The 47,260-nt window shown below is 62.3% G+C and carries 48 protein-coding genes and 4 pseudogenes; 25 read left to right on the forward strand and 27 right to left on the reverse strand.

The features are described 5' to 3' along the window. From CQ14_RS46490 to CQ14_RS46505, 5 genes and pseudogenes are all read right to left on the reverse strand, one after another. A partial coding sequence (locus tag CQ14_RS46490) for a cbb3-type cytochrome c oxidase subunit I (protein WP_245320422.1) occupies positions 1 to 277 on the reverse strand: 277 nt, incomplete at both ends. A gap of 1 nt (position 278) precedes the next feature. Then, positions 279 to 926, reverse strand: a pseudogene (locus CQ14_RS46495) (cbb3-type cytochrome c oxidase subunit I); the annotation flags it as partial. 494 nt (positions 927 to 1,420) lie between these two features. Further along, positions 1,421 to 1,561, reverse strand: a complete 141-nt coding sequence (locus CQ14_RS44695; RefSeq protein ID WP_199805571.1) for a hypothetical protein — start codon at positions 1,559 to 1,561, stop codon at positions 1,421 to 1,423. Between the two features lie 94 nt (positions 1,562 to 1,655). Further along, positions 1,656 to 2,086 (reverse strand): annotated as a pseudogene (locus CQ14_RS46500) (helix-turn-helix domain-containing protein); the annotation flags it as partial. Position 2,087: 1 nt separating this feature from the next. Next, positions 2,088 to 2,404 (reverse strand): annotated as a pseudogene (locus tag CQ14_RS46505) (Crp/Fnr family transcriptional regulator); the annotation flags it as partial. A gap of 143 nt (positions 2,405 to 2,547) precedes the next feature. Here CQ14_RS46505 and CQ14_RS19805 point away from each other — a divergent pair. Next, positions 2,548 to 2,865, forward strand: coding sequence for a c-type cytochrome (locus CQ14_RS19805; protein WP_057859530.1), 318 nt, complete (start codon positions 2,548 to 2,550; stop codon positions 2,863 to 2,865). A gap of 41 nt (positions 2,866 to 2,906) precedes the next feature. On the opposite strand, the gene CQ14_RS19810 is transcribed toward CQ14_RS19805, so the two are convergent. The 3 genes from CQ14_RS19810 to CQ14_RS19820 are packed head-to-tail and all read right to left on the reverse strand — an operon-like array spanning position 2,907 to position 5,925. Further along, entirely contained in the window at positions 2,907 to 4,010 is a 1,104-nt protein-coding gene (locus CQ14_RS19810) for an ABC-type transport auxiliary lipoprotein family protein (protein ID WP_057859531.1), read from the reverse strand. A 4-nt stretch (positions 4,011 to 4,014) separates the two neighbouring features. Next, the gene (locus tag CQ14_RS19815) at positions 4,015 to 4,788 is read right to left on the reverse strand and encodes an ABC transporter ATP-binding protein (RefSeq protein WP_057833864.1); all 774 of its coding nucleotides are present in this window, start codon (positions 4,786 to 4,788) and stop codon (positions 4,015 to 4,017) included. Continuing rightward, complete coding sequence (locus CQ14_RS19820) at positions 4,789 to 5,925, reverse strand: MlaE family ABC transporter permease (protein ID WP_057859532.1); 1,137 nt, start codon at positions 5,923 to 5,925, stop codon at positions 4,789 to 4,791. A 168-nt stretch (positions 5,926 to 6,093) separates the two neighbouring features. Between CQ14_RS19820 and CQ14_RS19825 the strand changes: the two genes are divergently transcribed. Genes CQ14_RS19825 through CQ14_RS19845 form a run of 5 tightly spaced genes read left to right on the forward strand, consistent with a single transcriptional unit; the run spans position 6,094 to position 10,801 of the window. Next, positions 6,094 to 6,369: a hypothetical protein gene (locus CQ14_RS19825; protein ID WP_057859533.1), complete on the forward strand. Its 276-nt coding sequence runs from the start codon at positions 6,094 to 6,096 to the stop codon at positions 6,367 to 6,369. A 1-nt stretch (position 6,370) separates the two neighbouring features. Then, entirely contained in the window at positions 6,371 to 6,862 is a 492-nt protein-coding gene (locus tag CQ14_RS19830; RefSeq protein ID WP_057859534.1) for a phage holin family protein, read from the forward strand. 50 nt (positions 6,863 to 6,912) lie between these two features. Beyond that, positions 6,913 to 7,338 carry a hypothetical protein gene (locus CQ14_RS19835; protein WP_057859535.1) on the forward strand — a complete coding sequence of 142 codons (426 nt, stop codon included), beginning with the start codon at positions 6,913 to 6,915 and terminating at the stop codon, positions 7,336 to 7,338. A 2-nt stretch (positions 7,339 to 7,340) separates the two neighbouring features. Further along, a complete protein-coding gene (locus CQ14_RS19840; RefSeq protein WP_057859536.1) occupies positions 7,341 to 9,935 on the forward strand; it encodes a cation-translocating P-type ATPase in 2,595 nt (864 codons plus the stop codon). 26 nt (positions 9,936 to 9,961) lie between these two features. After that, positions 9,962 to 10,801 (forward strand): universal stress protein, encoded by an 840-nt coding sequence (locus CQ14_RS19845; RefSeq protein ID WP_057859537.1) that lies wholly within the window; start codon positions 9,962 to 9,964, stop codon positions 10,799 to 10,801. 152 nt (positions 10,802 to 10,953) lie between these two features. Here the strand turns inward: CQ14_RS19845 and CQ14_RS19850 are convergent, their stop codons facing one another. The 12 genes from CQ14_RS19850 to CQ14_RS19905 all read right to left on the reverse strand — a co-directional run bounded on the left by CQ14_RS19850 (position 10,954) and on the right by CQ14_RS19905 (position 23,849). Further along, positions 10,954 to 11,835 (reverse strand): AraC family transcriptional regulator, encoded by an 882-nt coding sequence (locus CQ14_RS19850; RefSeq protein ID WP_057859538.1) that lies wholly within the window; start codon positions 11,833 to 11,835, stop codon positions 10,954 to 10,956. 79 nt (positions 11,836 to 11,914) lie between these two features. Then, entirely contained in the window at positions 11,915 to 14,623 is a 2,709-nt protein-coding gene (locus CQ14_RS19855; RefSeq protein ID WP_057859539.1) for a bifunctional acetate--CoA ligase family protein/GNAT family N-acetyltransferase, read from the reverse strand. A 103-nt stretch (positions 14,624 to 14,726) separates the two neighbouring features. Beyond that, on the reverse strand, positions 14,727 to 16,586 hold the full coding sequence (locus tag CQ14_RS19860; protein ID WP_057859540.1) for a PHA/PHB synthase family protein: 1,860 nt from the start codon (positions 16,584 to 16,586) through the stop codon (positions 14,727 to 14,729). Between the two features lie 13 nt (positions 16,587 to 16,599). Further along, positions 16,600 to 17,028 (reverse strand): hypothetical protein, encoded by a 429-nt coding sequence (locus CQ14_RS19865; RefSeq protein WP_156435183.1) that lies wholly within the window; start codon positions 17,026 to 17,028, stop codon positions 16,600 to 16,602. 103 nt (positions 17,029 to 17,131) lie between these two features. Next, positions 17,132 to 17,965: a universal stress protein gene (locus tag CQ14_RS19870; protein WP_057859572.1), complete on the reverse strand. Its 834-nt coding sequence runs from the start codon at positions 17,963 to 17,965 to the stop codon at positions 17,132 to 17,134. Between the two features lie 178 nt (positions 17,966 to 18,143). Continuing rightward, entirely contained in the window at positions 18,144 to 18,359 is a 216-nt protein-coding gene (locus CQ14_RS19875) for a hypothetical protein (protein ID WP_057859541.1), read from the reverse strand. A 202-nt stretch (positions 18,360 to 18,561) separates the two neighbouring features. Further along, positions 18,562 to 19,689, reverse strand: coding sequence for a Crp/Fnr family transcriptional regulator (locus CQ14_RS47860; protein WP_347337147.1), 1,128 nt, complete (start codon positions 19,687 to 19,689; stop codon positions 18,562 to 18,564). Between the two features lie 56 nt (positions 19,690 to 19,745). Beyond that, complete coding sequence (locus CQ14_RS19890) at positions 19,746 to 19,976, reverse strand: DUF6894 family protein (RefSeq protein ID WP_057859544.1); 231 nt, start codon at positions 19,974 to 19,976, stop codon at positions 19,746 to 19,748. A gap of 105 nt (positions 19,977 to 20,081) precedes the next feature. Further along, complete coding sequence (locus CQ14_RS44700) at positions 20,082 to 20,240, reverse strand: hypothetical protein (protein WP_199805572.1); 159 nt, start codon at positions 20,238 to 20,240, stop codon at positions 20,082 to 20,084. Between the two features lie 149 nt (positions 20,241 to 20,389). Continuing rightward, a complete protein-coding gene (locus CQ14_RS19895; protein WP_156435185.1) occupies positions 20,390 to 21,304 on the reverse strand; it encodes a CHAD domain-containing protein in 915 nt (304 codons plus the stop codon). A 2-nt stretch (positions 21,305 to 21,306) separates the two neighbouring features. Beyond that, positions 21,307 to 22,869 carry a bifunctional aminoglycoside phosphotransferase/ATP-binding protein gene (locus CQ14_RS19900; RefSeq protein WP_057859546.1) on the reverse strand — a complete coding sequence of 521 codons (1,563 nt, stop codon included), beginning with the start codon at positions 22,867 to 22,869 and terminating at the stop codon, positions 21,307 to 21,309. Beyond that, positions 22,866 to 23,849 carry a zinc-dependent alcohol dehydrogenase family protein gene (locus tag CQ14_RS19905; RefSeq protein ID WP_057859547.1) on the reverse strand — a complete coding sequence of 328 codons (984 nt, stop codon included), beginning with the start codon at positions 23,847 to 23,849 and terminating at the stop codon, positions 22,866 to 22,868. The genes CQ14_RS19900 and CQ14_RS19905 overlap by 4 nt, the downstream gene beginning before the upstream one ends. A gap of 173 nt (positions 23,850 to 24,022) precedes the next feature. On the opposite strand from CQ14_RS19905, the gene CQ14_RS19910 reads away from it, so the two are divergent. Further along, on the forward strand, positions 24,023 to 24,745 hold the full coding sequence (locus CQ14_RS19910) for a CBS domain-containing protein (protein ID WP_057859548.1): 723 nt from the start codon (positions 24,023 to 24,025) through the stop codon (positions 24,743 to 24,745). Between the two features lie 31 nt (positions 24,746 to 24,776). On the opposite strand, the gene CQ14_RS19915 is transcribed toward CQ14_RS19910, so the two are convergent. Both CQ14_RS19915 and CQ14_RS19920 read right to left on the reverse strand, forming a co-directional pair. Next, positions 24,777 to 25,202: a CBS domain-containing protein gene (locus CQ14_RS19915; RefSeq protein ID WP_057859549.1), complete on the reverse strand. Its 426-nt coding sequence runs from the start codon at positions 25,200 to 25,202 to the stop codon at positions 24,777 to 24,779. Between the two features lie 25 nt (positions 25,203 to 25,227). Then, positions 25,228 to 26,055 (reverse strand): universal stress protein, encoded by an 828-nt coding sequence (locus tag CQ14_RS19920; RefSeq protein WP_057859550.1) that lies wholly within the window; start codon positions 26,053 to 26,055, stop codon positions 25,228 to 25,230. 272 nt (positions 26,056 to 26,327) lie between these two features. On the opposite strand from CQ14_RS19920, the gene fixL reads away from it, so the two are divergent. From fixL to CQ14_RS19945, 5 genes are all read left to right on the forward strand, one after another. Then, positions 26,328 to 27,869: a sensor protein FixL gene (gene fixL, locus CQ14_RS19925; protein WP_057859551.1), complete on the forward strand. Its 1,542-nt coding sequence runs from the start codon at positions 26,328 to 26,330 to the stop codon at positions 27,867 to 27,869. Continuing rightward, complete coding sequence (gene fixJ, locus CQ14_RS19930; RefSeq protein WP_057859552.1) at positions 27,853 to 28,470, forward strand: response regulator FixJ; 618 nt, start codon at positions 27,853 to 27,855, stop codon at positions 28,468 to 28,470. Before fixL ends, fixJ begins: the two co-directional genes overlap by 17 nt. Positions 28,471 to 28,496: 26 nt before the next feature. After that, entirely contained in the window at positions 28,497 to 28,952 is a 456-nt protein-coding gene (locus CQ14_RS19935) for a response regulator (RefSeq protein WP_347337148.1), read from the forward strand. Positions 28,953 to 29,072: 120 nt separating this feature from the next. After that, on the forward strand, positions 29,073 to 29,768 hold the full coding sequence (locus tag CQ14_RS19940; RefSeq protein ID WP_057859554.1) for a helix-turn-helix domain-containing protein: 696 nt from the start codon (positions 29,073 to 29,075) through the stop codon (positions 29,766 to 29,768). A gap of 43 nt (positions 29,769 to 29,811) precedes the next feature. Continuing rightward, positions 29,812 to 30,069: a hypothetical protein gene (locus CQ14_RS19945; protein ID WP_057859555.1), complete on the forward strand. Its 258-nt coding sequence runs from the start codon at positions 29,812 to 29,814 to the stop codon at positions 30,067 to 30,069. Between the two features lie 266 nt (positions 30,070 to 30,335). Here CQ14_RS19945 and CQ14_RS19950 read toward each other — a convergent pair whose 3' ends face one another. Further along, entirely contained in the window at positions 30,336 to 31,598 is a 1,263-nt protein-coding gene (locus tag CQ14_RS19950; RefSeq protein ID WP_057859573.1) for an aminotransferase class III-fold pyridoxal phosphate-dependent enzyme, read from the reverse strand. Between the two features lie 240 nt (positions 31,599 to 31,838). Here CQ14_RS19950 and CQ14_RS19955 point away from each other — a divergent pair, with 240 nt between their 5' ends. After that, positions 31,839 to 32,474, forward strand: coding sequence for a DsbA family protein (locus tag CQ14_RS19955; RefSeq protein WP_057859556.1), 636 nt, complete (start codon positions 31,839 to 31,841; stop codon positions 32,472 to 32,474). 83 nt (positions 32,475 to 32,557) lie between these two features. Beyond that, on the forward strand, positions 32,558 to 33,526 hold the full coding sequence (locus CQ14_RS19960; protein ID WP_199805573.1) for a Bug family tripartite tricarboxylate transporter substrate binding protein: 969 nt from the start codon (positions 32,558 to 32,560) through the stop codon (positions 33,524 to 33,526). Between the two features lie 5 nt (positions 33,527 to 33,531). Here the strand turns inward: CQ14_RS19960 and CQ14_RS19965 are convergent, their stop codons facing one another. Next, the gene (locus CQ14_RS19965) at positions 33,532 to 33,822 is read right to left on the reverse strand and encodes a PilZ domain-containing protein (RefSeq protein ID WP_057859558.1); all 291 of its coding nucleotides are present in this window, start codon (positions 33,820 to 33,822) and stop codon (positions 33,532 to 33,534) included. Positions 33,823 to 34,091: 269 nt separating this feature from the next. On the opposite strand from CQ14_RS19965, the gene CQ14_RS19970 reads away from it, so the two are divergent. Beyond that, positions 34,092 to 35,294, forward strand: coding sequence for an acyl-CoA dehydrogenase family protein (locus tag CQ14_RS19970; protein WP_057859559.1), 1,203 nt, complete (start codon positions 34,092 to 34,094; stop codon positions 35,292 to 35,294). Between the two features lie 12 nt (positions 35,295 to 35,306). Further along, a complete protein-coding gene (locus CQ14_RS19975) occupies positions 35,307 to 35,708 on the forward strand; it encodes a VOC family protein (RefSeq protein ID WP_057859560.1) in 402 nt (133 codons plus the stop codon). Between the two features lie 322 nt (positions 35,709 to 36,030). Here the strand turns inward: CQ14_RS19975 and CQ14_RS19980 are convergent, their stop codons facing one another. Then, the gene (locus CQ14_RS19980) at positions 36,031 to 36,822 is read right to left on the reverse strand and encodes a Spy/CpxP family protein refolding chaperone (RefSeq protein WP_057859574.1); all 792 of its coding nucleotides are present in this window, start codon (positions 36,820 to 36,822) and stop codon (positions 36,031 to 36,033) included. 471 nt (positions 36,823 to 37,293) lie between these two features. Between CQ14_RS19980 and CQ14_RS19985 the strand changes: the two genes are divergently transcribed. The 5 genes from CQ14_RS19985 (at position 37,294) to CQ14_RS20005 (ending at position 42,703) form a co-directional block, all read left to right on the forward strand. Beyond that, complete coding sequence (locus CQ14_RS19985; protein WP_057859561.1) at positions 37,294 to 38,634, forward strand: ABC transporter substrate-binding protein; 1,341 nt, start codon at positions 37,294 to 37,296, stop codon at positions 38,632 to 38,634. Positions 38,635 to 38,734: 100 nt separating this feature from the next. After that, entirely contained in the window at positions 38,735 to 39,670 is a 936-nt protein-coding gene (locus CQ14_RS19990; protein WP_057859562.1) for a carbohydrate ABC transporter permease, read from the forward strand. Beyond that, entirely contained in the window at positions 39,670 to 40,581 is a 912-nt protein-coding gene (locus tag CQ14_RS19995; RefSeq protein WP_057859563.1) for a carbohydrate ABC transporter permease, read from the forward strand. The genes CQ14_RS19990 and CQ14_RS19995 overlap by 1 nt, the downstream gene beginning before the upstream one ends. Before the next feature lie 4 nt (positions 40,582 to 40,585). Continuing rightward, a complete protein-coding gene (locus CQ14_RS20000; RefSeq protein WP_057859564.1) occupies positions 40,586 to 41,686 on the forward strand; it encodes an ABC transporter ATP-binding protein in 1,101 nt (366 codons plus the stop codon). A 30-nt stretch (positions 41,687 to 41,716) separates the two neighbouring features. Beyond that, positions 41,717 to 42,703, forward strand: coding sequence for a hydroxyacid dehydrogenase (locus tag CQ14_RS20005; RefSeq protein ID WP_057859565.1), 987 nt, complete (start codon positions 41,717 to 41,719; stop codon positions 42,701 to 42,703). A 185-nt stretch (positions 42,704 to 42,888) separates the two neighbouring features. Here the strand turns inward: CQ14_RS20005 and CQ14_RS20010 are convergent, their stop codons facing one another. Beyond that, the gene (locus tag CQ14_RS20010; protein WP_057859566.1) at positions 42,889 to 43,170 is read right to left on the reverse strand and encodes a hypothetical protein; all 282 of its coding nucleotides are present in this window, start codon (positions 43,168 to 43,170) and stop codon (positions 42,889 to 42,891) included. 132 nt (positions 43,171 to 43,302) lie between these two features. On the opposite strand from CQ14_RS20010, the gene CQ14_RS20015 reads away from it, so the two are divergent. Together CQ14_RS20015 and CQ14_RS20020 are read left to right on the forward strand one after the other, a co-directional pair. Next, positions 43,303 to 44,727, forward strand: coding sequence for an amidase (locus CQ14_RS20015; protein WP_057859567.1), 1,425 nt, complete (start codon positions 43,303 to 43,305; stop codon positions 44,725 to 44,727). A gap of 118 nt (positions 44,728 to 44,845) precedes the next feature. After that, on the forward strand, positions 44,846 to 45,256 hold the full coding sequence (locus tag CQ14_RS20020) for a hypothetical protein (RefSeq protein ID WP_057859568.1): 411 nt from the start codon (positions 44,846 to 44,848) through the stop codon (positions 45,254 to 45,256). A 21-nt stretch (positions 45,257 to 45,277) separates the two neighbouring features. On the opposite strand, the gene CQ14_RS20025 is transcribed toward CQ14_RS20020, so the two are convergent. After that, on the reverse strand, positions 45,278 to 45,823 hold the full coding sequence (locus CQ14_RS20025) for a DUF1993 domain-containing protein (protein ID WP_057859569.1): 546 nt from the start codon (positions 45,821 to 45,823) through the stop codon (positions 45,278 to 45,280). 63 nt (positions 45,824 to 45,886) lie between these two features. On the opposite strand from CQ14_RS20025, the gene CQ14_RS20030 reads away from it, so the two are divergent. Then, the gene (locus CQ14_RS20030) at positions 45,887 to 46,663 is read left to right on the forward strand and encodes a transporter substrate-binding domain-containing protein (RefSeq protein WP_057859570.1); all 777 of its coding nucleotides are present in this window, start codon (positions 45,887 to 45,889) and stop codon (positions 46,661 to 46,663) included. Between the two features lie 188 nt (positions 46,664 to 46,851). Then, positions 46,852 to 47,260: pseudogene (locus CQ14_RS20035) on the forward strand (DUF2147 domain-containing protein); the annotation flags it as partial.

Raw genomic sequence — 47,260 nt, forward strand, 5'->3', positions numbered from 1 at the left:
ATAGGAATAGATCGGCCGATCCGCGCGCTTCGGAATGAAGTAGTACATGATGGCGAGGAAGCCGGCGGTCAGGAAGAAGCCGACGGCGTTATGCCCGTACCACCACTGGAACATAGCGTCCTGGACACCAGCCCAGGCCACGTAGGACTTCGAGCCGAATATCGAGACCGGAACGGCAGGATTGTTGCCGAGATGCAGCACGGCGATCGTGACGATGAAAGCCAGATAGAACCAGTTGGCGACGAAGATATGCGGTTCTTTTCGCTTGATGATGGTCNCAGGAAGACCAGCAGGTAGACCACCCAGACGATCGTCAGCCACAGGTCCGCGTACCATTCCGGCTCGGCATATTCCTTGGATTGGGTGACGCCGAGCAGATAGCCGGTGCCGGCGACGAGAATGAAATAGTTGTAGCCGATGACGACGAACCAGGGGGCCAGATCGCCCGCCAGGCGCACGCGGCAGGTCTTCTGCACGACATAGAGCGAGGATGCGATCAGCACGTTGCCGCCGAAGGCGAAGATGACAGCCGACGTATGCAGCGGCCGCAAGCGGCCGAAGCTGGTCCATGGCAGATCGAAATTAAGGGAGGGCCATGCGAGCTGGGATGCGATCAATAGTCCGACCGCAAATCCCGCGATGCCCCAGATCACCGACATCACGGCCGAGAACTTGATCGGGCCCATGTTGTAGTTGGGCCGGCCGTTGATTTCCTGCGGCAGCAGCGACGGGCGGGCAAAGTAGCGGTTGCCGATAGCAACGACCGCCCAAAGGCTGGCGGCGGACGACAGCGCGGCATGGAATGCAAACGCCGTATCCTGCGCCTTGGCAACGGCCAACAGGCACAAAAACGCGGTTAGCGAAAAGACCATCACCAGACCGGCCTCGCCGTGCGTCATCGATTTTGCGGTTGAAGATTGGGTCATGAGCTAGCTTCTCTTCTGCGGATGCCAGGTCTCACTGATCACACGATCGCGATTGGCAAATTGATCGAAGTCAATTTTCTCGCGGTTTTGCGCAGTTCGAGGAGATGCTGGTTGGGCTGAGAGTGAATTCAGCAACAGGACGGACCAATCGGCAGATAAGCCTGCGTTGCGTTCGCGCGTTCCGGAGATACATCGGCCTTGCTCGGGCGTCGCTTCGCGGCAGAAGCAACCCGTTCGGGCGAAACCCCGCAAAGCTCCGCGCGCGCAATGCCTTTCCGTCCCGACGGATATGCGAACCTGGCGGCCATTGACCGCCATTGGCGACCAATCGCGGCGGTCAATCCTCTCGTATGGGCGTTCATGATTGTCACAACGACCTCGATAATCACGCGCGACAAGAAGCAAGGCCGCGCCCTACCCTTGACGTCCATCAAGCGGGATCGGCAGCCTTGCTGGATCGCGCCCTGTCGGCGCCGGCGATGGAATCGTCGTTATCAGAACGCGCGGCGCTTGGCGGCAGAGGGGTCGGCCAATCGTTTCGTGCGGGTTTGCAGATCACCCCAGAACAGCACCCCGGCAAACAGCACGAACATCGTGACGACGAAGACGGTAACGAGCACTGAATCGGTTGGCATGCGGTCGATCTCCACGTGATGGAGGCAGCATGCACGCGGGCCTCAATCCCGGCTTTGACCAGGATCAAATCCACCGCGATTTACGCAGGATTTCTCATGCCGCTGCCATGGCCGCAGCCCGGCTCGCGTCCAATAAGCGGACGCCACCCGCGACGATGATGAGCATCTTCTCGCGCTCGAACCGGGTGAGCGTCCGGCTCACGGTTTCGATCGTCAGCCCCAGATAATCCGCAATATCCTGCCGACTCATCGGCAGCGCAATGGTCTGGCGCTCGTCGCCGATGTGGACCAGGCGCTTTCGCCAGCCGAGAAGGAAGGATGCAACCTTCTCCTCCGCGGTGCGACGGCCCAGGAGCAGCATCTGCTCCTGTGCCAGCATCAGTTCCCGCGCCGCGAACTCGTTGATCCGAATCAGGAAGTGCGGCCTCTGCTCGATGAAATGCGCGAACACTTCCCTGGAGAAGCGGCATACGGTGAGGGAGTCGACTGCATCCGCCGAGAAGCTGTAGCGATCGGCGGGGGGCGNCCCGGCAGCGCAAAGCCGACGACCTGACGCCGTCCATCCGGCAACAGCTTGTACAGACGCGCGACACCCGCCGTCACGTTGTGGACCGAATGCGCGAGCTGGCCTGCCGTGAACAGCGCCTCGTTGGGAGCGAGATGAACGTGGCGGGCGATCCGCTCGAACTCGGCAAGGTCGGTCTGATCAAGCGCGCCGCAGATGCTGAGCGAGCGAACGGTGCAGGCCGAACAGCGGCCGAAACTTGCCCGGTTGGGAGAAATGGTTCGTATCATTTGCCGCTGTCCGTTCAAGCGCTGGATTGACGCCCACCCCCCGATCATGGCCGACGCTCAGGACCTCGGAGATATAGTTCATTGTAGCTGATACAGCGTGGGCTGGTTGATCCAGGTCAAATTCGCCGACGATTAACCCTTCACAATGGGAGCTAGCTGGAGAATCCATTCGCTACGGAGTTGGAACTACGATGATCGGACGAATCCTGATGCCACTGGCGTTCACGTTGATCTCGTTGGTGCCGGCAGCGGCTGCTTCACCTCAGGAGCAGCGTGGCAAGACCTTCGCGTTGAACAATTGCGCGCGCTGCCATTCGATCGACAAGGTCTCGCCGAGCCCGCTCAAGATCGCGCCGCCCTTCCGGACACTGCACAAGCGCTATCCCGTCGAATCTCTCGGCGAAGCGCTGGCTGAAGGTATTCAGACGGGCCACCCAACCATGCCGGAGTTTCAGCTCGACCCGGACCAGATTGGCGACCTGCTGGCGTATCTGAAGACGCTCGAATAGACGGGCCTCGCCCTCAGGTGAGCTAGCAACGCCTCGCTCGCCTAGTTCACCTGCACCGTCCACGCGATCATGTCCTTCGCGATCCGGCCGAACGCTGCGCTGAACGCAGCAACGGCTTCGGGTGGGGTGACGGAAGCAAACGTCTCGCTTTGCTCGAACAGCCGCGAGGCGACGACCTTGCCATTCTTGTCGACGATCCTCGCCGACAATCCGATCTCGGCGGCCGGTCCCTGTTCGACAGCGATACGGAACCGCCTGACGTCGATCAGTAACTGGAATTCGGTCTGCGCGACGTCGGCCATCCGCAGCGGCGCATGGGCGATGTCGTAGTTCTCAAAGCTTTCGATCAGCCGCGCCTGAATCAGTTTCGGCAGCGCATCGGCCCACATCGCTTCCGCAAATCCCGGATACTCCTGCGCCGGTGAGAACAGGAAGCGTTGCGTCTCCAGCATCGCAACTGCCGTCGGCTCCGGAATCGCCCATTGCACATTGATGACCTTACTCGCCGGTCCCGTATTCTGCAGCGCGGCGAGGTCATAGGTGATCTTTGGGGGCGGACTGGTGACGCCGGTCATCCGTTCGAGGCCGGCGACAATGCCATCGAGCTTGCCGGTATTGCGCGCCAGCCCTTCGGAAAACACCTTGAAGTTCGAGATCGTGTCCTTCAACGCCTCCGAATTCTCCGACAGTACCGTATCCACCTTGCGCAACGCATCCCGCGCCGCCTGCGTCATGCCCTGCCCCGCGCCCGGCTCGGCGACCAATGTCGGCACCGGGCCGCTTTGCGCGACCTGCGCGCCGCCTTCGAGTGCGATCACGGGGACGCCAGTCAGGCCCTGAAATTCCAGGCCGACCTTGGTGTCGGCGCGGACCGGCGTCGATGAAACGACCGAGATGGCGGCATTGACGCCGCGCGGGTTGCCGGGGGCGAGCCCGAGTTCCGTCACCTCGCCGACCCGGATGCCATTGAACAGCACTGCCGCACCAACGAGCAGTCCCGGCACTGAGCCCTCGAACTGCACGCGATAGCTGGAACGTGGGCCAAGCCCGCCCGTATTCTGCAGCCAATAGACGAAGCCGAAGACGGCTATGATAGCCGCCATCACGAAGGCACCGACAATGACGAAAGGAGCGCGGGTTTCCATCTGATTAGCTCGCTCTTGGCTGCAGCATCTGCGAGCGCTTGCCATGGAAATAGGCCCGCACCCAGGGATGCTCGGATTGAAGGAGTTCGTGCATCGGTCCGATGGCGACGATCTTGCCGTCAGCCAGCGCCGCGACGCGGTCGCAGACGGTGTTGAGACTGGCGAGATCATGGGTGACCATGAACACCGTCAGTCCCAGCGTTTTCTGCAATGTCTTGATCAGCGCGTCGAAATCGCCGGCGGCGATCGGATCGAGCCCCGAAGTCGGCTCGTCGAGGAACACGATCGCCGGATCGAGCGCGAGCGCGCGCGCCAACGCCACGCGCTTGGTCATGCCACCGGACAGCTCAGATGGAAACTTGTCGCCGTCCTCCGGCTTTAGCCCGACCATTTCGAGTTTGGCGGTGGCGATCTCGTCCATCAGGCCTTCAGAGAGCACAAGGTTTTCCCGCAACGGAAACTGGATGTTCTGCCGTACCGTGAGCGATGAGAACAGCGCGCCCTGCTGGAACAGGATGCCCCAACGCCCGGCCGCGCTCCGCGTGGCGCGATCATGATTGATCGGCGACCCCATCACCTCGATCTCACCGCCCTGTCTAGGGATCAGCCCGATGATGGTCCGCATCAGCACCGACTTGCCGCCGCCGGACGCGCCGACCAGACCGAGGATTTCGCCCCGGCGTACATCCAGCGCAAGGTGATCGATGACGACATGGCGGCGGAAGCCGACCACGAGATCGCGCACACGAATGGCAAACTGACCTGACGTGCCCTGCATCTACATTCCAATCGAGGCAAAGAACACCGCGAACAGCCCGTCGAGCACGATCACCAGGAAGATCGATTTGACGACCGAGGTGGTGGTCTGTTTGCCGAGCGACTCTGCACTGCCCTTCACCCGCAGGCCCTCGCTGCAGGCGACGATGCCGATCACCAGCGCCATGAACGGCGCCTTGATGATGCCGACCTCGAAATGGGTAACGGAGACGGCGTCATGCAATCGCGCGAGGAAGATCGACGGCCCCATGCCGCCGTAGAACCAGGCCACGAGCCCGCCCCCGTAAAGTGCCGCAATCGCACCGATGAAACTCAGGATTGGCAAGGCGAAAACCAGCGCCAGAATCCGCGGCAGCATCAGGACCTCGATCGGGTCCAGGCCCATGGTCGAAAGCGCGTCGATCTCCTCGCGCATCTTCATCGAACCGAGTTCGGCGGTGTAGGCGCTGCCGGAGCGCCCGGCGACCATGATGGCCACGATAAGCACGCCGAGCTCTCGCAGCACGAGAATTCCGACCATGTCGACGACGTAGGAATCCGCTCCGAACTTGCGAAAATGAAAGATGCCCTGCTGGGCGATGATGGCGCCGATCAAAAAGGTGATCAGGACGACGATAGGAATCGCCTGCCAGCCGACGCGATAGAGCTGGTAGGTCAGGGATGTCAGCCGCAACGACCGTGGCCGGCGCAGGATGCCCACAAGAGCCATGCATAGCGAGCCCAGCATCTGCAGGAATGCCGCGATGTCTTCGCTCGCGCCAATGGTGGCGCGGCCGATGCCGTCAAGTTTCGCCACGACCGGATTGCGTGCCGGGATCGGGCGCGGCGTTCGACGATTGACCTGGCGAACCTCGTCGATCAAGCCGCTGTATCTATCGTCCATGCCGATGACGTCGGCGCGATGACCGGCAGACGTGACCCGCCGCGACATCTTTTCCAGCAACCAGGCGCCGAGCGTATCGAGTTCGCGCATGCCGGCCATATCAACCTTGAGCGCAGCAGCCCGGTCGAGTTGCGGCACGACGTCACTGGACAGTCGTTCGAGTGTCGCCGCATTTGCAGCCGTCCACGAGCCGGCCGGATGCAGTTCGAGCGCATCGCCCGATGACGTGGCTGTGAGCACAGGTGCGACCACCAATGATGTTCCTTAAGCTGTTTGCTTCCTTTTTGTAGGTCGCGAGCGCGCAGCCATATTGACCTGCCTCAAGGCACCGGATGCGACATGAGGATCGTGGTTGACCCAAATCAAATGCCGCTATCGCCGTCTCATCTAGGATTTGACAATCAAAGATAACGAGCAAGCGCGATGTTCAGATCAGGCAGTTTGGGTGACGAGCTATTGACGCTCAAGGACGAGATGTCGCGCTTCCTGAATATGCCTGCCGACGACATGTTCGGTGCCGCGAAAGGCCACGCCGAAGCGCTGGGCGAACAGGTCAAGGACGTGCTGAGCGAATTCGCCGAGACCCTGAGTGAGGAAGAAGAGCACATCGAGACGCTGATCGCGGAACGACCGATTGCGGCGCTGGCATCCGCCTTCGCGCTCGGCGTCGCGATCGGCTTCATGCTGAGGAGACATTGACGTGAACAGCGAGAACGTCGTCAAGCAGTTGCGTGCGCTCTGGCGTACCGATCGTATCATTGCGGAAATCCGGATGCGGCACATGCTGGTCGGGCTCGGCCTGCGGGCGTTCGCGGCGCTGATCGCGGCCTTCGGCCTGCTGATGCTGGAGTTGTCGGCTTACTTCGCGCTGGTGCAGATCTGGAGCGCGATTTCCGCAGCCGCGATTCTCGGTCTCATCAATTTCCTGATCGCGGCCGTCTTGTTCGTGGTTGGCGGAAGGCCGCCGGCCGGCCGCGAGCTCGAACTGGCTACCGAAATTCACGGCTCGGCAATCGAGGCGTTGCAGAACGAGGCCCGCGCAGTGCAATCGCAATTCACCGGCATGATGCACCATCCCCTGAACAGCGTGCTGCCGACGGTGCTGGTGCCGCTGATGGCGATCATCGCCAGGAGCCTGAAGAAATCCAGAGCGACCGCCCCTGCTGCGAAAGCCACGGCAGAGTCGAGCTGACCGCGGCGGTGTTCACCGCCTCATGCCAGAGAACCAAGGAGCCATCCGAGATGTCCAAGACGAGATCCAAGTCCCAGCCAAAGCCGATCCTGAACGCTTCCTTGCCACCGCAGTTCCGGCAATTCCGTCTGGCGCTGGCCCGCGAGCCCGGACACCCCGAAGGCGACGCAGATGTGGCTTATATCATCGTGGCACCGCTGGATTCGGCGGACCGTATCGATGCGGGACTGTGGCGCGAGCATCGGGATGCCTGCCGGGTCGTGCGCCAGCGCCCGGACCAGCGGGACAAGCATGGCCACCTGGTTCACCGCCCCGGCGGCGGCTGGGCCTTCCACTATGACGATGACGAGACCAGTCTGCCTGACGAAGTCGGCTATCACTTCGCGGACGAGCGCTTCGTCGTGGGCGAGTATGTCTCGCTCAACGAAGGTGGCAAGATGCACACCTATCGGGTGACAACGATATCGTATCTCTGACGATGAAACCGCTTTCCGGCCTTCGTGAAGCCGAGGCGGCGGCGCGACTGCAGGCCGAGGGGCACAACGAACTTCCCCAACCCGACCGACGCACGCCGTTTCGAATAGTGGTCGAGGTGCTGCGCGAGCCGATGCTCGCGTTGCTGCTGATCGGCGGCCTGGTCTATCTCGCACTGGGCGACCTGAAAGAGGCGATCATCCTGGCCGCCTTCGCGACGATGTCGATCGCGATCACCGTGGTGCAGGAAACGCGAACCGAGCGCGTGCTGGAAGCGCTGCGGGACCTGACGAGCCCCCGCGCGCTCGTCATCCGCGACGGAGAACGCAAGCGGATTGCCGGCCGCGACGTTGTGCGGGGCGACCTCATCGTTCTTTCCGAGGGCGATCGGGTGCCTGCCGACGCCGTTCTCCTGCAATGCAACGATCTGCAGGCCGACGAGTCGACCCTGACAGGCGAATCCGTGCCGGTTCGCAAGGTCGCATGGGACGACCGCACCGGGTCTGGACCACACCGTCCGGGCGGCGACGACCTGCCGCAGATCTTCTCCGGCTCGCTGGTGGTGCGGGGCTCCGGGCTGGCGGAAGTAACGGCTGTCGGTACGCAAAGCGAGATCGGCAAGATCGGTCTGTCACTGGTCAAGCTCGAGACCGAGCCGCCCCGCCTGCAGGCGCAAACCCGGCGCGCCGTCACACTGTTCGCCGTGCTCGGCGGCGGCGTGAGCCTGCTTGCGGTTCTGCTCTACGGACTGATGCGAGGCGGGTGGCTGGATGCGGTGCTAGCTGGCATTGCGCTCGGAATGTCGATGCTCCCGGAGGAATTTCCTGTCGTCCTGACCGTCTTCATGGCCATGGGCGCCTGGCGAATTTCACTGGCGCGCGTGCTGACGCGGCGCGCAGCGGCGATCGAGACGCTGGGCTCGGCCACCGTGCTGTGTACCGACAAGACGGGCACCCTGACCGAGAACCGGATGACGATCGTCGAACTGAGGCTGAAGGACGAGACCATTCTTCGTCCCGCTGACGATCGGGAAATGCCGGCAGCATTCCGGACATTGTGCAAGTTCGGCCTGCTCGCGAGCGCTCCGGAGCCGTACGATCCGATGGAGCGGGCATTCCACGCGCTCGCGCGCGAGCGGTTGACGGAGGCTTCGTATCAGCACCCGAACTGGAAGCTCGTTCACGCCTATGGTCTTCGCCCCGACCTGCTCGCCGTGACGCATATCTGGCAGGCTGATAGCTCTCGGCAGGAGTACGTCGTCGCCGCCAAGGGCGCACCGGAAGCAATCGCCGCTCTTTGCAAGCTGAACGCCATGGATCGCACTGCGCTGACGCAATCTATCGATGCGATGGCTGCCAGCGGTCTGCGCGTGTTGGGCGTCGCGCGCGCCACGCATATTGGCTCGGCCTGGCCGATTTCACCGCGTGAACTGGCGTTTGAGTTCCTGGGGCTGGTCGGCCTCGCCGATCCACTGCGGCCCAGCGTGATCGAGGCCGTTCGTGAATGCCAGTCGGCTGGTATCAAGGCCGTGATGATCACCGGCGATTACCCCGCAACCGCAAAGGCGATCGCCCATCAGGCCGGGCTTGCACGCGGTGAACTCATCACCGGCGCCCAGCTCGGGAAACTGAGCGAGGCGGAGTTGGCAACGCAGGTGGAGACGGCTAGCGTTTTCGCCCGGATCATGCCGGAGCAGAAGTTGCGTATTGTCAATGCCTACAAGGGCAATGGCGAGGTCGTCGCGATGACCGGCGATGGCGTCAACGATGCACCTTCCCTGAAGGCGGCCCATATCGGCATCGCCATGGGCGGCCGCGGAACCGACGTGGCGCGCGAAGCCTCAGCCATCGTGCTTCTCGACGACGATTTCGGTTCGATCGTCAAGGCGATCCGCCTCGGCCGGCGCATCTACGACAATTTGCGCAAGGCCATGAGCTTCATTCTGGCGGTTCATGTACCCATCGCAGGTCTGGCGCTGCTGCCATTGCTGTTCGGCACCCCGCTCCTGCTCGGGCCCATTCATATTGCCTTCCTCGAAATGGTCATCGATCCCGTCTGCTCGCTGGTGTTCGAGGCCGAGACCGAGGAAGAAGATGTCATGCAGCGGCCCCCGCGCGCGCCCGATGAATCGCTGTTCTCGTGGGCGCTGATCGGCTGGAGCATGTTGCAGGGCACGGTTGCGTTCGTGCTCGTGGCCGCCATCTACGTCATGGCCCTACGCTCGGGCATGCCGGTGCCGGAAGTGCGCGCGCTGACGTTCTTCTCGCTCGTCGTGGTGATCGTCAGCCTGATCCTGGTCAACCGCTCCTTCAGTCCCTCGCTGCTGACGGCGTTTCGCCGGCAAAACCGGACCTTGGCCGCGGTGCTGGCCGCGGTTGCCGCCATTTCGGCTCTCACGCTGCTTTGGCCCGCAGCAAGCAAGCTATTTACGTTCGGCCCGCTGCACGCCGATGACATCGCCGTGACGCTCGGCGCCGGATTGATGGCGCTGATCATCCTGGAGATGCTCAAACCGGTGCTGCGCCCACGGCTGCAATCCCAGAACCGGAAAACCCAGCCCCTTGCGCTGGATCAAACGGGTAAATCCGCGGGACGATAGGTTGTCTTCCGTAAGAGGAGAATCCCATGGCGTTCAAGGACATATTGCTGACACTGACGAGTTATCCCGAGCCGACCCCCGTCGCAGTCATGGAGGAGGCAGTCTCCATTGCCGCAAGCCTCGGCGCTCATCTGGCCGCCGTCGCATGCGAGGTGCATGTCGAAATACCCGGACATTTTCTTTCCGGCTCGATTGCGAATGTTCCCGGGCTTATTGCCGGCGAAGCCGAAAAGAGCCGCAAGAATGCCAAGGACATACTGGCTGCTTTCGACGCCGCTGCGAACAAGGCCGGCATTCTTCACGAGACCTATCTCGAGCGATGCCCGACCTACGCTGTACCGGACATGCTGGTCGACTACGCAAGGCTGCGCGATCTCACCATTGTCCCCGTGCCGGAAAATAGCGACCAGTGGTATGCCGAGCAGGTGATATTCGGATCCGGTCGGCCGACTCTTGTTCTGCCCGAGGCCCCTCACCCCCGTCCCTTCCAGCTCGGAACGGTTGCGGTTGCCTGGGATTTCAGCCGCGCTGCCGCCCGCGCGGTTTCGGATGCGCTGCCGCTGCTGGAAAAGGCGAAGAAGGTGCGCGTCGTAACCGTCACCAACGAGAAGAAGCTCGACAACAAGCATTCGGCCGAAGAGCTGGCAAAGAACCTGGCCCGCCACGGCATCGATGTGGTGCTGGACAAAGTCGACGCCGCGGGGCGGGAGATCGGCGAGGTTTTGGAAGCCTACACGGTTTCGCAGAAGATCGACGTCCTCGTGATGGGGGCCTACGGGACCCCGCGTTGGCGCGAGTTTCTCCTGGGTGGCGCCACCCAGAGCCTGCTGTCAAAGCCGCCCCTTCCGATCATGTTCTCGCATTGACGCTCAATCGTCGCACGTGTGCGGCGTCATCGCGCCGCCGTGGGGAGCTCAAGCAACGATTAGGCCGTGAACTCGTAAAGACCGAGATTGGGTGGATAGCGGCCTGTCCGTTTCTTGCGATCGGAAGGGACAGGCCGCCGTCAGAGAAGGCGCTATTTCAGCGGTAAAAACAGTTCCGCGACCGCCTCATGCTCCGGCACCTCCGGGAAGAAGCTCAGCCGCTGGCAATAGATCGGAAAGTCGCGTGCTTCCTCGCCGCTTGCCGGAAGCCACTCGCGATAAAGGTAGAGCGCGGCGGGCTCCAGATTGTCGGTGTTGCCAACGACACGCAGCACCGCGCAGCGTCCGCCAGGGATCTCGCCGGCTTTGATCTGCTCGCCGTTCGCCTCGATCGGTTGGTCGGTCCCGACACAAAGGTCCACGCTGTAATCGGCAGGCGACGCGGGACGCCGCTCGGAACGCCAGACATTGAAGGTCGGACTTGTCTTGGGGTGCAGGCCAGCGGCCTTGCGCCACGCGATGAACCGCTGGATGGAGGCGCCGAGCGTCGCCGGGTCGCCCCGATGCTCCATGATCGCCACCAGTGTGGGGGGCACATCGCGGATCGTCACGTCGTCAGTCGTAAAAGTCTTCTGCATGAGCTTGCTCCTCGCGTTGTCGAAAGGCCCGAAGGCCGCAAGCCACGGCTCCCAGTCGGGAGAATTCCGGAACGACGAAGGCGATTGCCCGAACCGTTGCCGAAAGGCGCGGGCGAAGGCATCGGGTGCATCGTAGCCGGCATCCATCGCTATGTCCGTGACGCTTTGGGCATCCCCGTAGGCCAGCCGGTATGAAGCGCGCTTCATGCGGGCGAGCTGGATATAACGATGCACGGACAGCCCGAAGGTCGCCGTGAATTGCCGGTGGAAATGATATTTCGAGTAGGCTGCGACGCTGCTCAGCGCGTCCAGGTCCAGATCGTCATCCAGATGCCGGTCTATGTGATCCAGCACCCGCTGCATCCGGGCATGGTAGTCTTGAAGCGCCGCCTTCATCGTTCTGTCCTCCGTGGCGGCACCAGCTAAGCGCACGCAGGCATCGCGCGCTCGACCGATCTTGCGGTTTTGTCACGGGTTATGAGTTTCCGGCCTGGAGCGCCAGCCTGACATTGCAGATGTCGTGCTCGACCGGGTCCGTCTTCACCTCGAAGCCGAGGCTGCGGCACATCGCCAGCATGACCGTATTCTCGGCGAGCACGTCGCCGGAGATGGCTTTCAGGCCTTCCGACTTCGCGTATTCGATGATCAGCTGCATCAATACCCAGCCGAGGCCCCTGCCCTTGAGGTCCGAGCGCAACAGGATTGCGTATTCGCCGCTCTCGTAAATCGAGTCGGAATGGATCCTGACGACGCCGACGAGTTCATTCGTCGCCTCGTCGAAGGCGACAAAGGCCATCGCCCGGGCGTAGTCGAGCTGGGTCAGTCGGGCAATGAACTCATGGGAAAATTCCTTCATCGGCGCGAAAAATCGCAGCCGCAGATCGTGCATAGTGACATGCTTCAACATCTCGTGGATCAGCGGTTCGTCCTCGGGCCGGATCGGACGAACGAAGACGCGCCAGCCGTCCTTGACCTCGATGTGGCGCTGCCATTGCGACGGGTACGGCCGCACGGCGAAATTCGCAGGGCCGGAACCGCGGAACTTGCGCCCGACCCGTCCGATCGCGACGCGTGCGTCGACGGCGAGCACGCCGGCTTCATCGGCCAGCAGCGGGTTGATATCGAGCCCGCGGATTTCGGGAATGTCGGCGGCCATCTGCGCGAGCTTGACCAGGACCATCGCGACCGCGTCCTGCTTCACCGCCGGCACGTCGCGATAGGCGCGGAGCAGCCGGGAGACGCGGGTGCGCTCGATCAGGCTGCGCGCCAGTTGCAGGTCGAGCGGCGGCAGCGCCAGCGCCTTGTCGTTGATGATCTCGACCGCCGTGCCGCCGCGGCCGAACACGACGACGGTACCGAAGGTCGGATCGTCGGCAAGGCCGAGAATGAGTTCGCGCGCCTTCGCCCGCACCACCATCGCCTGTACCATCACGCCCGAAATCCGTGCCTCTGGTCGCAGCGCCCGTGCTCGCGCCAGAATCTCGCTGGTTGCCTTGCGCACGGCATCGGCGCTGGTGAGGTTGAGCACGACGCCGCCGACGTCGGATTTATGGACGATGTCGCGCGACATGATCTTGAGCACGACCGTCGAGCCCTGCGCGAAGATTACATTCGCATGCGCGACCGCCTCCTCGGCATCAACGGCGGCGAAGGTCGGCACGGACGCAATATCGTAGGCGTCAAGGAGCTGCTTGACCTCGATCGGATCGAGCCAGGAGCGGTCATCGGCCAATGCCGCGGTCACGATCTTTCGTGCCGCATCCACGTCCGGCGCAAAGTCGCTCGGCATCGCCGGCGGAACCTGCGTCAGCGTCTCCACGAGCTCGCGATGCCGGACCAGGTGCATGAAGCCGCGCACCGCGTCGTCCTCGGTCGGATAGTTCGGAATACCGGCATCGCTGAGCAAGTTGCCGATCGACGGTTCCGCACCGACCCAGACCGCAAGCACCGGTTTGGGCCGCATACGGCGTTCGGCGCGGTATTTTTGGACAACGCCGGTCACGGTCGCGGCGATCTCATCGGCGCGCGCAATTGCCGTCTGCACATTCATCACCAGCACGGCGTCATTGCTCGTATCGGCCAGCAACGCCTCCAATGCGACGGCGTAACGCTCGGCATCGGCGTCGCCGACGACATCGACCGGATTGGACTTCGACCAGGTCGGAGGCAATACCGCGTCAAGCCGCCCGCGCGTCTCCGGCGAGAGCTGGGCGGAGATGCCGCCGAGTTCGGCCAGCCGGTCGATGGCGAGCACACCGATGCCGCCGCCATTGGTCAGGATTGCCAGCCGCTTGCCGGGCGGCGATTTGAGTCGCCCGAGCGTTTCCGCGCAATCGAACAACTCGCGAAGGTCGGAGACGCGCAGCACGCCGGCGCGCTGAAATGCGGCATCGTAGACGGCGTCCGCCCCGGCCAATGCGCCGGTATGGGTTGCCGCCGCCCGCGCGCCTTGCGCCATCCGCCCCGATTTGACAACGACGACGGGTTTGACCCGCGCCGCGGCGCGTGCCGCGGACATGAACTTGCGGGCATCCTTGATCGCCTCGATGTAAAGCAGGATGGCGTGGGTTTTCTCATCCAGCGCGAAGTAATCGAGCAGATCGGCGATGTCGACATCGAGCTGGTCGCCAATCGAAACGATGCCGGAAAAGCCGACGGACCGCTGCGCCGCCCAGTCCACCATGCCCGTGGCGATGGCCCCGGATTGCGAGATCAGCGCCAGATGTCCCGCCACCGGCATATGCGCCGAAAAGCTGGCATTGAGACTGACGCCCGGCATCATGATGCCCAGGCAATTCGGGCCGATCAGCCGCATCCCGTATTTTTGCGCTGCCCGTTCCGCGGCCTCCGCCAGCGAACCCGGACCATGGCCGAGCCCGGCACTGACAATGACCGCGCCTGCTGCGCCACGGCGGCCCGCTTCATCGATCAGGCCCGCGATGGTGCGGGCCGGCGAAGTGAGGACAACGAGTTCCGGTGCAAACGACAGTTTTGCAATGCTGTCGACGGTCGCGACACCATCGATCTCGTGATAGCGCGGATTGACGAGGCCGAATTCGCCTTTGAATTGAGCTTTACGAATATTGTTGAGAATGGCGCGGCCGACCGAACCCTGGCGCGGACTGGCCCCGACCAGCGCGACGGAATGCGGCGAAAGCAGATTGCTCAGACGATAGGTGGACATCGTGCTCCAGTGTCGGTAGGTCGCTGCCCTTCGCGCGGCAGGTTAACCCGGAACGGTCGCAGCGTGATGACAAATCGCATTCGGCCTGGCGACTGCACCCGCATCAATGGCGAACGTAGTCACCGGGCGCCTCGGGCAAGTGCGCTGCCTGCGCGGCGTCGGTGCCCATGCGCGGCGGCTCGGATGGCTCGCCGGATCGTCCGGCGAGCCACCTGGTCCATTCGGGCCACCACGATCCTTCGACCGCCGGCACCATGGTCCGCCATTCATCGGGACCGACATATCTGGCATCCGCTGGCTTGGTCTTGATGCGGTACGTATGCCCCTCTTCGCCAGGAGGAGCCACGATTCCTGCATTATGGCCGCCGCTTGCGAGAACAAAAGTCACATCGGCATCGACCTGATAGTGGATCTTGTAGACGGACCTCCACGGCGCAACGTGATCGCGAACGGTGCCCACCACGAACATCGGCGTGTGTATGTCCGACAGCGAGATCGGTTTGCCTTCGACGAGGTATCGTCCGCCCGCAAGGTCATTGTTGAGAAACAGTTTGCGCAGATATTCCGAATGCATCCGATATGGCAGGCGGGTGGCATCGGCATTCCAGGCCATCAGGTCGCTTGGCGCGGCCCGCTCCCCCATCAAATAGTCCCGCGTCAGCCGCGACCAGATCAGATCGTTGGAGCGAAGCAACTGGAATGCGCCGGCCATCTGCGTGGTATCGAGCACGCCGCGCTCCCACATCATGTCTTCGAGGAACGCGACCTGGCTCTCGTTGATGAACAATGTCAGTTCACCGGCCTCAGTGAAGTCGGTTTGCGCAGCCAGCAGGCTGATCGACTTCAGCCGCTCGTCGCCGGCGCGCGCCATGGTGGCGGCAGCGATCGCCAGCAGCGTCCCGCCGAGGCAATAACCCAACGCTTGCACTTGCCGACCCGGCACAATACCGGCGATCGCATCGAGCGCCGCCTCAACACCCAGCCTTCTATAGTCGTCAAAAGCGATGTCGCGATCACCGGCCTCCGGATTGCGCCACGAGATCATGAAGACCGTGAAGCCTTCGCCGGTGAGATATTTGACCAGCGAGTTCTGCGGCGACAGATCGAGAATGTAGTATTTCATGATCCAGGCCGGCACGATCAGAACCGGTTCCGGGTGCACCTTGTCGGTGGTCGGATAATACTGGATCAACTCGATCAGCTCGTTGCGGAAAACGACTTTGCCGCGCGACGTGGCGACGGTTTCGCCGACGACAAACTCCCCTGTTGTGACCGGGCCGAGGCCCGCCGACACCAGGCGTGTCCAGTCGCTCCAGAAATTCTGCCAGCCGCGCAGGAAATTGCCACCGCCGCTCTCCAGCATTCGCCGCAGCACTTCCGGATTGGTCGCGGCGAAATTGGAGGGTGACATCACGTCCAGCATTTGACGAACCGAGAACTCGACGATTGCCTCGTTCTGCTTCGAGACGCCGCGCATGCCCGTGGTTGCGTTGTGCCACCATTGTTCGCCGAGCAGAAAGGCCTGGGCCATCAGATTGAACGGTGCCAGTTCCCACTCTGGCCGGCCGAAGCGCTTGTCCTGCGGCTGGGGCTTGATCAGCGACCACGGCCCCTGCCCAGGCGAGAAGAAACGCTGCGACGCGTCGAACAAGCGCCTGGTGTCGAGCAAGGCTTCCTGCGCGATCTCGATCTGCCGCTGCGGCGCTGCGGCCAGGTGCAATAGCCAGTCCATATAGGCCAGCGACAGTGCAGCTGGTGAAATGCCGCCGCTGAGGCGTGCCAGCATGGCATGCAAGGCACGGTCGGCTTGATATGTCTCTGTGCTGTCGGCACCTGCCATCAGCTCTGAAAGCTGCGGTTCGACCGCTGCAGCCGCCCGCCGGCCATCGCTCTGCTCCGCTGAACGGGGATGAAGCGGCAAGACGGCGACTTCCGCCGTCGGCAGGGTCGATTTCCGGTCCATGCTGCCTGACCGATCAGTTCAGAGAGCGGCCATTGATCAAGTTCGACGTGGCCGCGATCATCCGCTCGCCATGTTTGAACAGCCGGGCGGAGTCGCGGCGGAAGAAGTCGAGCTGATGCTGGCCGCATTCCTGGCACATCGTCTGGATGTCCTTTACGGAATGCGCGGCGGCCATTTTCGCGACAAACTCCGTGCACAGATGCATCTCGGTTCGCGTTCGCTCCAGCATCTCATCGCCGAGAAACACCCATTCCTCGAACATCATCTTCTGCGCACCGAGCATGAACTCCAACGCGCCCTGGTTCAGCTTGGTGGCTTCCGCTTCCGCATTTGTAACTGCCGGGAAGGAACCGGAAGCGGCCCGCTCAGACAGCTCTGCCATGACAATCTCCGATCTCTGAATTTCCGCCGAAACGATATTGACCGGCTTCGGGCCGATCATTGAGGTGCATCAAACTGGCGTCATTGCGACGCCAGCCGCAGCCGGATGACATGCGCCAGGGAACTCACGCGGACAAAAGGTCACAGCCTGTTCCCGTCCGATATCAGTGCGACATCAACACCGGCACGGTCATGCTGTCGAACATGCTGCGCGTGACGCCACCCAGAATTCGCTCCTGCAATCGCGAATGGCCATACCCACCCATTACCAGGAGACCCATATTGCTTTCGGCCGCGATCGACAGAATGGCGCCCTGGACATTGCCGCGGTCCGCCGTCAGCCGTTGCACCCGGGCCGCGATGCCGCGCCGCCCCAAATGCGCGGCGAGTTGGTCCGATACGGCTTCGCCCGCTTCCTCATTGACCGCAATCACGGTCACGGCGTTCGCGCCCATCAAAAACGGCATGGCATCGCGCAATGCGCGGGCCGCAAGGCGGCTGCCGTCCCAGGCGATCCCGACGTGATGGGCGTCGAGTGGTCCCTTGTGGATATAGGGAACCATCAGCATCGGTCCGCCGGAATTGAACAGAATTTGCTGCGGAATCTCATTGTCGTAGCTGGCTACCGAGGGATCGGGCTGCAGCACGATCGTCATGTCGTAAAGGCGGGCAAGCGCGCTGATGGTCTGCCCGGCCTCGGCGGGAATTGCCGCAAGGGTCCTGACGCCGTAGGCGATCTTGGCGAGCTTGGCCTCGATCTCGAACACGGCGATCGCCGCGTTCGCCCTTTCCTGGGCGCGCTCCAATTCGGCCCCCATGACGGCGGCGACGGCGGCACCGCCGCCCTCCACCATCAATCCGGCGTTGCCCATCGTTTCATAGCCGATGGCCACGGCATCGAGATGCGACCGGCGCGCAATGGTCAGGGCAACTGCGACGTCGATGACTGGCCTCACCTGACGCTCGGAGGGAATATGAACCAGAATGTTCCTGAACATCGCCATTCTCCCACACATTCGCGGGGGCGCTGACGGCCCCCGTCCCGATTATGCCAGTAAAGATAGACGATGGACGGACGACCGAGGTTGACCCACATCAAGCTCGAATTCGATGGCATCCTTGTACGCTGGAAAGCGAATGCGAGGGCTGCGCGCAGCGGTAATGTATCACTCCGTGCTATCGCGGAATGATCTGCAGCTCCAGCAGCGCCAAGCGTTGCAAGGTCACCGGATCGCACTCTCCGTCGCGCGCGGCGCGCAGAATCGCCTCGGCAATAGTCTGAACGTGACTGGAGCTGACGGGCTCGGGAAGCGAAGCCACCGCGGCATCAAACGCCGCTTCCATCACCGAGATGATCTCAGGCGGGAAGGACGCATTTGCAAAATCCTTCATGGCGGGGGTTACAAAAGGAAGCGGCTGCCAATGCGTCTTCGGGGGGCGGGACTGCCATCGGCAGCCGCTTGAGTTTGCTGTGTCATCCCTTGGACACATATTGCTTAATTTTCCCGAGAGAGAATCGTTCCACAATTCAGGGAAATCAGATGGACACGGCGTCGCCGGACAGCTTCGTCATCCGCAGTCTTGTATATTAATTTCAAAGCGACGGATTCTGGTGGAGATAACGGTCGTCGAACTGCGCCAATTCCCCGAGCTTTGCTTCGTCGAGTACCGTCACCCGGCCCCGGCTGATGTCGACGATCCGCTCCTCGCGCAGTTGCTTGATCACGCGGTTGGCATGCACGGGCGTGATGCCCAGCGCCTCGCCGATTTGTTCCTGCGTCAGGGGCATTTCGAAATTGTCGCCGGCTGGCCGGCCGGTAACTTCAAGCCGCCTGCGAAGTTCGAGAACTATGTGGGCGAGCCGCCCCGTCGCCGGCCGCTGTCCGACATTGACGATCCATTCCCGGAACATCGCCGAATCGATCAGCGTATCGCGCCAGAGCACTTCCGTGATGTTCGGCTTCGCTCGTGTCAGCGCCCGCAGCGATGCGTGGCTGATGAAGCCGAGCGTGGACGCGGTCAAGGTGATAAGATCGTGGTCCATACGGTGCAAATGCAGGCTCTGCAGGTCGGGAATCTCCCCGGGGATATGGATGGAGAGAATTTGCCGCTGGCCGCTGGCAATGACTTTCGATCGAATGCAGAAGCCTTCGATAACCAGGCAACTATCCGTCGGGCGCTCACCGTCCGATACGATCGCTCTACCCGCTTCCCAGTGGCGGATGGCAATCGGTAGCTCGTGTAATGCGGCAATATCCGCGTCCTCCAATCCTGAGACGGTATTGAGCCGCCGTAGCAACGCCGCAAAGACCAACTCACGATCCAAAACCCGTGTCTCCTCCGCTTGGACTCCAGTGAACGAAACGGACCGCCCGGTGCAGGGTTCCCAACAAACGTTAAGGACGCGACCACCGTGACGTGAAAGGGATTTGGGGCCGCACGGAGGTTCGTCATGAAGAAAAAGCGCAATCGCAGCCGCCCGGTCCTCACGCTTCAGGAGCGGCTGGGCCAAATTGCCCTTCGCGCGCGGGAAGAGGCCGCCGGCCTGCCGCCGGGCCCGGAACGCGACCGTCTGATCGAAACAGCGATGGCAAACGAGGCTGCGGCCACCATCGATCGCTGGCTTTCGTCCCCCGGCTTGCAGGGCCCCAAATAGTCCAGCTTTGGAACGTGCCTGGCTGGCTGCTCCTCGTTTGCGGCGCGGCCAGGAGAATGAACTCACGCTTGCGTTCATGCGGAACGTGACTTGGGTTCTTGCCTGGATGTTTACTTGGACTTTTACTTGGGCTTTTCGGCGCAGACGTGAATCACGTAGAGCGGATTGGAGAACTCGTCGGTTACCTCCATCCGCCAGTCCATACCCGGGCGCAACTTTCCGTCGAGATCCTGGATGATCTGTCCCGCGGTTACCGTTGCTTCCCGCCATGCCGCTCGCACGTCGGGTAATTCTTCACCTTCCTCGTCAAGTTCGATCCTGTCGTAATACACGTTGAAAAAGTAACGTGGCATGAGGGCATTCCCTTACGGCGCATGAATTTCGACCCATACGCAACTAAAACTCCTTGGCTGACGGCTACTTTTCGCCCGGCCTCTTCATCACCATCGTCAGTTCCCTCAATGCGTGTTCGATTCCTGCCATTTGTCTGGGTCGGATTTGGTCGTGCCGGACCTCTGTTCCTTTTCGGGGTTGCCCTTCCACGGCTTGTCGGTTTGCCTGTGCGTTCCCCAATCGCTCTGCTGACGCGGGTCGTCCTTGGAAGTTTCCTTGCTCATGCCGCTACCTCCTAGGGAGGAATAGGCGTCAACCCCGCCAAAGGTTCCTGTTACCTGCAGAGTGCAGCGCCCGGGCCGGCCGCAAGTCGCGAATGAGGCTTGCCGCGAATTTCTCGCCAACCCGAAGGAAGTGTCGTTTTCACAGCAACTTAGGCTGAAATCTGGAGAACGGAACCGAGCAAAGGCTTGGTTATGTCGCGATGAGACGCGAGGGCGGCGCCGAGCAGCTTTTCCTTGCGACGGCGATAACCCGGCGGCTTCTTTGCTTTGTCCTTTTTTGCTTGCGGCCCATCGTCGGCAAGACTGGCAAAGCGCTGGAGATCGCGGAGATCGCCCAATGCGCGCTGCAGCCGTTTTGCCGGCCGGTGCAGATGATGCAATTCATTGCGACCCCACAGGCTGACGGTTTCCGTCAGTGCTTCAAGCATGTAGCGGAAACGTTTGAACTTGATCCGTAATCGGTGACGGCGCGACGCATCCAGGGCCTTCAGGCGCCGCCCCCTGCGGACCAATCGCCCGTGCCAGCGGTTGAGTTCACGGACGCAATAGATTTGCAGAGCCTCCGCGTCCTTGCACCGCTGCCAGCGCGCCAGCCATGGCCCCTGTCTGATCCAGTCCGCCATTGCCAAGATCAGATGTTGCGTCCGAACCGAGCGCAGGCAGCGAACCAGTTGGCGGTGGTCCCGCATCTGGCGTTGATCAAGCTGCTCCCCGATCATGCGCTGCGCCCATGCGCGGTATCGCTTGTGGCGCGCATATTCCACCAGGACATCACTGTCGCGCGCGGCGCCGAGCGCGCCATTCAGCCACGCGATCTCCTTCTTCAGACGCAGCCATTCCGCATCGACCACGATCGGCGCGAAGAACGCCACGGCGGCGCGCAACCGCGTGATGGCGATGCGGATCTGATGCACGGCCTCGGCGTCGCCGGCGCATGCGCTGCTGTGATGGGCCTCGATGGCCGCGACGCAGTCGCGTGCCATCGCCTGGAATGCCGTTGCACAATCGAGGCTTGCCGCCGCGGGCACCTTGCGCCGGCTGGACTTCCTGGTCGGCGCCGCCATCGTCAACTCACCCCCCGCGCGACGAGCGCAGCACAAGCGTTGCGTAATGACTGATCCGGTGTTCCTGAAGCATCGATGATATGCCAGTTTACCGCGCCGGTCGTATCCTGTTTCAGGGCGATATGCCGCGTTGCATCGGATGCATCATCCCTGCGCTGCTCGATCCGCGCCAACCTGGTCGCCAGATCTGCGGTCAGAAACAGGCCAACAAAGCATGCGCCCCACCTGGCCGCGAGGTCGGCGATTTCGGTGCGTTCTTCTTCTTGCAAATACATGGCATCGAGTATGACCGAGCAGCCCTGGGCGAGGACACGCTGGGCGGTGCCCACCAGCGCGTCGTATACACGTTTCGTAGTATCTGGCCGATAGGCGGTTTCCGGCAAAGCGGTGGTTTCGCTGATGCCGAACAGGCGCTTGCGCACGACATCTGAGCGGATGATGACCGCACCGGGCGGAGGATCGATCAGGCCCGCGAGCCCGCGAGCAAGCACCGACTTGCCTGTCCCCGACAGCCCGCCGATTGTCACCAGCAGTGGCGGCTTGGGCATGATGAGACGTCCCGCCAGGTCGAAATACCGCTTGGCCTCCTGCCACACCGCGTCGCTCTCTCCGGCCTGTTCGCTCTTCACGAACAGCACATGCGCCCGGATCGCCGCCCGCACCGACAGGAACAGCGGCAGCAGGCGGAGGCCGTCGATCTGTTCATCCGCCGCCTCCGCAAGGTAACGATTGAACACCGCGTTTGCCGCCGCACGCTGGTCGAAATGGATCAGATCCATCAGCGTGAAGGCGAGATCGTAAAGCACATCCGTTGTGGCGATGACCGGATCGAATTCGATGGCATCGAACAACAGCGGCCGGCCGTCCACCAGGGCAATATTGGCAAGATGCAGATCGCCATGGCAACGGCGTACGAACCCTCGCTCGGCACGCTGCCTGAGCAACGGCTGCAATGTCGTTGCAAAATCGCGGCTCGCGGCATCGAGCCGGTCGACGGCAACGGCATCAAGCCCGCGCACGGTGCGAAACTTTGCGGTATTGCGGTCGATGATCGGTCGAATGGAGGCCAGCCAGCTTTCCCCGCCCGCATGCGGCGCCTTGCCGTGGGATCGCAAAATGGCGTCGGCCGTGGCGGTCGCAAGCGATGCATCGATCGTCTTCGATTTCGCGACACAATCGAGCGACTGCGTCTCGTCGAACCGCGTCATTTCGACCGCCCATTCGACCGGAGTGCCCGTGCCGCCGATTTCAAAGGTGCCGTCGGAATTGCGCGTGATGGCGACAACCCGCCGGTAGAGCTCGGGAGCATTGCCGGCGTTGACTTTCAGTTCTTCCTCGCAGGCGCGCTTGCGCTTTTCCAACGACGAGTAATCGAGGAATGGCAAGCGCACGGCGCGTTTGATCTTCAAAGCCCGATCCGCGCCGAGAAAGACCATGGAGGCGTGCGTGTCGATCCGCCTGCCGCCCTTGGCCGGACCGAAGCTGGAGCCGTCGAGGAACTTCAGCACCTCCCGTTGCGGGTCGGCCTCGGTGACGGCTGCATCGGCGGACGGCTGTGCGGTCATGGCTGCAGCACGGCGGCGCCGGTGATCTGCCCGGCCCGCAGCTTCGAGAGAACTTCGTTTGCTTGTCGCAACGGAAACACGCTGGTGTGCGTCCTGATGCCCGCTTGCGCGGCGGTCCTGAAGAATTCGATACCGTCATTGCGCGTCAGGTTGGCGACCGAAAGCAGCTGCCGTTCCTCCCAGAGCAGGCGGTATGGAAATTCGGGGATGTCCGACATGTGAATGCCGGCGCAGACCACGCGCCCGCCCTTGCGGACGGCGCGCAGAGCCAATGGCACGAGAGCGCCGACCGGTGCGTAGATGATGGCGGCGTCGAGCGGCACCGGAGGCAGGTCCTCCGATCCGCCGGCCCATTCTGCGCCGAGCGATCTTGCAAGCGCCTGCGCATCCGTGTCGCCCGCGCGGGTGAACGCATAGACCGACCGGCCCTGCCACCGCGCCACCTGCGCAACGATATGCCCGGCCGCGCCGAAACCGAAAATGCCGAGATGCATCCCCTCACCCGCCATCACCAGCGAGCGCCAACCGATCAGGCCTGCGCAAAGCAGCGGCGCGATGGCGACATCATCGCCGGCCTCGCCGAGCGGAAAGCAATAGCTGCTATCCGTGACGAGATGCGTGGCAAAGCCGCCGTCGCGCGTGTAACCGGTGAAGCGCGGCCGGTCGCACAGATTTTCGCGGCCGCTTCGGCAATAGGAACATTCGCCGCAGGTATGCCCGAGCCAGGGGACGCCCACCCTCTCGCCGATCATGCGAGAAGTTGCACCGGGACCAAGGGCCTCCACGCGGCCAACCACCTCATGGCCGGGAACGATCGGATAGGCGATGTCAGGCAATTCTCCATCGACGACGTGCAGATCGGTCCGGCACACGCCGCAGGCGCCGACCTTGATGCGCACTTCGCCGGGCCCAGGCATCGGTTCCTTTCGCAGTTCGAATTGCAGCGGCGCGCCGGGCGCATTCAGGACCATGGCGTGCATGTTATCCCTTATCCTCACGCAAGCGTGTGCAGCCTAACCGCCGCGAACAGGAGCACGTTTGATCCTTGTCAATCGAGCCCGAGGGCACATTCTCTAACATGGCTAGGTAAGCAGCGCTGCGCCAGCCGTGGCGCTCTGCCATTTCCGGACGGCATGGAACAGGAGATCGTCACATGCGTGCCCACCAGATCATGACCCGCTCCGTTGTCACGATCGCGCCTGATGCCACTATCACTGAGGCTGCCAACACCATGCTGCGGCATCACGTCAGCGGCCTCCCCGTAGTCGATGCCGCCGGAGCCCTCGTCGGCATCGTTTCCCAAGGCGATTTCATTCGCCGCAGCGAGATCGGCACGCAGCGCAAGCGCGGCCGCTGGCTTAGAGTCCTGTTGGGCGACTCCGCCGTCGATTACGTTCAAGAGCACGGCCGCAGGGTCTCGGACGTCATGACCAATGACCCGGTCACCGTTACCCAGGACGCGACGCTGGAAGAGATCGTCAATGCGATGGAGACCAACGGCGTCAAGCGTCTGCCGGTGATGGACGGCGCCAGGCTCGTCGGCATCGTGTCGCGCACCAATCTAATGCAGGCGGTCGCAAGTCTTGCTGATGAAATCCCCGATCCGACCGCCGACGACGACCACATTCGCAGCCGCGTGTTCGCCGCGATCGACAAGAACGATTGGAGCCCGTTCGGGCTCAACATTATCGTGCGCGACGGTATCGTACACCTGAGTGGCGTGATCACCGACGAACGCTCGCGGCAAGCGGCCATCGTGGCCGCGCAGAACGTCGCCGGCGTGAACAAGGTTCACGACCACCTGTGCTGGGTCGATACCATGTCCGGGATGTTCCTGAAATCGCCCGAGGACATCGAGATGGCAAAGGCGGGCTAGGCCCGCCGGCACATCCCGCGGGGCGGACGACCTATCTGCGCGCGCTCTCGGTCAGCGCGCGCATGATGTCTCCGCGCGAGATGATCCCGACCAGCCGCTGCTCGGCATCCAGCACCGGCAGGCTCTTCATCCGGTGGTCCACCATCAGTTGCAGGACGCGGGTCAGTTTCGTTGCCGGATCGACATAGATGAATTCCGGCGTCATCACATCCACCACCATCCGCGACAGCAGGTCGTCATAGGCCGGCACCATGCGGCCGGGGTTGAAGGCGAAACATTTCAGGAAATCGAAATTGCTCACGATGCCGACTATGTCGTCGCCCTCGCGTACCGGATAGCAGTTGAAATCATCGGCCTCGAACATCCCATGCAATTCGCGCATGCTGTTGTCGCGCGAAACTGTCTTCACTTCGCGCGTCATGTATTGTCCGACGGTTGCTTCGAGAAATTTATGCATGGTGGGTCCTCGCCATTGCAAATTCTCAACGGGACAGGAACGCGCAGCGGCGCGATTCAGTTGCAAGGTGGCGTGTCACGCCGCTCAGCACCCATTCGCGCAATCGCGAGTGACCGTAGGCGCCGGCGATCACGGCGCCCGCTCCGACATCGGCGGCAATCTTCTCGAGCTGTTCGGTCACGCCGCCGGCCTTCTCGGGAACGAGGGTGTTCGCCTCGATGCCGTGGCCGCGCAGCCATCCGGCCACGTCGGCAACATGCGAGAGCGCATCCGCGCGACGGTCATCCTGCTCCGGAACCTCCGCAACGGTGACTTCCGTTGCAGCAGCCAGAATCGGCAGAGCATCGAACACGGCCCGGCGTGCTTCCCGCACGTCCTTCCAGGCGATCAGAACGCTTCTCAGATCGAGCCATTCGGCTCTGGGTGGCACCACAATGAGCGGCCGGCCCGCTTGCATCACCAGATCGCTCGGATCGGGAGCCACATTGGGGTCCACCAGGGTCTCAGAACGGGCGCCGACCACGAGGATATCGGCGGCTCTTGCCTGCTGCAGCACGTAGGGGACCGGTAACGTGCGGCTGGCGCGCCACTCCACGGCCGTTGCACGCTTTTCGACCGAAGCACGAAACTCCGATTCGAGTTCCGACAACTGTCGCTCGATAGCGACGGTCTCCTCTTCCAGCAGCTTTTGCGCAAAGGCGCCACTCGCGAAGTACATCGGCGGCCTGAGATCCGAGGCGGCAACGCCGATAACCCGCGCGCCGAATCGTTCGGCGATATCTCCGGCCACCCTGAGGCAGGCATCGTTGGGCCGATCCAGCGCCAGACCGACCATGACGGTTTTGTAGTCCATTACCTGCTCCACGCCTTGGGACGAAATGCCGTACGGGCCCTGCCCGCACAGCGGCATCCTAGGGGCTCGCGCCGTTTTCAACCTGACCTAGATCAAGAATCCCGTTCGGCTCTTCGAGGTGCCCGCCATCGCCGTATGCCGCCGGCAGGAATTCGAAAATTTGCGCATATTATCAAATGGATATTGAACCTTTATGATGTCGCTTCGCCGCGGTTTCCAACGCCCGATCTAATGCGGTATCTGATGAGTCGGAGCAGCCCAGAAGGCGAAGCATGTTCAGCGCCGACCGACCCTTTCGAGATCAAGACCCGCTCGACGCCAACACCCGCAGCGGTGCCGAGGGATCGGGCGTCGGCGCGTGGGATCTCGAGCTGTCGACCCGCAGGCTGAGCTGGTCCAGCGCCGCACGGAAGCTCTTCGGCATCGAGCCGGATGCGCCTGTCGACTACGATCTCTTCCTATCCCTGCTCGATGCGCAAGACCGCGACCGAACGGCAGAGGCCGTGCAACAGTCGATCGCTACCGGATGCAGTTTCGACGTTCAGTACCGAGTGCGCCGGCATTCGGAGGAAGGGCACTGGGTGCGTGCGCTCGGCACGACCATCAATGGTCCCGACGGCACTCCCGCCCGGCTCAGCGGCGTGATGATCGACATCAACCGCGAGAAGCGGCTTGAGGATTCGGTCAGGACGCGCGAGCGGCACTTTCGCTCGATTCTGGACACGATTCCGGATGCGATGATCGTCATCGACCAGAATGGCATCATGCAATTTTTCTCCAGCGCCGCCGAGCGTCAGTTCGGCTACAGCGAACCCGAGGCGATCGGAAAAAACATCAGCGGGCTGATGCCCGAGCCGGACCGCAGCCGTCACGACGGCTATATCGCGCGTTACCTGAAGACGGGCGAGCGGCGCATCATTGGCATCGGGCGTATCGTCACCGGCATGCGCAAGGACGGCACGACGTTCCCGATGCATCTCACCATCGGCGAGATGCATTCCGCGGGAAGGCCCTTCTTTACCGGATTCGTCCGCGATCTCACCGAGCAGCAACAGACCCAGGCGCGGCTGCAGGAACTGCAATCCGAACTGGTTCACGTCTCCCGCCTGAGCGCGATGGGCGAGATGGCTTCCGCCCTCGCCCACGAACTCAATCAGCCGCTGTCTGCAATCAGCAATTACATGAAGGGATCGCGACGCCTGCTGGCCGGCAGCAGCGACGCCAACGCGCCGAAGATCGAAGTAGCGCTCGACCGCGCCGCGGAACAGGCGATCCGCGCCGGCGACATCATCAGGCGGTTGCGCAACTTCGTCGCCCGCGAAGCGTCCGAGAAGCGCGTTGAAAGCCTTTCAAAAATGATCGAAGAGGCCGGCGCGCTCGGGCTTACCGGCGCCCGCGAACAGGGCGTGTTCCTGCGCTTCAACCTCGATCCGACCTGCGACCTCGTGCTTGCCGACAGGGTCCAGATCCAGCAGGTGCTGGTCAACCTGTTCCGCAATGCGCTGGAAGCGATGGCGGCCTCGACGCACCGTGAACTGATTGCCTCAAATACCAGGGCCGCAGATGACATGATCGAAATCGCCGTTTCCGACAGCGGGTCCGGCTTCGCAGGCGACGCGCTTGCAAACCTGTTCCAGCCATTTTTCACGACGAAGGAGACCGGCATGGGTGTCGGCCTTTCCATCAGCCGCACCATCATCGAAACCCATGGCGGGCGGATGTGGGCCGAAACCAACCAGTCCGGTGGCGCGACCTTCCGCTTCACGCTACCCGCTGCGCATGCCAAGGATATGACCGATGTCGGCGAACGCTAAGGTTTATGTCATCGACGACGACCCGGCGATGCGGGACTCGCTGGATTTCCTGCTGGGCTCGGCCGGTTTCAGCGTGCGTCTCTTCGATTCCGCGCAGGCTTTCCTGAACGAGGTTGCGAACCTTGAGCCCGGCTGTGTGGTCACCGACGTGCGCATGCCCGGTATCGATGGCATGGAACTGCTGCGTCAGCTGAACTCCCGCCCGCGAAAACTCCCGGTGATCGTCATGACCGGCCATGGCGACGTGCCGCTGGCCGTCGAAGCGATGAAGCTTGGGGCGCTCGATTTTCTGGAAAAGCCGTTCGATGACGACCGGCTGATTGGCATGGTCGAGACCGCCCTTGCGGAACGTGAGAGCGGCTCGAAGAGTGATGCGCTGTCGGCCGACATGGCAGCACGCGTCGCCAGCCTCACCCAGCGCGAACGCCAGGTGATGCAGGGGCTGGTGACGGGGCAATCGAACAAGGCCATCGCCCGGGAATACGACATCAGCCCGCGCACGGTGGAAGTCTATCGGGCCAACGTGATGACCAAGATGCAGGCCGGTAACCTTTCCGAACTGGTGCGGTTTGCGATCCGGGCCGGCTTCGTCGAAGATTGAGGCAGGTCAATTCGGACGCTGGAAAAGTGTCTATTTTTGTCGGCATGATCGACACCCGCCACGGCACGACTGGTGAAGCCAGAGTTAGCCTTCCGCCCAGGAAGGCGATGATTTACGTCGTCGATGACGATTACGACGTCCGGACATCGCTGCGATTTCTGCTGGAGACCGAGGGGTTCGACGTCCGCACGTTCCGCAGCGGAACCGCGCTGCTTGGATCCTCCACCCGCAACCGGGCGGATTGTCTCGTGATTGATTACAAGATGGCAGAACTCGACGGTCTGGAACTGGCCTATCGGCTGCGAAGGCTCGACATATCCACCCCGATCATTCTGATCACGGGCTATCCCGACCAGGGCATCTCGGCCAAAGCCAGTTTGGTCGGCGTGCGCCAAGTGCTCTTGAAGCCCAATTTGGACGGCAATCTCGTCGATTGCGTTCGAAACGCCATCAATGCGCCGAATGCGGCGGACCAGTCCTGAAGCCCGTCGGCTCTCCTCCGTAAAACCCCGTAGGGGATCTCCCTTAGGATATCGCCCCAAATATCGGACAGCCAAAATCCCAATTACACCAAAGCCATCCCGCATCGAGGAGATGGCAAAATGCTCACCCAGACGATCACCGCCCCGGCAGCCAAGGTTTTCCCCGCCCCGCGCGCCCAGAATGTTCCGGCCATCGATCCCTTCAGCGTGATCGCGAGCTGCGCGGGTGTGATCGCCAGCGAGTTCTCCTACCGCAAGGACGAGGAAATCTACGGCGAGGGCGAGCTTTGCGAATATGTCTATCAGGTGATCCGCGGCGCGGTGCGCACCTATAAGCTCCTCAACGACGGACGGCGGCAGATCGGCGCGTTCCATCTGCCCGGCGACGTGTTCGGCCTCGATGCCGGTTCGACCCATCGCCTGACGGCTGAAGCGATTGGCGAAACCACGGTCCGCCTGGTGAAGCGGCGCAGCCTGGAAGCTGTCGCCGGGTCGAATGTTCAGGTAGCCCATAACCTCTGGATGATGACCGCGAGCGACCTCCGGCATGCCGAAGACCATATGCTGCTGCTGGGTCGGAAGACTGCGATGGAAAAAGTTGCCACCTTCCTGCTGGAGATGGACCGCCGGCTCGCCAAGGCCGGCATGATGGCACTGCCGATGTGCCGCCGCGACATCGGCGACTATCTCGGCCTGACGCTGGAAACCGTTTCGCGAGCGCTTTCACAGCTCAGCGACCAGGGCATTCTGGTGTTTTCCAGCGCGCGTCAAATCGTGCTGCGCAATCGCCAGCGACTGGCGGACCTGGACGCCTGAGAGTAAGCTGGACGAAAGGGCACCCGAAGGGCGGGAGTGCAAGATGAACAATTATCGCGTCTCCTTCTACAAGGATCTCTGTAATTCCGACGGCCACAGCTTCAAATGCCTGCAGCGCCAGATCGACGTCCAATCGGACGAACCATCCCAGGCGCTGATGCTGGCAGAGCGGCTGGTCGACAACGAACGCCTCAACGCCGATTGCGTCGAGGTCATCCTCCTGAGCGGTCATCCCGAGCTCGAACATCCGGCGGTCTATTCGCCCGTGCGCAGCAAACACGCATGGAACCGCGTCGCGTGACGAATTGATCGCGGCGTTGATTGAAGCTCGAGCACTTGCGAGCCTGCGCAGTCGGCTGCCCGGCTGCGCTATGTGATCTCGTGCCGGCGGCTATTTGATCCACGTCAATGCGAAACCGGCGAAATGCGGAGATAGTCGATCTACATGCCGGACAAGGATGTCCCGCATCATTCGGCGATCTCGCCGTTTTCTCCTAAGACTGCCCCGCCATCGTCGGTCATCGCGACCGCGTTGCGGGGCATTTTTATGGATGTCCGCAAATCGGCTTACCGATTGAGTCCCGCATCGAGCTCGCGGACGGCCTTGAAGCCTTGCGAGGCCGCCTGCAGCGCCTCGTCGATATCGGCTCCACGATGCGCCGAAGACAGGAACATGTTGTGCTGGGGATGAAAGAATGCGCCGTGGCGTAGCGCGGCCGAACAGAACGCCCTGCCCTTGCGCACCTCCGTATCAGCCTCGAACAGCATCAACGGCATTTGCGGCGGACCGCTTTGGCGGATCGCGATGCCATGTTCGTTCGCCAGCGTTGCCAGTCCCTCGCGCAGCCTAAGGCCCATCGCGAGGATATGTCCGGGTACATCGGTCTCGCGCGCGATCCGCAACGTGGCCCGCGCCGCCGCCATGGCTACCGTGCCGCACCAGAACGAGCCGGTGACGAATATCCTGGTGGCCGCCTCGCGGAAGCGATCGTTGCCGGTAACGGCGGCCAGCGCGTAGCCGTTGGCGATCGCCTTGCTCCAGGCGCACAGGTCTGGACGCACGCCGAGTGCTTCCCAGCTCCCTCTGATATCAAGCCGCAGTGCGGCCCGCACTTCATCGACGATCAGAGCGGCGTCGGCCGCGTCGCATGCCGCGCGCACAGCTTCGGCAAATTCTTTCGTCGGCAATTCGAGATCGCGTCCCATGTCATGGCGGAAAGCCGTCACCAGGATCGCGGCGAGATCCTTGCCCGCTTCCTCGATCGCCGCTCGCAGGCTCTGCACGTCGTTGTACTCGAAATGCACAAGATGCGCGCGATCCTCGGCCGTCACGCCGGCAACGCTCGGCGAGCACCATGGCAACGCGCCGTGGTAGCTGCCCCGCGCGACCAGCACCTTGCGGCGCCCGGTGCCCGCACGGGCAATCGTGACGCAGCTTGTCGTCGCATCGCCGCCGTTCTTCTGAAACATCGCCCAGTCGGCATGGGGCAGCATGGCCACAAGATCCTCGGCAAGCTCGACCATGACCTCGCCCGGCCCGTTCAGGCAGTCCCCTTTGGCGGCTTGCACCTCGGCCGCCGCCTGAACTTCGGGGTGGCGATGGCCGAGCAGGATCGGCCCCCAGCTACACATGAAGTCGATGTATTCGCGGCCATCGACGTCGCGCACGCGGCACCCCTCTGCGGAGGCGAAGAATTGCGGGTAGCCTTCCGGGAGCCGCGCGGCATTCAGATGGCCCCACATGCCGCCCGGCACGACCAGTTTGGCCCTCGCTCGCAACGCGGCATCCGCTGTCTGCGTCTCGCTCAACCGCGCTATGTGCTGGGTCATGACGTTCTCGTGATGCATTTCGCCAGGAGGAATCAAGCCTTGACCGCGTGGATGAGCGGCGCGGGCTCACACAACCATCAAACCATCGCGCATGACAGGCGACAAGGTCCCACGTCCGGCGTGGTCACAAATGCGCGGTTCCCAATGCGACCAATCCGATCGGGTGGCTTTTGGCTCGCGAAAGCAATAAAAGACGAGCTCGGTTCTATCATCCCTTACCACATTCGTTTCGGAGCAACGTTGAACCTCCATCGTCCCATTGTCTTCGTCGCACTTGTTGCATTCGCATCACTCACGCTCGCGGGCTCCGCGATGGCGCAAAGCACGATTGCGGCTAACGTCGCTAAACCGGTGTCGCTGCCGGATATCGCCATCGGGTCTGACAAAGCGCCAATCACCATCACCGAATATTCTTCGATGAGCTGTCCGCATTGCGCGGCCTTCGGCCAGAATGTGTTTCCGATGCTGCGTTCGAAATATATCGACACCGGCAAGGTGCGTTTCGTGTTCCGCGAGTTTCCGCTCGACATCAAGGCGGCCGCAGCCTCGATACTGGCGCGCTGCATCGGCAAGGGTGATTCCGAAAAGTACCTCGCGGCCGTCGAGATGTTGTTCAAGCTGCAGGACCGCTTGATGACGCAGACCAAGGACACGCTGATCTATGTCGGCAAGCAGCACGGCATGAACGAGCAGGAGGTCAAGACCTGCGAGGAAGACCAGGCGCAGTTCGACAAGCTGAGCAACGATCAGCAATACGCCCATCGGGAATTGAAGGTTACCTCGACGCCGACGTTCTTCCTCAACGGTGCAAAGCTGCAGGGTTCGATGTCGTTCGAAGAGCTGGAAGAGCGGATCACGCCGTTGCTCAAGAAATAGCACGGCGAACCTCCCGGAAGCCCCTTGTCCGGCGCCGCCGCCTCGCCGATGATGCCCCCAACAAACATATGGGGGAGAACGCCATGACCGCGGCTGTACGGGTATTGTTGGCAGCCGTGTGGCTGCTGTCGGGCGTCGTGGCGTCGTCGGCGCAAAACTATCCGAGCAGGCCGGTACGCGTCGTGGTCGGCTTTCCCGCAGGCGGACCGACCGACGTCATTGCCCGCGTCGTCGCGCAGAAGCTTAGCGACAATCTCGGTCAGCAGTTCTTCGTCGAGAACATCGGCGGCGCCGGCGGCAACACCGCGGCCGGCCAGGTCGCCCGCATGACGCCGGACGGCTACACCATCATGGTGGTCAGCACCGGCTTTGTTGTGAACCCCAGCCTCTACGCCAAGGTGCCGTATGATCCGGTCAGGGATTTCGCGCCGGTGACGCTGGTTGCGGTTTCTCCGAATGTCGTAGTGGTCAACCCGCAGGTCGCTGCCAAGACGCTGCCGGAACTGGTGCAGCTGATCAGGGACAATCCCGGAAAATACAGCTTTGCCGGGCCCGGGGTCGGATCGACGCCCCATTTGGGCGGCGAGTTGTTCCGCCTCGCCTTCAAGCTCGATCTGGTCCACGTCCCCTTCACGGGCGCCGCCCCTGCCATTCAGGCGACGGTCGGGGGACACACGCCGATCGCCTTCACGGCGCTGCCGCCTGCTCTCTCTGCGGTGCAAAGCGGACAGCTGCGCGCGCTCGGCGTTGCGTCCACCGAACGTGCCGCAGGCCTGCCTGACGTGCCGACCTTCGCCGAACAGGGTATCAGCGACCAGGAGGCCGACACGCTGACCGGCATTGTCGCGCCGGCCGGAACGCCGAAGGCGATCATCGATCTGCTCCATCGCGAGATCGCCGGGATCGTCGCGCACCCCGATGTCAAGGAACGCCTCACGACGCTCGGCTTCAAGGCGGTTGCCAATACGCCGGATCAGTTCGGCGCTCGCATCAGGCTGGAGATGGACAAGTGGGGCAAGGTCGTGCGCGATGCAAAGTTGCGGATCGAATAGTGGGCTCAGCACCCCTGGTTCGATGACGGCTGTTCCACCGCAGCATTCACGATCCTGACGAACGTCAGGCCGATACGGTTCTTCTGAATCCAGGCAACCCGGCACTCATGCACGATCGACGGATCCTTTGCCATCACCAGCCGAAAGTGCTTCGGGACAAAGGCCGGGTTGTCGACGTCGATCGCCGCTCCTGCGGGCGAGATATTCCGCACCACGCAGGACATGACGGAACCGCCCGACGAAACATAGGCAGGCTCGTTGATCTCCGTTCGCGGATACTTTCGCTTCTCTTCCATCCTGTTCGTCCCGTTCCGGATCGATCCGGCTCAACCGCAAGGCTAGCGCAAAAGCTTAAACAAGTCGGCGTGTGCGCCGCAGCGAATAGACCCGACCTGCCGAAGCCTCGATCCCACGCAATAGTCCGCGGCGCCATTGTGCAGAGCGGCACGAAATTCCGATCGGCTTTCTGCACATGTGCTCCGCGTCGCCATGGGCTTGCCGATTGCGGCGACGGCACGCTAGCTTTTCACCAACGACTTGGTACGCGGACGCGACGGGCCCACACATGATCTTGAATACAGCGATCGCAAGCTCTGCCGATCTCGCGGGCGACCAGGCGGTGATCGCCCGGGCCGAAGCCATATGTGAGGATGTCGCGAAAGCATCCGACGATATCGAAACCTCGCGGCGGCTGCCGCCGGCTCTGCTCGACAAGCTGCACGACGCGCAATTGTTCCGGCTGTTGCTGCCCCGTTCGACCGACGGAATCGAAACCGATCCCGTCACCTTCTTCCACGTCATCGAAACCATTGCGAAAGCCGACGCTTCCACCGCCTGGTGCCTCAGCCAGGCCGGTGGCTGCGCAATGTCTGCGGCGTATCTGGACCTGCCGGTGGCGCAGGCAATCTTCAGTGATCCTCGCGCGGTGCTGGCATGGGGTCCGGGCCCCAAGGTCCGCGCCGTCGAATGCGAGGGCGGCTACAGGGTGACCGGGGTGTGGTCCTTCGCCTCCGGCGGCCGGCATGCGACCTGGCTCGGGGCGCACTGCCCGATCTACGCTGCCGACGGTTCGCCCAAATGCGACGCCAATGGAGCCCAACTCGAGCGCACCATGCTGGTACGTGCCGAAGACGTCGAGTGGACCGACATCTGGAACACGGTTGGCCTGCGCGGCACGGCCAGCGACCAGTTCGCGCTCGACGACTTCTTCGTGAGCGCGGACCATTCGATCACCCGCGAGTTCGAGCGCGAATGCCGCGAGCGCGGCCCGCTCTACCGTATGAGCAACCACACCTGCTACCAGGTGGGCTTTGCCGGCGTTGCCTGCGGCATCGCCCGCACTGCACTCGACAATTTCGTGGAGACGATGCGCAACAAGGTGCCGCGTGGCGCGAGGATGTCGCTGCGCGACAATGCGGTGGTTCAGAGCAACCTCGCCCAGGCGGAAGTCAATCTCCGCGCCGCGCGCGGCTACGTGTTGCAGTCGATGGCCGACACCTGGAAGGATCTTAGCGCCGGCGCGACGATTACAGTGGCGCAGCGCATGAACATCCGCATGGCCTCCACCAACGCCATTCACAAGGCGCGCGAAGCTGTCGACTTTGCCTACAACGCCGCAGGCGCCACCGCGATTTTCGAGAACCATCCGCTGGAGCGGCGGTTTCGCGATATCCATACCGTGACCCAGCAGTTGCAGGGCCAGCTCCGCCATTTCGAAACCGTCGGCGCCTGGATGATGGGCGTCGAAACCGACCTCAGCTTTGTTTAGGAGAGAACGACCATGGGACTTGGCGTCCTGCAGCATTACACCATCGAACCCTCCGATCTCGAGCGCACCAAGGATTTCTATTGCGACGTGCTTGGGCTGGAGAACGGCAATCGTCCTCCGCTCGATTTCCCCGGCTACTGGCTGTACTCGGGTGGCACCGCCACGGTCCATCTGATGGGCACGCGCAAGCCGCGCGATGGTATCGTGGTGCGCGGCACCGAGAAGAAGTATGAAGATACCGGAAGGCTCGACCACATCGCCTTTGCGGCGACCGACGTCGAGGGCATGCGCAAGCGCCTGCAGTCCAAGGGCGTCAAATTCCGTGAGAGCATCGTGCCACGGACCGGCGATACCCAGTTCTTCCTCTACGACCCCGACGGCGTCGGCGTCGAGCTGAACTTTCCGAAGACCTGAGGCTCTCTCGGCCCCAAATCGACGGCACCCGCATGGCCGCCGGCGCCGCATGTGATGTGGAGGCGCAACACTTGCAACCAAACAATGAAGTTCCCGACAACGCCGCAAGTCAGCCACGACTATGGCGTCAGTCCGTCAGGGTTTCTTCATCATTGCAATGAGATTGGGGGAGCCGCGCCGCTGCGGCAGAATAGCCGGGTGCCGTGCCTTTCAACCTACCCCAGGGCCTGCGTACCCGGCTATTCGCTCCGCGAGCCGGCGATAGCGCTTTCGAGCGAAGTGGACACCGGTTCGCGTTAAGAAAACACGTCAGAACGAGAATCTAATCGAGCCCGCGTTCGTGGCTCAGATTGACCATTTCCTGAATGAAGACCGCCTTTTGCTTGTCGTCCAGGCTGGCGAATAGCGGCTCGGCCGCATCCGCCACGTTGCGCTGGTCGACAGCGCGGTCGTTGAGAAACTGGGCCTCGTTGCGCATCTGCTCGATGATGTCGTCAGGCGGATCGCGCTTGGCGCGCGCAACGCGCAGGTTGAGCCGGTCGGCGCCGTTATGACCGAGATAGTGCATCGCACTGTTGAAGCCGGCCCAATGCTTTTCCTGCTCGGGCGTGAGATTTAATTCCTTCTTGATCCGTTCGATATTGGCGTCGCTGCTGGCGACGATCTGTTCGGCCGTCAGTTGCGGCGCGCCGGCCTGGGTGAGGACAGCCGGCTGCTGCTGCGGTTGCTGCTTCGCGGTCTTTGTCGCCTTGGTCCCCTTGGACGGCTTCGATGTTTCGCTTTGCTTGGAAGCCTCACCCTGCTTGGATGTCTCGCCCTGTTTGGCATCCTTTGTCGGAGGTGCCTGTCCGCCCTTAGTGTTGGGATTGTTATTGCCTCCGGTCAGAACGCCGGTGACGCCCGTGACGACCCCGACGACGCCGCCGATCGCGCCGCCCAGGACGCCGCCGACCGGGCCGGCAGCCTTGTTACCTTCCCGCGCCCCCTGCTGCACGCCCTGCACCAGCCCTTGCGCGTTCGCTGTTGCGGGCACGCCAAGAGCCAGCATGGCGATGGCGCCAAGCGCAAAACGCAATCGCGACGGCATCGGCGCAATGTGCAAAGGACGGGTCATCATCTGGTCTCCATCGTCGATCGAGAAATTCGGCAGGCGTAGTTTCAACGGCGCACCGGGAATCTTTCTCCGCTTAAGCTATCGTTTCCGCCCTGAACTCGTCCACCGTAGCGCCGGGGAGGTTCCACGGATGGAAACATCTTCGGGTGTAGGCGTTACACGCGCCATCGGTTGACTGCGGCGCAAGCGCACACCCAGCGTCGGGATTGAAAAGAACAGACGTGTGCAACGCAATATTGCCGCGTCAATTATTGACGATCCCAACGACATGGCATCGTCGCTCCCGCTGCCCGGAATTACCACGCAACGTTAGTTCAATGACGACTGCTGCTGTGTTTTCTCGACAGATGCAAACAATTCTGTTCTGATCCGATTGCGAAATCTCCGCTGGCCACCGCCTCGACGCGGCTCTCCTCCAGACGGAGAACAAAAAATAAAAAGCAAAATCTGGCTCAGCAAAGAGGAAACGCCATGTCTCGCAGGAAGCTTTCTCGCCGACAATTCGTTGCTGCGACAGCGCTAACATCCGCAGCCCTCGTTACCGCGCCATATGTGCGCGGCGCCCACGCCGCCGGCAAGCTCTCGATCGGTTTCTGGGATCACTGGGTTCCCGGCGCCAACAAGGCCTCGACGGATATCGTCAACGCCTGGAAGGAAAAGGAGAAGGTCGAGGTAACGATCGACTACATCCCGAGCCAGGGCAACAAGAACCTGCTGACCATCGCCGCCGAAGCACAGGCGAAATCCGGGCATGACATTCTCGCCATGCCGACCTGGTGGCCGCATGCGCAATCCGAACTGCTGGAACCCATGAATGACGTCATGGAGGACCTGATCAAGCGGAACGGCGAACCCAACGGCACTGTGAAATATCTCGGCCAGTCCAAGGGAAAGTGGCTTGCGGTACCTGCAAGCGTCGGCAGCCAGATCAAAGGCCCCTGCTCGCGCATCGACCTGATGAAGCAGCATGCCGGTATCGACGTGCAGGCACTGTATCCCGCCGGCGCCCCGCCGAAGGCCGATAGCTGGACTCTGGAGACCTTCCTCAAGGCCGCGGAGGCCTGTCACAAGGCCGGCGTCCCCTTCGGCATCGGGCTTGGCGAGACCAGCGACAACGTCGATACGGCGGGCGCGATCTTCCAGTCGTTCGGCGCAGCCCTTGTCGACGAGAAGGGCAACCTCACTGTCAAAACCGACGCGGTGCGCCAGGCACTCGAATACTACAAGAAGCTGATCTCCTTCCTGCCGCCTGACGTTGGCGCCTGGGACGACGCCTCCAACAACAAGTGGCTGGTGTCTGGCAAGGGCGCCATGATCATGAACCCGCCGAGCGCCTGGGCGGTCGCCAAGCGCGACGCGCCGCAGGTTGCCGAGCAGTGCTGGACCCACGGCTTCCCGTCCGGGCCGAAGGGCCGCTACGCGCCCTACCTCGCCTACTTCTGGGGCACCTGGTCGTTCTCCAAGAACAAGGAAGCGGCCAAGAGCGTGCTCAGGGCCCTTTCGCAACCCGACGCGATCGAGAAGATGGTGGTGGCGAGCGGCGGCTATGACCTGCCCTGCTACGAAAAACTCACCACGCTGAAGGTCTGGCAGGAAGAAGGCCCGCCGAAGGGCACGCTCTACCACTACCCGAACCCGCACAACCACCAGACGCTTTCGATCGCCGCGGCACCCGCCCCGCCGAAGATCGCGCAGCAGATCTATGTGCAGGCGACCCTGACCAAGATGTGCCTGCGCTATCACAAGGGCGAGCCGATGGAGAAGGTGCTCGCCTGGGCCGAAGGCGAGTGCGAAGGCTTCATGCGGAGCTGACGGCTGGGACATCATGGCGGCCCGCCCGATCGCAGGCCGCCATTCCCTATCCGCCTTCAATCACGGGCGCGGCGAAACCTTACGGGGATAAAAACACATCATGGCTGACGTCGCATTGCAGCCGAACCGGTCCGCGGCACAAACGGGACGCAAACGCTCCAGCCTGCACAACGCGCTCAAACGCAAGTCGACGGTAGCATTCTTGATGACGCTGCCGCTGCTGCTCCTGATCGCGGCCCTCGTCATCTATCCGGCTTTCTATGCGGTGCACCTGGCGACGTTGAACAAGTCGATGCAGCGCTTCATCGGGTTCAACAATTTCGAGTTCCTGTTCAAGCGCGAGACGTTTTGGCTCGTCGTCAAGCAGTCCTGCATCTTCGCGATTACGGCCGTCATCTTCAAGGCGGTGCTCGGCTTCATCATTGCGCATTTCGTCCACAACATCCCGGCCAAGGGCCAACGCAAGTGGCGCGGCATGCTGCTGGTGCCATGGGTGATCCCGCCGGCGATGAGCACGTTGGCCTGGCTGTGGCTGTTCGATCCCTCCTACAGCGCGTTCAATTATACCCTTTCCTTCTTCGGCATCGGGCCGATCCCATGGACCGGCGATGCCATGTGGGCACGCTTCTCGGTCATCCTCGTCAACATCTGGGTAGGCGCACCGTTCTTCATGATCATGTACCTGGCGGCGCTGAAATCCGTGCCCGAGCAGCTCTACGAGGCAGCCGCCATCGACGGCGCCAACTGGTGGCAGCGCATCTGGTACGTGACGCTGCCGATGATGCGCAACATCATCGCGATCACGACGCTGTTCTCGCTGATCGTGACCTTTGCCAACTTTGACATCGTGCGCATCCTGACCGCGGGCGGTCCGCTCGACCAGACTCATATCTTCGCGACATGGGCATTCCGGATCGGTATCGAGGGTAGCGATATTCCGTTGGGCGCCAGTGTGTCTCTATTCATGGTGCCGATTCTGGCGGTCGCAGCGATCTTCATCCTGCGCGACATCTCCAAACGCGGGAATGAAGCCTGATGACCACGGCGACAATCGACAAGGCCGCACCGACCCGCAAGGTCAAGTACGGCAGCATGAGCCGCGATCGCGCCTGGGCGCTGCGCTGGTCCTATTTCTTCCTGGTGATCTTCGCGATCTTCTTCCTGACGCCGCCGATCTACATGTTCATCACCTCGCTGAAGAGCAGCGCGGAGATTTCGGCGGCGACCAATCCGTGGTGGGTATTCCATCCGACGCTGGAGAACTACGCCGGGTTGCTGACGTCGAACCAGTTCCTGCGCTTCTTCTGGAATTCGGCGATCGTCTCGATCTTCGTCGTCACCATCACCATGCTGATATCAGTACCCGCCGCCTTTGCACTGTCGAGGATGCGGTTCTGGGGTTCGGCGACGCTCGCGACCGGCGTGTTCCTGACCTATCTCATTCCCGAGACGCTGCTGTTCATTCCGCTCTTCAAGATGTTTGCCGTGATCGGCGACTGGACCGGCATTCAGCTCATCAACAAATGGTACGTGCTGCTTATTCTCTATCCGACGCTGACGGTGCCGTTCTGCACCTGGATCATGATCGGCTATTTCGCCTCGATCCCGAAGGAGCTCGATGAAGCCGCCGTGATCGACGGCGCGTCCTGGATCCAGACGCTGACGCGGATATTCATCCCGGTCGCCTTCCCCGGCATCATTGCGGCGACCATCTTCGCTTTCACGGTGTCGTGGGCGCAATTCCTCTATCCGCTGGTGTTCACGACCTCGACCGATCAGCTCGTCATGCCGGTCGGGATCATCACCTCGCTCATCAAGGGCGATGTGTTCAACTGGGGACAGATCATGACCGGCGCCCTGCTCGGCGCAGCTCCTCCGCTCATCATCTACGCGTTCCTGATGGACTATTACATTGCCGGCCTGACCGCCGGTGCGACAAAGGGCTGATCTCATGGCTGACGTGACGTTGCGTAAGGTTGTGAAGCGTTATGACGAAGTCGAGGCGGTGCGCGGCATCGATCTCGATATCGCCGACCATGAGTTTGTCGTACTGGTGGGACCATCGGGTTGCGGCAAGTCGACGACGCTGCGGATGATCGCCGGCCTGGAAGATATCTCCGACGGCGACATCATGATCGGCGGCGACGTCGTCAACGACGTGCCGCCGAAGGATCGCGACATCGCGATGGTGTTTCAGAACTACGCGCTCTACCCGCACATGACGGTCGCGGAGAACATGTCGTTCGGCCTGCGGCTGAAGCGCTATCCGAAGGCCGAGATCAAGAGCCGCGTCGACGAGGCCGCGCGCATGCTCGACATCGTCGAACTCGTCGACCGCAAGCCGAAGCAATTGTCCGGCGGCCAGCGCCAGCGCGTCGCCATGGGCCGCGCCATCGTGCGCAACCCGAAGGTGTTCCTGTTCGACGAGCCGCTGTCCAACCTCGACGCCAAGCTGCGCGTGCAGATGCGGATCGAGATCAAGAAGGTGCACCAGAAGGTCCGCACCACGACGGTCTATGTGACTCACGACCAGGTCGAAGCGATGACGCTGGCCGATCGCGTGGTGGTGATGAACCATGGCCGGATCGAGCAGATCGGCACGCCCAACGAGCTCTATCACAAGCCGGCGACGAAATTCGTCGCCAGCTTCATCGGCTCGCCGGCGATGAACTTCATCCCGTGCCGGCTGGAGGATCTCGCCGGCAAGTTGCACGTTCGGTTGACCGACCGCATCGCCTTCCCGCTGCCGCCGGCCCGCGCTGCCCGTTATCAGGGCATTCCGCGTGCCGACAAATTGCTGCTGGGGCTGCGGCCCGAGCACATCACCGAGGCGAAGCCGCATCCCGAGCCCGGCGTGGAGGCCTTCGAAACGGTGCTCGACGTCACCGAGCCGATGGGAATGGAGACGCTGATCTACTTTACCCTGGAAGGCGCGCAGGTCTGCGGCCGGGTCAATCCCAATGCCGGTGCGCAGGATGGCGCCCCGCTCCGATTGGCTGTGGACCTCAACAATATGCACCTGCTAAACGAGGTGACCGGCGTCGTCCTTTGACGGCGCATCAGCGACACCCAAGGGCAGGAAATGGCGACCAACAAGAAGAAAATCTTCATCACGGAATCGATGTCGCAGCAGGGAAGAGCGTTGCTTCACGCGCGCGACGACATCGAGGTCGTCGAATTTCCCAACATGATTGCGCAGAAGGATTTCGAGGCCAAGCTGAAGGAGCATGCGCCGGTGCACGGCGTCGCCCTCGGCGGCACCCGTTTCGGTGAGCCCGAGCTCGAAGCCTCGAAGGACATGCTGGTGGTGACCCGGATCGGCGTCGGCTTCGACGCCGTCGATGTCCCCGCGCTCAGCCGCCGCAAGGTCCCGCTGATGGTGGCCGGTACCGCCAATTCGCCCTCCGTCGCCGAGCATGCGGTTTTCATGATGCTGACGCTCGCCAAGCGCGCGACGGAAATGCATTCGCTCGTCAGGGATGACAAATGGGCTGACAGGCTCGGCATGCTGCCCTTTGATTTGTTCGGCAAAACGGTCCTGATCGTCGGCTTCGGGCGCATCGGCACTCGCACCGCCAAGCGCTGCCTCGCGATGGAAATGAACGTCCTGGTTTTCGATCCCTACAAGCCTGCGGCTGACATCAAGGCCGCCGGCTGCGAGCCGGTCGCCGATCTCGACGCCGCGCTGCCGCGGGCGGACTTCCTCACCATCCACTGTCCGAAGAACCCGGAGACGGTCGGCATGTTCAATGCCGACCGGCTGAAGCGGCTGAAGCCGACCGCCTACCTGATCAACACGGCGCGCGGCGGAATCGTCGACGAGGCCGCCCTGCACACGGCCCTGGTATCCGGCAAGCTTGCCGGCGCGGGCCTCGACGTTTTCGAGCAGGAGCCCCCGCCGGCCGGTCAGGCGCTGCTCGCCTTGCCGAACGTCATCATGGCCCCGCATGTTGCGGGCGTCACGGTGGAAGCCGTCGACCGCATGAGCGAACAGACCGCCCGCAATATTCTCAGCGTCCTGGACGGCGATCCCGTACGCCAGAACGTGATCAACCAGGACGTGTTATAATTTCGTAAGAGATTGATCTGAATGAGTAATTTCGCATAGTACTAGCCGTAAAATAAAAACCTGCGAGGTATGCGAAATACTTCATACCTTGTCAGGCTAGTCCCGAGACGGACTAGCTAGCAGGTCTACGCAAGAAAGAAGGCTGCAGCGGCAAGCCTCTATCCCAGATGGAAGCCCACGTCGGATCAGATCTCCCAATAGAATATTGCGCTGGAGGCAACAATACCAACAAATATGCCAATGGAGATCGCTTTTCGAATCGGCGTTTTCCATGGAAAGCCTCTCATGCCACCCATGAGGTAAAGCGCTATCGCGGCACCAGCGAAGAACGGTTTCTCCTTCCAGAGAAGTCCCATAAGCACCGTTGAAATCACCGCGGATACCGCGCCTGCGAGAATTACCCGCGGCGGACTGTTTGAAGAGCGGTATGTTTGATCGGCCTTCACGGTTGTTTGTTCTGTGGTCATTGTCCGCCAACTCCACCTTCTATGGGATTCTAGAAAATCATGTCCTTTATTGACCCGGGTCAAGGACCTCACTCATAAAAGCAAAGGCCCCGCCCGGTCCATCATCGACCGGCCAGCAAATGAGGTATCCGCATGGCCTTCAAAGAATACGGCGAACACGACGCGGTCGGCCTTGCGGATCTGGTTCGGAAGAAGGAAGTCACGCCCAAGGAATTGCTCGACGAGGCCATCGCCCGTACCGCGAAGGTCGATCCGCAGATCAACGCTGTCGTCGTCCAGCATTACGACCATGCCGAGCGTCAGATCGCGCGCGGCCTGCCCGATGGCCCTTTTACGGGCGTACCGTTCCTGCTGAAAGACCTCGACCTGCTGGAGGGCACGCGTACGACCTCGGGCGCCTCTGTCCTGAAGGAGTTTGTGGCCGACCATAGCGGCACGCTGGCGCAGCGCTTCGTCAACGCCGGCGTGTCGATCTTCGGCAAAAGCTCGAGCCCCGAATTCGGCCTGATGCCGACGACGGAGTCGCGCCTGTTCGGGCCGACGCGCAATCCCTGGAATCTCGAACATTCTTCCGGCGGGTCATCGGGCGGCGCAGCCGCGGCGGTTGCCGCCCGCATCCTCCCCTTCGCGCATGCCAGCGACGGTGGCGGCTCGATCCGGATCCCCGCCTCCGCGTCCGGCGTGTTCGGCCTGAAGCCGAGCCGTGCGCGCAATCCGCTCGGCCCCGATCGTGGCGAAGGCTGGGGCGGCTTCGCCTGCGGCCATGTGGTGAGCATCAGCGTGCGCGACAGCGCGGTGATGATGGACGCGATCCACGGCCCGGAGCCGTCGAGCCCCTACGTCGCGCCACCGCCGGAGCGGCCCTTTTCGCAGGAGGTCGGCCGCGACCCCGGCAAGCTCCGTATCTCTTTCACCGACAAGTCGCCTTATGGCGACGCCATCGATCCTGAAATTGCGGCAGCGGTGCGTGAGACCGCAAGCCTGCTGGCGGGGCTTGGCCACCACGTTGAGGAACGTGCGCCGAAACTTCCCGCCGATCCGGCCGCGACCATAACCTCGATCGTCGGCGCCAACACCGCGCTGACGGTGCGGCTGCTCGAGCAGAGGTTCGGCCGAGAGATGACGGACAAGGATCTCGAGATCTTGACGCTGGCGCATTCCAACAACGCGAAGAAGGCCACGGCGACCGATTACGTGGCCGCCCAGCTCGCCGCGTTCCAGATATCCCGCGCGCTGGCGGCCTTCTTCGAGGGCTGCGACGTCTTCCTGTCTCCGACGTTGTGCGCGCCGCCGCTGCGCATCGGCGAGCTCAACACCATGTCGAACGATCTGTCGCACATCGCCCCGATCCTGCGCCGTTATATGCCGGGGACCTCGATGTTCAACATGTCGGGACAGCCGGCGATGTCGGTGCCGCTTGCATGGAACAAGGCCGGATTGCCGCTCGGCATGATGTTCTCCGCCCGATTCGGCGACGAGGCGACCCTGTTCCGGCTCGCCGGCCAGCTCGAACAGGAGCGGCCCTGGAGGAACCGGTTACCGCCGGTTTGCGCCTAAGCGTCGCCTCCAAAACGCCACGGATGGACAAAACTCGGCCTTATCGCTAGCGAGGAAGGGCACCGGGCGGCATCGGGGCACCGATTCTGCCAAACGGGCGCGATCCGGAGGCTGAATCGTGACTCAAGGCGACCCAACCGACAATGCCCTGGCGACCATCGCGAGCATTCTCGACGCGCCGGAAGCGCGCCGCGAACCCGACAAGGCCGCGGCGGCCGAGCAAAAGCCCGCGACGCCGCCGCCCATCCCCGTCTCTCGGCCGATCGAGGCCCATGGCTACACCAAGTTCGGTCCGGGGCCGATGGCGGCGATACGTTTCAAATGGACGGTCCGCCTCGAGAATGGCGACTACTATGTCGACGAGACCATCGGCGAGAACTCGACGCCGATCGTGACCGGCCCGATGTCGCGGGAAGCTGCGATCCGGATGGTCGATGATCGCGAAAGCGACGCACGCCGCCGCTTCGAGCTGTTCAAGAGCGAGATGACCGAACGCGCTACCGCCAACAGGGAGAGCAGCGACGCGTAGCGTTCCGCTCTCCGTTGACGGTTATCTCGGCTGCCCCAGGAAGTCCTTCTTGACCAGATCGACGCCGGCATGGCGCAGGATGTCGTAGGCGGTCGTGACATGAAAGAAGAACTGCGGAGCGCTGAACGTCAGTAGCAGCGATTTGCCGGTGAAGTTTCGCTGGGTCCCGTTCTTGAATGTGAACGCGACTTCCTTGTCGGCAGCGTTTTCGATTTCCTCTCGCGGCAAGCCCTGCACGAAATCGATCGTTGCCGATATCCGCGACTGAAGCTCAGGGATATCGGGCTCGGTATCTGCAAACGTGTGCGGGGCGCGGCCCGCCAGCAGCGCGCAGGCGACGATCGCATGCCGTTTGGCCTCTCCGACCTGCTGTTTCAAATTGTACATCGTGGGCGAGAGCCGCATGTTCAGCACGACGGCGGAATCGATGTTCCGGGCTTCGGCATGGGCCGAGGCCTTGTCGAGAAGACTGGACAGATTTCCGAGATACGGCACGAAAACGCCGACGGAAGCCTCGTGAAGCGAGATGGTCACGATTTCAATTTCTCCGGGTGGCACCGCGGGCATATCTGGTCTAAATCGGCGCCATCGCTTCAGAGTGTCATCTAATTTGTCGGCGGAGAAGACCTGATGTTTCGCGTGTTCGTTACTCTTGCAATCGCTGCCCTGTGGAGCGTCGTCGCCCACGCTCAGCCGGCGAATTCCCGCCTCGACGACATCATCAAGCGCGGCACGCTGCGGGTCGGCATGACGGGCGACTATCAGCCGTTCACCTATTTCGACAAGGCCACGTCGAAATTCCGCGGCTTCGACGTCGACATGGCGGAAGCGCTGGGCAAGGCGCTCGGCGTCAAGGTCGAGTTCGTTCAGACGGCGTGGCCGCAGCTGATGAAGGATTTCGAAGCCGACAATTTCGACATCGCGATGGGCGGCGTCTCGATCACGCTGGACCGGCAGAAAAAGGGAATGTTCTCGACGCCGATCATGCGCGAGGGCAAGACGCCGATCGCGCGCTGCGCCGACCAGGGCAAGTATGAAACCATTGCCGATATCGACAAATCAGGCACGCGTGTCATCGTCAATCCCGGCGGCACCAATGAGCGCTTCGCCAAGGCGAACATCAAGAACGCCGAGATCAAGGTGTTGAATGACAATGTCACGATCTTCGACGAGATCGCCAAGGGCAATGCCGACCTGATGATGACGGACGCTTCCGAAACCCGTTACCAGCAGAAGCAGCATCCCGGCGTGCTCTGCGCGGTGCATCCTGACAAGCCATTCGACTTTTCCGAGAAGGCCTATTGGCTGCAGCGCGACATGCCGCTGAAGGCCTTTGTCGATCAGTGGCTGCATATCGCGATCCAGGACGGCAGCTACAGGAAAATCTACGCCGTCTGGTTCGATTGATGACCCAAGATACGCCTGTTTTCGCAGGAAAATTGACCGTCTATTGCGCGCTATCTAATCTGCTCGGGTCGAATTTGAACCGAAGCCGCTAGTACACGACTTATAGTTTGAAAGTGATCTGGATCACGCTGGGTGAAGCTGCCGCTGCGTAATACCGTCAGTGGGATTCCCCTCAGGAGGTCGTCATAATGAAAAAGTGCCTCGCTATCGCCGTGCTCTTGCTGGCGAGCACCGTCACCGCCGCGCAGGCGCAGGTCTCGTTTGAGTATAACGGCCGCACCATCACGATCGATCCCGATCGCGGCACCGTTTCGATTCCCGGCGTCTACGATAATACCGGCAAGAAAGCCAAGCGCCCGCGAGGCGAGGAAGGCGATCTCGATCGTCCGACCAGGAAGGTCCCGCAGCAGGCGAAGACCGCCCCGCAGGCCGCACCTGAAACGGCACCAGCGCCCGCTGCACCCGCGCCGGCAGAGCAAGCGGCAGTCCCGGCAGCACCCGCGCCGGCCGCCCCTGCTCCGACCGCTGCACCGCCAGCGCCGTCGACCAATACCGCGGCTGTTGCTCCGACGGACGCCCCAGCGCCTCCAGCGGCAC

It is taken from the genome of Bradyrhizobium lablabi (assembly GCF_001440475.1).
Lineage (GTDB): Bacteria > Pseudomonadota > Alphaproteobacteria > Rhizobiales > Xanthobacteraceae > Bradyrhizobium > Bradyrhizobium lablabi.

Excerpts from the sequence above, each read along its gene's own strand:
- CQ14_RS19890 (WP_057859544.1), bottom strand. The coding sequence starts at position 19,976 with ATGCCACGTTACTTTTTCAACGTGTATTACGACAGGATCGAACTTGAC.
- CQ14_RS20015 (WP_057859567.1), top strand. The coding sequence starts at position 43,303 with ATGGCCTTCAAAGAATACGGCGAACACGACGCGGTCGGCCTTGCGGAT.
- CQ14_RS19970 (WP_057859559.1), top strand. The coding sequence starts at position 34,092 with ATGATCTTGAATACAGCGATCGCAAGCTCTGCCGATCTCGCGGGCGAC.
- CQ14_RS19825 (WP_057859533.1), top strand. The coding sequence starts at position 6,094 with ATGTTCAGATCAGGCAGTTTGGGTGACGAGCTATTGACGCTCAAGGAC.
- CQ14_RS19910 (WP_057859548.1), top strand. The coding sequence starts at position 24,023 with ATGCGTGCCCACCAGATCATGACCCGCTCCGTTGTCACGATCGCGCCT.
- CQ14_RS19840 (WP_057859536.1), top strand. The coding sequence starts at position 7,341 with ATGAAACCGCTTTCCGGCCTTCGTGAAGCCGAGGCGGCGGCGCGACTG.
- CQ14_RS19860 (WP_057859540.1), bottom strand. The coding sequence starts at position 16,586 with ATGGACCGGAAATCGACCCTGCCGACGGCGGAAGTCGCCGTCTTGCCG.
- CQ14_RS19940 (WP_057859554.1), top strand. The coding sequence starts at position 29,073 with ATGCTCACCCAGACGATCACCGCCCCGGCAGCCAAGGTTTTCCCCGCC.
- CQ14_RS19950 (WP_057859573.1), bottom strand. The coding sequence starts at position 31,598 with ATGACCCAGCACATAGCGCGGTTGAGCGAGACGCAGACAGCGGATGCC.
- CQ14_RS19945 (WP_057859555.1), top strand. The coding sequence starts at position 29,812 with ATGAACAATTATCGCGTCTCCTTCTACAAGGATCTCTGTAATTCCGAC.
- CQ14_RS19855 (WP_057859539.1), bottom strand. The coding sequence starts at position 14,623 with ATGTCCACCTATCGTCTGAGCAATCTGCTTTCGCCGCATTCCGTCGCG.
- CQ14_RS20030 (WP_057859570.1), top strand. The coding sequence starts at position 45,887 with ATGTTTCGCGTGTTCGTTACTCTTGCAATCGCTGCCCTGTGGAGCGTC.
- CQ14_RS19975 (WP_057859560.1), top strand. The coding sequence starts at position 35,307 with ATGGGACTTGGCGTCCTGCAGCATTACACCATCGAACCCTCCGATCTC.
- CQ14_RS20025 (WP_057859569.1), bottom strand. The coding sequence starts at position 45,823 with ATGCCCGCGGTGCCACCCGGAGAAATTGAAATCGTGACCATCTCGCTT.
- CQ14_RS19980 (WP_057859574.1), bottom strand. The coding sequence starts at position 36,822 with ATGACCCGTCCTTTGCACATTGCGCCGATGCCGTCGCGATTGCGTTTT.
- CQ14_RS19990 (WP_057859562.1), top strand. The coding sequence starts at position 38,735 with ATGGCTGACGTCGCATTGCAGCCGAACCGGTCCGCGGCACAAACGGGA.
- CQ14_RS19960 (WP_199805573.1), top strand. The coding sequence starts at position 32,558 with ATGACCGCGGCTGTACGGGTATTGTTGGCAGCCGTGTGGCTGCTGTCG.
- CQ14_RS19995 (WP_057859563.1), top strand. The coding sequence starts at position 39,670 with ATGACCACGGCGACAATCGACAAGGCCGCACCGACCCGCAAGGTCAAG.
- CQ14_RS19915 (WP_057859549.1), bottom strand. The coding sequence starts at position 25,202 with ATGCATAAATTTCTCGAAGCAACCGTCGGACAATACATGACGCGCGAA.
- CQ14_RS20000 (WP_057859564.1), top strand. The coding sequence starts at position 40,586 with ATGGCTGACGTGACGTTGCGTAAGGTTGTGAAGCGTTATGACGAAGTC.
- CQ14_RS19870 (WP_057859572.1), bottom strand. The coding sequence starts at position 17,965 with ATGTTCAGGAACATTCTGGTTCATATTCCCTCCGAGCGTCAGGTGAGG.
- CQ14_RS19895 (WP_156435185.1), bottom strand. The coding sequence starts at position 21,304 with ATGGCGGCGCCGACCAGGAAGTCCAGCCGGCGCAAGGTGCCCGCGGCG.
- CQ14_RS19905 (WP_057859547.1), bottom strand. The coding sequence starts at position 23,849 with ATGCACGCCATGGTCCTGAATGCGCCCGGCGCGCCGCTGCAATTCGAA.
- CQ14_RS19985 (WP_057859561.1), top strand. The coding sequence starts at position 37,294 with ATGTCTCGCAGGAAGCTTTCTCGCCGACAATTCGTTGCTGCGACAGCG.
- CQ14_RS19835 (WP_057859535.1), top strand. The coding sequence starts at position 6,913 with ATGTCCAAGACGAGATCCAAGTCCCAGCCAAAGCCGATCCTGAACGCT.
- CQ14_RS19850 (WP_057859538.1), bottom strand. The coding sequence starts at position 11,835 with ATGAAGGCGGCGCTTCAAGACTACCATGCCCGGATGCAGCGGGTGCTG.
- CQ14_RS19900 (WP_057859546.1), bottom strand. The coding sequence starts at position 22,869 with ATGACCGCACAGCCGTCCGCCGATGCAGCCGTCACCGAGGCCGACCCG.
- CQ14_RS19965 (WP_057859558.1), bottom strand. The coding sequence starts at position 33,822 with ATGGAAGAGAAGCGAAAGTATCCGCGAACGGAGATCAACGAGCCTGCC.
- CQ14_RS19815 (WP_057833864.1), bottom strand. The coding sequence starts at position 4,788 with ATGCAGGGCACGTCAGGTCAGTTTGCCATTCGTGTGCGCGATCTCGTG.
- CQ14_RS20010 (WP_057859566.1), bottom strand. The coding sequence starts at position 43,170 with ATGACCACAGAACAAACAACCGTGAAGGCCGATCAAACATACCGCTCT.
- CQ14_RS44700 (WP_199805572.1), bottom strand. The coding sequence starts at position 20,240 with ATGAGCAAGGAAACTTCCAAGGACGACCCGCGTCAGCAGAGCGATTGG.
- CQ14_RS19810 (WP_057859531.1), bottom strand. The coding sequence starts at position 4,010 with ATGGAAACCCGCGCTCCTTTCGTCATTGTCGGTGCCTTCGTGATGGCG.
- CQ14_RS19875 (WP_057859541.1), bottom strand. The coding sequence starts at position 18,359 with ATGAAGGATTTTGCAAATGCGTCCTTCCCGCCTGAGATCATCTCGGTG.
- fixL (WP_057859551.1), top strand. The coding sequence starts at position 26,328 with ATGTTCAGCGCCGACCGACCCTTTCGAGATCAAGACCCGCTCGACGCC.
- CQ14_RS19920 (WP_057859550.1), bottom strand. The coding sequence starts at position 26,055 with ATGGACTACAAAACCGTCATGGTCGGTCTGGCGCTGGATCGGCCCAAC.
- CQ14_RS44695 (WP_199805571.1), bottom strand. The coding sequence starts at position 1,561 with ATGCCAACCGATTCAGTGCTCGTTACCGTCTTCGTCGTCACGATGTTC.
- fixJ (WP_057859552.1), top strand. The coding sequence starts at position 27,853 with ATGTCGGCGAACGCTAAGGTTTATGTCATCGACGACGACCCGGCGATG.
- CQ14_RS20005 (WP_057859565.1), top strand. The coding sequence starts at position 41,717 with ATGGCGACCAACAAGAAGAAAATCTTCATCACGGAATCGATGTCGCAG.
- CQ14_RS19845 (WP_057859537.1), top strand. The coding sequence starts at position 9,962 with ATGGCGTTCAAGGACATATTGCTGACACTGACGAGTTATCCCGAGCCG.
- CQ14_RS19865 (WP_156435183.1), bottom strand. The coding sequence starts at position 17,028 with ATGATCGGCCCGAAGCCGGTCAATATCGTTTCGGCGGAAATTCAGAGA.
- CQ14_RS19805 (WP_057859530.1), top strand. The coding sequence starts at position 2,548 with ATGATCGGACGAATCCTGATGCCACTGGCGTTCACGTTGATCTCGTTG.